The sequence below is a fragment of the Ureibacillus massiliensis 4400831 = CIP 108448 = CCUG 49529 genome, assembly GCF_000772965.1.
GTDB classification, from domain to species: domain Bacteria; phylum Bacillota; class Bacilli; order Bacillales_A; family Planococcaceae; genus Ureibacillus; species Ureibacillus massiliensis.
Genome location: NZ_JPVQ01000012.1, coordinates 1 through 57,671, shown reverse-complemented (window position 1 = coordinate 57,671; position 57,671 = coordinate 1). Strand labels below are relative to the sequence as shown.

Below are 57,671 nucleotides of genomic sequence, written 5' to 3'. Positions count from 1 at the left end.
ATTAGATACAAAAGCTCGTATTGAATCATTTAATCTAATAAGTCCTGTTAATCTCGAAAAACTAGAGATTTCATTAAAAATTTAGGAGGAAAAAATATGGCAAATCTTAAAATAGTCCTTTGGGCGAAACAAGGATGCTCTTATTGTGGTGAGGTAAAAAGCTATTTAGAAGGAGAAGGAATCGATTATCAAATTATCGATGTTACAGAACATGATGAATTCCGCGATATTTTAGATTTGAAATACGGCATTCGTTACGTACCAGTTGTTGAAATAGGACAAGGCAATACATTTACTGCTGTAACAGAGTTAGGCGTTGAACATTTACAAAATGCCCTTGAAAAAATCAAAAACAAAGGGGTACAAACCATATGAAAAAATTAACTTTTGCTATTACATTGATTGCCGCTCTTCTGTTATCTGCTTGTGGTAGCTCAAGTGAACCAGCGGCAACATCTGCCTCATCAGGAAATGCGGAGAAAGTGGTCATTGGAACAGGATCACAATTTATAAATATCTGTTTCTTTGATGAAAATGGCGAATTAACAGGTTACGATATTGAATTGCTTAAAGAAATCGACAAACGTCTCGAAGAATATGAATTTGAATTTCAAACGATGGAATTTAGCAACCTATTGTTAAGCCTAGAAACAAAGAAAATCGACCTTTTAGCACATAATATGGCAAAAAACGAAGAACGGGAAGAGAAATTTTTATTCAATAAACAGCCATATAATGCGATGCCTCTACATGTTGTCGTTCACGAAGGAAATGAAGAGATTCAATCTATCGATGATATTAACGGGAAAACAGTTGGTGTATCTCCAACGAGCAATGCTTCTATTTTTGTTGAACAATATGTAAAAGAGCATGACTTTGATACAGAAATTTCTTATATTACACAAACGACAGACATGAATAACCAATTAAAAACAGGGAGAATTGACGCTATTTTCAGCTTCCCTTTCGCAGTGGATATTAATAATAATGCTTCTGATGCAGAGCAAAAAATCGTTGGTGACCCCCTTTTATTTACAGACATTTTCTTTATGTTCAATAAAGAAGATGCTAAATTAGCTGATGCTGTAGATAGAGCATTAAAAGAATTAATTGAGGACGGTACTGTAAAAGAATTAAGTACAAAATGGCTGGGTTCTGACTATTCCGTCGAACTATAAATGATAATTTACTCTTATTAAATTAAATATTCGCGGAAAGGAGGCATCGTTATGGGGAATTTCTTTGAACCATCATTAATCTTTGAATCAATTCCTAAGCTATTATCCTACTTGCATATAACTCTTGAGATTTTGGTTTTATCTGTAGGAATCGGTCTATTTCTAGGCATCCTAGTAGCGATGCCTAAGCTTTATCATATTCCCATTTTAAAAGAAATTGTAACGGTTTATATTTCATTTATCCGCGGGACTCCAATTTTAATCCAATTATTTTTAGTGTTTTATGGTTTGCCTGTAGTTGTAGGTTTATTTGGTGTTGATATTACAAGAATGGATCCATTTTATTTCGTAATTATTACGTATACACTTAGTAATACCGCTAATTTTGCAGAGCTTTTCCGTGGAGCCATTACCTCCGTAGATTATGGTCAAACGGAGGCTGCCTATTCGGTCGGGCTGTCACCATGGCAAAACTTTTATCGAATTGTGTTTCCACAGGCATTTCGTGTAGCATTTCCAAACATTGCGAATGCTTCAATCAGTTCTTTAAAAGACACTTCCCTCGCCTTTTCAATCGGCGTCATGGATATGATGGGACGTGGAGAAACGTTAATTACGGCAACTACCCATGCAATTGAAATTTATATTTCCTTAAGCATTATTTATTATGTCATCGTACTTATTTTCGAACATGGCTTTAAATGGATAGAACGTTATTTAAATCGTTACTTGGTAAAAGACGAATATTCGATGTAAAGGAGGACTTATAATGCAACTAGATATTCCATTTATATGGACGGCTTTTACAGAAATTATAAAAGCTCTACCACTAACATTAGTTATTGCCTTTACACCAATTTTAATCGGTCTATTGATTGGCATTGTCGTTGCGTTCCTACGTATGAATCCTGTTAAGATTCTGACTCCTATTGCGAACTTTTATGTATCATTTTATCGGGGAACACCTGTTATTCTTCATATTATGATTATTTATTTTGGGCTACCGATTTTATTCGAATCAATCTTTGGAATTTCATTAAACTTTGTTCCTATTGCAGTGTTCGTTATTATCGCTCTTGCATTGAATGCAGGTGCTTATCTAACTGAAATTATTCGTTCGGGAATATTGAGTGTTTCAAAAGGGCAAATCGATGCTGCGTATTCTGTTGGCATGACATCTCTTGAAGCATTAAGACGTATTGTATTGCCACAAGCATTCGCTGCTACTCTACCAAACTTAACGAATATTTTCATAGCTTTTTTACACGCTACATCCATTGCCTTCCTCGTTTCAGTAAAAGAGCTGACAGGCACTGCTAATATTGTGGCTTCAAGCAATTTGAAATTTTTGGAATCATTCATCGCAGCAGGGATTATTTACTGGGGTATTACAGTAATTATTGAATTTACCGCTCACAGGTTAGAACGAAAAATCACCGCCTACAGTAATACTGGCGTTGCAAGAAGCTAAGAGGCGTTTAATAATTTGATAGGTTTGGGCTTATGTATACAAGCCAGCCGTGTTATAGATGAGTGTTTAGAATAAAGTAGGAAAGGTGATTAACATGAAGGCAATTATTATTAATGGTGGTTATAGCGTTAATTCTCGACTGACAGGCGTTCAGCTTGAAATAGAAAAACTTCTAAATGAAAATGACGTATCTTATGAAAAAATTATCGTGCATCAATTACCTGCACAAGATTTAATTACAGCAAACTTCACAAGTCATATCATTATTGAAAATATAAAACGAGTAGAGAAAGCAGATATTATTATTTTACTAACTCCTGTATTTAAAGGGGCTTATTCTGGGATTCTAAAAACATTTTTAGACTTACTACCTCAAAAAGCGCTTGAAAATAAATCCGTTATTCCAGTAGCCATCGGCGGATCAATTGCACATTTATTATCCCTTGAATATGCATTAAAACCAGTTGTTTCAATTTTAGGTGCAACACATATCACAAATCCTGTGTATATTGTTGATAAACAAGTAACAAAGGATGATGATGTATTCATTGTTGAAAATGAAGTTATCAAACGCTTAGAAACCGTTCTAAAGCAAGCATTTGTTTTAGATGCTATTAGAGCGTAGGTAGTTTAGACTGTCCGAGAAGTGAAAATACAATTCTCCATTTGTTAATTAATAATAAAAAATTGGAAGAGTGCCCTAAAATTTACAGGGCACTCTCTTTTTGAATGTTTTTAAATTATGGTTTCATATATTACTGTTATCGATTTAAAAGGCTACCAACATATCTTAGCAGCTCATTTGCACTTGTTGTGTTATAACCATATTCATCAACAAGAGTAGCAATTACTTCATTGATTTTCTTCAATTGTGATTCATCAGGAGTAGTAGATGACGTAGTAATTTTCACAATATCCTTTAAGTCTGCAAATAGCTTCTTCTGAATCGCTTCTCTTAATCTCTCGTGAGAATTATAATCAAAACGTTGTCCCTTTCTTGCATAGGCTGAAAGACGAATTAATATTTCTTCACGGAAGGCTTTTTTCGCATTTTCAGAAATGCCGATTTGCTCTTCAATGGACCGCATTAATTTTTCATCTGGATTCATCTCTTCACCAGTTAATGGGTCACGAAGTTTGTTCTTATTACAGAAGGCTTCAACATTATCTAAATAATTGTTTAATAAGTGTTTAGCTGATTCTTCATAAGAATAAACAAATGCTTTTTGCACTTCGTTTTTCGCGATTTCATCATACTCTCTTCTTGCGACTGCAATATAATTCATATACTTTTCTCGATCTTCTTGTGTTATAGAAGGATGCTGATCGAGACCGTCTTTTAAAGCACGTAATACGTCCAAAGCATTGATAGATGGTACTTCCTTACGTATAATAGCTGATGAGATTCGATTAATAATATATCGAGGATCAATGCCTTGCATACCTTCATTCGGGAACTCTTTCTTTAACTCCTCAACATCCACTGAATTAAACCCTTCAACATTTTCCCCATCATATAAGCGCATTTTTTTCAGTAGATCAATCCCCTGTTTCTTCGGAACTTCTAGTCTAGTTAATATCGAGAAAATTGCTGCGGCTCGTAATGCATGGGGCGCAATATGAACATGTGCTATATCACTTTCACGAATCATTTTCTCGTAAATTCTTTCTTCCTCACTGACCTTTAGGTTGTATGGAATTGGAATTACAATAATACGAGAATGAAGTGCCTCGTTCTTTTTATTCGATATAAATGAGCGATATTCTGTTTCGTTCGTATGAGCGACAATAAGTTCATCTGCCGATATTAGTGCAAAGCGACCAGCCTTAAAGTTTCCTTCTTGCGTTAATGATAATAAGTGCCATAAAAATTTCTCGTCCAATTTCAGCATTTCTTGGAACTCCATCATACCTCGATTTGCTTTGTTTAATTCCCCGTCAAATCGATATGCACGTGGATCTGATTCTGAACCATACTCTGCAATTGTTGAAAAGTCAATGCTTCCTGTTAAATCGGCGATATCCTGCGATTTCGGATCAGATGGAGTAAATGTACCAATACCGACTCGCTTATCCTCCGAGAAGAATATCCTTTCAATCATGACATCTTCAATGCGACCACCATATTCTTGCTCTAAACGCATTGTATTTAGTGGTGATAAACTTCCTTCAATACGAATTCCATATTCCTTATAGAAATCTTCTCGCAGATGATGCGGTATGAGGTGTAGTGGATCCTCATGCATCGGGCATCCTTTAATAGCATAAACTGCGCCTTCTTCTGACCTTGAAAATTGTTCAAGACCTCTTTTTAGCATTGTTACAATTGTTGATTTACCACCACTCACTGGACCCATTAATAGTAAAATGCGTTTTCTTACATCTAACCTTCTTGCTGCCGGGTGGAAATACTCCTCAACTAAGCGTTCTAGTGCAGATTCTAAACCGAACATTTCCTTATTGAAAAACTTATAGTTCTTTTGTCCATTTTTTTCTTCTACACCAGCACTTTTAATCATATTGTATACGCGGGAGTGAGCTGTTTGTGCAATTTCTGGTTTTTCCTTAACTAGCTCCAAATATTCTGCAAAGGTCCCTTCCCATTTCAGCCTATTTTCTTCTTCACGGAAATTCCGTACCTTATTTAAGATATCGATAATCTTCCCTCCATTCTTCATGGCATGGTTTATAAACATACTATGAAGTTCGCCTGATTATGATACCAATTCATTTTCTAATTACTTGTTGATAATTTTTTATTTTTGTCTATATATAGCGGTTTTAGGGATCTTTTTTTAATATGTTTTTTACCTTCTATCTACAAATTTCAATTTTTTACTAAATTTTTCGAAACCGAAACCGTATTTGTCGAATATACTGATTTCGTTCGACATATATATTGGATGACGCAATAAATGAAGGGAGGATTATATGTTTACGCAATTTAAATACTGGAGACCTTTTGTAAGTCCTTTTGATCCTTGTAAACCAATACTTGTTAAAAGTTATTCAACGCCCCCTCAGCTTTACATTCACTTCCAGCCACCAGGTATGGAACAGTTTCCACCTGCACAAGCCCTTATGCACGGTACATTATGGCCTCAATTATATAGCCCGTATCCTGATCCGAAAAAAGGAGTGGAAAAACCGTGACGAAACAAATGCCTAAAGAGTACTATCAATTACTGGAAGAGCTACAAGCAATTGATTTTGTCCTTGTCGAATTAAATCTCTATTTAAATACTCATCCCCATGATTTAGAGGCAATAAAACAGTTTAATGAAACGGCTCAGCAAAGTATGAGACTTAAAGTAGAATTCGAGAAAAAATTTGGTCCGCTTATGAATTTTGGCAAGAGCTTTTCCAGCTACCCTTGGAATGTAGATGATACACCATGGCCTTGGCAAGTTTAATGAAAAAGTGAGGGGAGTATATAAGTAATGTTCTATTACGAAAAAAAACTTCAATATCCAGTAAGAGTAAGCACGTGTAATCCTATGCTTGCTAAGTTTTTAATCGAACAATACGGTGGAGCTGACGGTGAATTAGCAGCTGCTCTTCGTTATATGAATCAGCGCTATACGATTCCGGATAAGGTTATTGGTCTATTAAATGATATTGCCATGGAAGAATTCTCGCACTTAGAAATGATTGCTACAATGGTTTATAAACTGACAAAAGACGCTACTCCAGATCAGTTAAAAGCAGCAGGTATAGGTGATCATTATGTTAACCATGATCGAGCGTTATTTTATCATAATGCTGCTGGTGTTCCATGGACTGCATCTTATATCCAAGCAAAAGGCGACCCGATAGCTGACCTTTATGAGGACATTGCAGCAGAAGAGAAAGCCCGTGCTACTTATCAATGGATCATTGACATTTCTGACGATCCAGATGTAAATGACGCATTGAAATTTTTACGGGAACGAGAAGTTGTACATTCCCTTCGATTTAGAGAAGCTGTCGAAATCTTAAAGGATGAACAAGGTAAAAAGAAATTTTTCTAATTAATGCGTAAACCCATCTTTTTAATGAAGATGGGCTTTTTTATTAAGTATATTTAAATTTAAACAACAAACAATAGTAATAATTATTTATAAGGAGTTAAAATTATGGATTTTACAATAGTTTGGGAAACTATTTTGATATTTTCTATCGGTACTATTATTTTAAAAATAAGCGGACGAAAATCGATTTCACAAATGACTATCCCTCAAACCGTTATTATGATCGCCATTGGTTCATTGTTAATTCAACCAGTAACAGGGAGAGGTTTGTTTCCAACTTTTATTGTGGCATTTATCCTCGTTTTATGCTTAGTAATAACCGAGTATATTCAATTAAAAAATAATGCTACTGAAACTGCAATTTCAGGTAAAGCTATATCAGTAATCGAAAACGGTCATTTAAATGAAAAAAATTTACACAAACTACGGTTACCTGTTGATCAATTAGAAGCTAGATTGCGTCAAGAAGGAATTATTTCAATAAATGATGTTCAATATGCCACAATTGAAACTAGTGGTCAATTAGGTTATACATTAAAACCGGAAAAACAGCCTGCTACGAAAGAAGATATTCAAAATTTGATACAGCTTATTCAATATGGCAAATTCAATGAAAACCCTTTAAATAATAATAATATTTTTACCGAAACTCTTGATTCACAGAAAAAACAAATGAAGCATCCAAATCATTTACAATAAATAATTCTTTAAAAAAGCACGTTACCAAATGTGCTTTTTTAGTTGAAAAAATAGTATTGATTATTGAATTTTTAAGATATAAGATTAATTGACTGATATTTCTGACACGAGAAAGTTAGGTGGTTCCATTGAATTCAAAAGCGATTATTCTAGCATTAATCACCGTCTTAATTTGGGGCTCAACTTTTGCTGCCATTAGCGTAAGCCTTCAAGGAGGCTACTCAGCAGGACATTTAATCTTAGTTCGATTTCTGATAGCATCCATTATATTTTTGATTATTGCATTCTTACCTAATATTAAGTTCCGTTTACCTACAAAAAGAGATTTATTAAGAATAACCTTTGTTGCACTTGTAGGTATAAGTGGTTATCATCTATGTGTTACTTTTGGTCAAGAAACCGTAAGCGCTGGTACCGCAGGACTGATTATCGGAACTAGCCCTATTTTCACAACACTATTTGCTATTTGGATTTTAAAGGAACGGCTTGGAACAATTGGCTGGATGGGACTTGGCTTTGGTTTTATTGGGATTCTACTTATCTCTATTGGCTCTGGAGATGGTTTAGGCTTTTCACCAGGAGTAGTATTAATCTTAATGGCTGCCATTGCAACATCCCTATTCTTTGTTTATCAAAAGCCATTGTTTGAAAAATATTCCGCTATTGAGTTAACAGCTTACTTTACATGGATTGGTACAATTCCTTTTTTATATTTTGTACCAGGATTGTTCAATGATATCCAAACAGCTACATTAGAAGCAAACCTTACTGCAATCTTTATCGGTATTTTCCCAACTTCTATTGCCTATTTAACATGGTCGATCGCATTATCCTTAGCAAGTGCTAGCTCGATTTCAAGCATACTTTACATAGAACCTGTAATTGCCATCATCGTTGCTTGGGTCTGGATTAATGATTTACCATCTATGCTTTCGATACTTGGGGGAGTCATTGCGATTACAGGTGTATTAATCGTTAACTATTTTGGAAAAAAACAAAGGCTATTAAAAAATCCACAAATAGAACCAAGCACAAAATAAAGAGTACTTTCCAAGGGGAATCCTTGGAAAATACTCTTTTGTTATTTTTCTCTATTTACAATATAGTTTAAAAAATGCTTCAAGAAGGCTGTGTTGCGAGGAATGTTTTCTAGAGATTCCATCGCAATGCAATAGTGATTCCACATTTCCTTTTTCGCTCCATCCATACCTAGTATGGATACAAATGTAGAATTATTGTTTTCTACATCCTTTCCAATCTTCTTACCTAGTAATTTTGTATCCCCTATAACATCTAATAAATCATCTTTTATTTGAAATGCAATACCAGCGTGACGTGCAAATTTTTTAATTGAGTCTTTTTCTTCTTCACTTGCATTAGCTAAAATTGCAGGCATAACTAAGCAAGCTTCAAACCCTAAACCTGTTTTATAAAAACTAATCGTATTTAATTCCTCTAAGGATAGTGATTTACCCTTCGACTGTAAGTCCATCGCCTGCCCTTGACACATTTCCGCAGTCATTCGTGCTGCATACTGAATCAATCGTAAAACCGATTTAGCATCGAAATGGTTCATTGAAGCCTGCTCTTCAAAAGCCTTCTGCGTTAAGAAAAGACCTGATAGTTCTGCAATAGACGTATTATAGATTTCATGTACGGTTGGATTTCCGCGACGTGTTGAGGCGTTATCCTGTGTAGGAAGGTCATCAAAGATTAGAGAAGCGGTATGCATATACTCCAATGATTTTAAAAGAGGCAAAATCGCAGCTTCATTTAAATTATAAACATTGACTCCCATAAACCAAGTCATGATTGGCCGCAATCTTTTCCCACCGACCTTTAAGCTATAATTTGCTGCTTCTATTACAGGCTCGCTATCTAAAGGATTGTTATAATCGATTGTTAAATTTTCATTGATTAACGCTCGAACATTTTCAATCGTATTTATAAATTGTTGTTGCTCTTCCTTATCTTTTCTAAATACTTCCAACATTCGATCTCGAAGAAGCTTATCATAAAAATCAACATCATCTGCCTTTTTTACCATTTTATCGATCAGCTGATAAAGTGGTCTATTTCTTAGTTTGAAAGTATCCATTACATGATGATAGGTTTCATTTCCAACTTTTTCTTTGAATCGCTTTAGTCCATTAATCGCTCGGTCTAATATAACTTCTCGTGTTTTTGAATCTGAGTGATAAACATTTTGAATTAAATTCTCTATAACAACCCAATACAATTCAAAAGGGTTAAATAAATCATTACGAGTCTTATAATATTTCAAATAATAAGTATAAGGCGTCACTGCCCCGTCCTTTTGATCTTGAAACAAATCGGAAAAATCATCTGCAAGTTGATTATAAATTCCATATAGGAATGTTCGTTGATCAAATCCTTCATCTTCTTCAACATTTACAATGGTTCTCGCTATCAATCTAGATGAAGAAGACTTTAAAATAATGGGGATAAATAATTCCTCATTTGTATAACTAGGATTTGATAAACTTTTCTCTCGATCGATTTCCTGGGATTTAAAAAATACATAAGCCTGCTCAAAAAATTTTGATGGCTCCTTTTGATATTGCTTTATGCACATAAAAGCTTCTTTTAGTTCTGAATGAATGTACTGCATGAGACGTTGATTTGTACCTTCCCACACGCCAAAATCAGGAACTTCACCAGTCGTAAGAGTTCTTTCAATTAATTTTGAATATCGCTTCTTCTCATCTGAATTTAATACGTTCGAATCTAATAAATCATCGATGAAAGGGTAGGTTAATCCATAGGAATACCCTAAACGAATAGCATCTTCAAGCCTCTTAACACGTTCTCCTTCAGATAAAGACTCATATGTTTCCTCATTTACATGCATTAAAACTCCTGCGATTATTTTAACCAGTTTTCTTTTCGCATTAAGTCCATCCATTTTTTCTGGCAAATTCTTTTCTACTTCATGGAGCTTTTCAAACAGCCATATAATTGTTGTTTCTATTTTCTCCTTTTGAGCTTTTCGGAACATACCTGAAAGATTAAATAGATCCGTTAATCCATTTTGCTTTTTTTCTGGATTTTTTATTTGTTCGATAAGGTCTTCGACGATATGATGAATACGTTTTTGTGATTGTAAATTATCTAATGTTTTTCCTAAATCACGCAAAAATATATAAGATACACTACGCTCTAAATAACTCTTTAATTTTCCTTTATAATCTAGCCATTTCAAATATTGCTGATAATCGGTGCTATTCGGTTTATTTTGATTTTTACTTGAAAAAATAGAAAGTACCGAAGTATGTACATGATACTTTTTCCATATTCGAATGTCTTCTGTTAAAGATTGGATATAAGACTGGTGTTGAATTTGATGTTGTAGTAAGGAGAAGTATTGGGAAGCCTTTTGTTCTGCCTCTTTATAACACCTGTTCACGTCTATTACAGTTAAATCACTCATTCAATAACTCACCTTTACACTTTATTCTTTCATCAAACCACAAAGATGTTGCTCTATTAATATATTATCATTAACTATTTGTTAAAACGAATGACAAGAACGGCTTAACCAGCATTGCCGGTTAAGCCTCATAATATCTTACTGACGTTGGATATTTATATCCCCATTATCCGTCTCAAGTTTTATTCGATTTTCACCGTTTCCTACCACCGTATCAAAAAATTCAGAGCCGAATACCGAAATATGACCATTATCTGTTTTTAATTCAAAGGATACATTTTCTGGTGCTTCCTTTGTATAGATTATAATTTTTCCATTATCCGCTTCCAAATCCATTGGACTATTTAACGAGTCTTTAACAACTGTAATACTTCCATTGTCTGTTTTCCCAATAATCTTTCCTACTACGTTATTCAATTCCACTTTACCGTTATCTGTTTCAGTATATATATACGTACTTTCTAGTCCATTCACAACAATTTTTCCGTTTTTCGTTTTAATGTTTACTTCTTCAGCCTTGAAGTTTGTCATATTAACCTCACCATTTTTTGTTTCAATTTTAATGGTTTGATAAATCTCCTTCGGAAGATACACATTTAATTCTGGTGTTGACCAATTAAAGTCAAAAGAAAACCAGCTACGCCACCATTTCTTATTTACTTCAATATCCAAAGTGTTCCCTTCCGTCTCAACCTTAACATGTTCATTGCTATTATTAAGCTGAACATACGCTTTATCCTTTGCTTCTATTAAATTAACGGTCGTATTATCCGTATCAATTTCTATATTTTGAAATGATTTTCCTGAGATATTGACTTCCTTATTTCCTTTATTGGAAAAAAGCCCAAAAATAACATTTGCCAAACTCAGTAAAATAAGTAAAGCCAGCAATATTACGATATATCGTTTTTTCAAGTATTTGTCGCTCCTTTGTTTTAATCCTTAATACCATCATAAAGTACTTTGTAAAATAAACTAGAGCCCTCAAATGTATTTTTTACTACGTCTCTGGTCGTATCCATTTCAAATATGCTTGTTTAATAAAGTATATGACTATGAAAGGAAAAATAAAAAAATCGCTTAGTTTTTCAGCGATTTTTTTTGGTAGCAATTATCAATTTGAAATTTATTCTTTTAGTTATGCGATCTGCATCCCTTTTTCATTCGCCTCTTCAACGACACTAATCATATGATACAGGAATTTCGCTATTGGTACATCCACATTATATTTTTCACCTAATTCGATTAATGTGCCTAGGAACATATCCTTTTCTGTTTTTCTTCCCGCTTCCACATCTTGAAGCATTGAGCACTTTCCATTAGGATTATAATTTTTTGAAACTGTTAAAATCTCTTCACAGTCTTCGTCTGTTAAGCAAACGCCAACTGCATTTGATACTTTTTGTACTTCATCTATAATACTTTTTCTAACAAGCTTCATCGAATCTAAATCTTGGAAAAAACCATTTTTTGCACGCATAACAGCTGCTATTGGATTAATGCTCGTATTTATTAAGTACTTCTTCCATATAGCATATTCAATATTTTCCGGGATAGAGTATGGGAGTTTTGCCTCTTCAAACAATTTGGCAATTGCTTTCACTCTTTCTGATATTATATTTTCTTTTTCCCCAAACATAAACTCACCACTATCCAGGGAAACCTTTACTGCATTACCTTTCATCACTGCATTTATTGATGTCAATGAATAAATCATCCTATCTTCGCCGTAGTGTTTTGCAATTATTCCTTCACTACTGATTCCATTTAACAATGACATAATCATTGTATTAGGACCTACTTGATTCTCAATATCAACGATCGCTTGTTCTAGGTGGCCATATTTTACTGCTAAAATGACTAGGTCAGCTTCATCCCCTTTTTCTTCGGGTGAAACAACTGGAAATTTATACGTCTCATCATTAATGACTATTCCACTTTCTAATTTTGATTTTCGTTTTTCATCTGCAATTACGCGAAAACCATTGCCTAGCGCTTTAAATAATCCCGGGGCCACTGAACAACCAATTGCCCCCATGCCAATCATTGAAACCTTCTTTATTTCCATATCATTTTACCTCCTAATCATTTATTCCATCTTTCTTTCTTTTTAATTATACCAAAAAATATATTGTTAGCATAGTTGACATAATTTCGTTATATTTAGTGAAAAAGTATTAAAAATAGCTTGTTTTTCATTAATTAATGCAGAATTCAAACTATAGTGTTAGATTTAATTACATAAAAAGCTATTTATAATGAAATCTTAAATTTTTTATTTCAACAAAAAAACTACACTCGCATTAAGGCAAGTGTAGTCCCTTATTTATTTTGTTTAATTTTTCACATTATCCAATACATCATCAATGGATTTCGCCACCGTATGTGCAATTGGCTTCCATTCCACTTTCTTAAATAAAGCGACAATTGCAATTGGTATATAGGTTACCATAAACAGTGGGAAAGTAAATGTGTACAGTATCTTTTTCCAATTTGAAGAATGAATTCTCTTCCATTCCGTAATTGTTGTAATTAATCCTAGGATAAATAATATCCCGAAATACCAACAAAATGATTTTAGAATGGCGAATGTCGTGACTGGAATGATTTCCTTACCGTCTATAATACCGAAAATTCCCGCTAAATAGAACGAACTATTTACTGCGATACTGAAGCAAGTAATAAGCATTGCTGGCATGACTGTCATCGCCATATCATAACAAGAGAAACGGTTTCCTTTGTTAAATAAAACCCCGCTAATTAAACTTTTACCGTAGTTACTAAATACTTGGTAAAAGCCTTTTGCCCAACGCAAACGCTGGTGCCATGACTGTTTAAAGGTAACTGGTTGCTCGTCATAAAGAACTGCATTTCTGCAATAGCCGATTTTCTCACCTTTTATAATTTGAGATACCGAAAATTCAATATCCTCTGTTAAAAGATGATGAATCCAACCACCATTTTCTTTAAATATTTCTGCTTTCACTAAAAATCCTGTTCCAGATATAGCACAGCTATTTTTTAATGTCATTCTAGGTAAATTCAAATATTCTGCCTCATGTAAAAACCAAAGTCCATATCCTGCAGAAATCCAGTTATGATCAAAGTTTTTAGAATTTCTGTAGCTTGTTATTACTCGATAGCCTTCGTTAAAGGTTTTATTCATTTCCGCAATATAATTTTTATCTAATAAATTATCAGCATCTAATACAAGATAACCATCATACTGTTTATGAGCGTACTCATTTTCTATAAACTTGATCATAAAATCTAGAGCATATCCTTTACCTACCTGCTCCTTATTGAATCTTTCTCTTACAATTGCCCCTTCACGTTCAGCTATCATTGCTGTTTTGTCAGTGCAGTTGTCTGCAACAACAAAAATGTCAACTAATTCCTTTGGGTAATTTTGTTTCTTAATACTTTTTATTAGTTGCCCAATTACTACTTCTTCATTTCGAGCAGCTATAAGTACTGCAAACCTATTTTTATGCTGATTATGATTCACCTGTCTTTGCTTTCTTTTCTCTTTAAAGGCAATGAACATGTAAATAATTTGATACAAATACATAAAAGCAAATAAAATGAACATGAAAAGATTAAAATTTTCAATGAAAGATGAAATTTGAGAATTCAAGTGAATGCCTCCACAATTAAGTAATATAAGATTTGTTTTTCCTGTTATTTATTTCCAAACCATACAGCAAGATTGCACATACTTTATATGACGATGTAAAAATAAAAAAGTTCTAATATATTCCATTAAAATTTGAAAATTTTTTTAAACCTTTCGATATTTGTTAATAATTATTTTTTGTTGAAAACCAATCTAGTAATAAGTTATATCCTTTTCACCTTATAAAAATGCATTTTTTGTAAAAATTTGTTGAAAACACACATTTTTAGATTAAATGAAAAGAACTGTATCATAGGTAAACTTCTATGACACAGCTCTTTTCGTATTTTTAGTTAGTTATTTGTTTCCCATTTTGCAACCTCTTCACGAACAATCGGTGCTACTTCTTTACCAAGTAATTCAATGGATCTCATTACATCTTCATGAGGCATTGAACCGACAGGACAGTGCAACATAAATCTTGTAATTCCCACATTTTTTCTAAGGAATATTATTTTTTCTGCTACGGTTTTTACATCTCCCACATATAGTGCCCCTTCTAAGCTCCGTGCATGGTCAAATGTATCTCGGGTATACTGACCCCAACCACGCTCTCTCCCTATAATATTCATTGCATATTGAGTAGGAGGGAAAAATTTATCTATTGCAACTTCTGTCGTATCCCCAACAAAACCATGGGAATGAGAAGCAACTGTTAACTTTGATATATCGTGCCCAGCTTGTTTCGCTGCTTTATAATACAATTGGACAAGCGGTGCAAATTGTAAAGGACTACCTCCAATTATTGCAAGTACAAGTGGCAATCCAAGTACTCCCGCACGAACAACCGATTGCGGCGTTCCACCACTCGCTATCCAAACAGGTAAAGGCTCTTGAACAGGCCTTGGATATACACCTCTGTTATTTATCGATGCTCGATGCTTTCCTTCCCAAGTAATCACTTCATTTTCTCTAAGTTTTAATAATAAATCTAATTTCTCATCAAATAATTCATCATAATCCTTTAAGTCGTAGCCAAATAGGGGGAATGACTCAATAAAGGAGCCACGACCTGCCATAATCTCTGCACGTCCATTTGAAATCGCATCTACTGTTGAAAATTCTTGAAATACGCGGACTGGATCATCAGACGATAGTACAGTTACCGCACTTGTTAATCTTATATTTTTAGTACGTGATGCTGCTGCTGAAAGAAGTACTGCTGGTGTAGAGCAGGCATAATCTTTTCGGTGATGTTCCCCGACACCATACACATCCAATCCTACTTCATCCGCTAAAACAATTTCCTCCACTACCTCACGAATCCGCTCTGCATGGGTTTTCACTTTTCCCGTATGTACATCTGGTGTAGTTTCTACGAAGGTTGTTAATCCTATTTCCATATTTTTATCCCCCTATCAATTTCAATTCCTTTTCATCATACATTACTAAATTTAAAACAATCAATTATCGGGATTTTATTATGGTTGAACCAAAAAATTCAAAATTTACCCGGATATTACTTGAATTTTTTATAAGGAATCATTATATTTAGTTGAATCGTTGCCAAACTAAATTATTAACGAAGATTCAAAGATGAAAATGATTGAAAATCGGAGGTTGAATTCGTTGAACCTATTTCAAGTTAGAAAAGGACAGTTTGTTTATTACAACAATGAGTTACATAAGGTGTATGCTGTAAAGCCAATGTATAAACAATCTGTTCATCTAATGCGTTTAAAAGACTCAACACAGCATTTATGTAGTGCAAAAGAGGTTGAAAAATATCAGCCTAAAGCTTTGGATAGTTTTATTTTCAACAAAAAAGCTTATACGCTAAACAAGGAAAGAGCTGCCAAGGTAGGTGATTTCATTCTAGTCACAAATCCAAACCCTGATTATTTGGATCATTATACGCTTAATGAGATTGAAGTCGTTGCTCGCGTAGAGGATGAAGGGGTAATCACGAACAATTCAAACGGTATTAAACATACCGAATATTTACTTATGGCGCCAGGTCGGGAAGAAAATAGCCATCCTATCGACTTTAGAGATGCTCATTTACCAACGGAAGACGAGCTAAAGGATTCAAGTTCAGGAGAACTAGATGAAAACTTAGAACCCACTATTGGAGATGTTTATAAAAAAATCGATAGTCAAATTGAATCGATGGTAATAGCCATTCATGGAAATACGGTGTTTCTTGGCGGAGGCTTCCAGCTGCCTAAAGATGAATTATTGGATAGTCAAAAATGGGTTTTTCTTTACAGTTTGCTTGATCAGGAATCTTAGCGATGTAATTTATATTCATGCGGTATAGTTGTTTAATATGGTATGAGTTTAGTTAAGAAGAGCAACACGTGGAAATCATCCGAGAACATTTCCAAATGCTGTACAAATTTTAGAAACAAAAAGAACTCCGAAAATCATGCAGATTTCCAGAGTTCTTTTTTTATTAACGTTTCCTTTTCGTACAAGAAAAAAATCCGCAAATTATTAATTTACGGATTATCAAATTAAAAATCGGTTTACGGATTGGCTTTCCTTATTTCTTTCATCAAATATTCTACAAACTCTTCATCACGTACTAACCATGCTTCATACATTCTTTTTAAATAGGTTTCTGCGTCCAAGAATTTTTCGAAGGTTTCTTTTAGAGCTTTTTTATTTTTCTCAATGATCCAATGTTCTTTATCTGGAATAATGAAAAAGATATCTTCATCGCGATTTTTAAACATTGTCCCAAAGGCAGATTCTTTTAAATTGTAGCGATTTCTTTTTGCATCTTCTTGAATCGAATCAAGGTGGAATGTATCTAAAACATATAATTTGTAGCCCTCTTCAATCAAATTACATCCTGAGGCTTTTTGATGTCCTCCGCCACCAAATCTTCCTGCGATTTCAGAAACATCCACATCATCATGAATGGTACGGAAGGATATTTTTTTACCGCCCATATTTAAAATCGTTATATAGTCGAGATGGGGATGTTCCTTTCCTAATTCATTTCCTAGTTCAGAGTGATAGGATTCCGCATAAACAATTCCTGCAAAATGTTCGCCAACCTTAGCTTGAACTATTTCTCTCCTTTTCCGACGGATATAACGCTCTATCTTATCCTCTTCCATATTCAATAGCTTCTTTTCAAACTCATCGAAATCAAAATGCTCACTTGTTTGCAAGCGCTCTAGCATGGTTTCTTCAAACTCATCAATGGATACTAAATAGAAAAGGGAATTTAAAGAATGGGCCTTGTGGTTTTCATTTTTTTCCCATTCCCACGTATCATACTGTCTAACGAGCTCAACAAATTCAGTAATGGCACTCTTTTCTTCTAACAATTCTTTGGTTAATAAATAATTATAAAATAATGAAGTGGCACTCGTTAAGCGACCTAACTCATCTTCTACTAATACAAAACCCCATTCATATTCATTTAAGTGCATTGCCGATTTATGATGATCAATCAGTTGGACGTTTTGGTACTGCTCATAAAATTTCTCAAGTTTTTGTTCATAGGATTCACTTGGAGAAAGATCTGTTATAAATAAAAAGGTTTCGGGACTGTCATTTTCTAAGAAAAACTCTATTTCGCGATTTAGGGAAGATACAGAGTTATAACGAACTTTTACATCTTGACCAAAGGCAAGCTTAGCTAATATCCCGCAACCAACTCCATCTAAATCATTATGTGATAACAATTTATACATTTTTTCACCTCAGAGAAAGTATAGCATTTCTTATTTTCTTCTTATATTTCGAAGTATTATTCTGCTGTGTGGAATGCTAGGGATATCGTTTAGTTCAAAGGATAAATCCTGTTCTGGAACTTCAAAATCAAGTTTGTTCGCTAGATAATCCAAACTAACCTTCATAATTTCTAAAGTAACCTTTTCACCCGCGCAACGATGTCCCGAAAGATAATCTCCACCACCCTGAGGAATTAAAGTGAATCGATCCTCTTTCCAATCAATAAAACGACCAGGTTTAAAAGCTTCTGGATCCTCCCAAATATCCCCATCATGATTTGTTCCATATAAATCAAGTAAAGCTAACGTATCTTTTTTAATTTTGTAATCCTTCCATGTAAAATCACGATTTGCACGGGCAGCTACAAATGGGAAAAATGGGTAAAAACGGCGCACTTCATTTACAAACATTTCAAAATCCTTATCATCTGCTTTTTTTAATTTCTTTTTTTCATCGGGATGTTCAATGATTGCTAGCGCCAAAAAGTTAATATACACAGAAATTGCTACAATCGGGCGATATATGTTAATTACTTCAACAGCTACTGTTTCGATATCTAATAACTCCCCATTTTCATCCTTATGCAAAGAAAATTTATGAAGGGCTGTACCTTCAGGTGGGATGAGCTTTTTGTCTCTTATTTTTTGAATTAATTCCTTCATCCATTTTTCAACTTGGTTACGTGCGTTTCGTCCCTTCCAATGAGTTGGTCCAATGCTTGCTGCAGATTCATACATTTCACTTAGTTCCTTAGCGAGCCATCTGAGTTCTTCTTCTTCGACTAAAACCCCCGCCCAAACGCAAGCAATTTTGCATAACATTTCCTTCATTTCATCATATAAAATGATTTCATATTTTGTTTCCCATTCATCAATTGTTTTTTCCCAAAATTGCTTTGTAATCTCTTTTAATTGATCAATTCGTTCGTCTGACATAATCGACATTAGCATTTCTTTACGGTTTCTATGTTCTTCACCATCTAAAGTTTGTACTGAATTTTTCCCAAATAAGCTTTGCACGACACGATTAGGAGCTGCATTTTCTCTTTTAAAGTTATCTGGCGTGTAAAATATCTCAGTTGCATCTCTACCACTCATGCAAATTGCTTTTTTTCCAAGTATTCTCGTCTCAAAAATTTCTGACTTTAGGCTTCTACGTCTGTTTAATATAAACTTGTAGCCCTCTTCTAAAAGTCCAAGTGTGTGGTCGATTCCTTCGTCTTTTGGCATTTCGTTGTTTGCCGTCATAACAACATCTCCTTACTTTCGATATTACAGTTATTGTTTGTGAATTTTTTTAATTTACTCACCTATCGCATAATTCATAATTTCATCAAATTATGGCGATACTATAAAAAAATTCTTTTAAGGGATGACATCTATGACAAGACATACAGCTAAAACGGTAAAAATAAAAGAAGTAAAATTCACTCAGTTGCTATTAATCAGTGCATTATGCTTTACCATTGTCATTTCATTACTAAATTCCCTGTCCATTGAACCTAATTTATTAGATTTTCAATTTTACCTACTATTTCTTTTAGTATTATCTTTCATTTATAAACCATTTGGTCTCTTTATAATAAAAGGCTTAAAACGTACATTATTTTTTATAAAAAACTTGTTTGTGAAGAATAAAAAGAATCTTTTTATTGATGAAATCGATCGATTAGATGGGAAAGAGTTCGAACAGTTTTTAAAAGTAGTTTTTGAAAAAGAAGGGTACCGAGCTGAGTTCACTCAGACTTCCTTTGATTATGGGGCAAACCTCATTTTAACAAAAGGAAGAAAAAAATATGTTGTACAAGCAAAAAGGAGAAATAGTAAGGTCGGAATAAGGGCTATTCAAGAAATCGTTGCCTCCATTAAGCAATATAATGCAACAGGTGCTATTGTCGTAACTAATCATTTTTTCACTGCTTCAGCTAAACGATTGGCAAAAACTAATGATGTTGAACTTATTGATAGAGACACACTTATCAAACTATTGAATGGTTCAAATAAAAAGTATCGATTTGCTACAGCTCTTTCTTTAATATTAAATAAGTAAAACAATTAACAGGTGCCAGAAACTAAGTTTACTGGCACTTTTTTGTTTTGATTCTCCAATTTCTTTCGTAATAAATATTCTACACCGTCAAACCTGACAGAAATTAGAAAAATTTACTCCTTCCTTCCCGTATTTACCCAATTACTACAATAACTTCTTCTAAACTTTCATTTTTCTGATAAAATTATTATTAGTATTTTTAGAAATATCTGAAATATTTAAATTGGAAGGGTCGTAGCCTATGGAGATTAAAACTGTATCAATTATCGGTTTAGGTGCATTAGGAATTATGTATGCACAGCATTTATCGAAGAAATTACCTAAAGGTCGGGTAAGAATTATCGCTGATAAAGATAGAATAAAAAGGTATCAAATCGAAGGTATTTACTGTAACGGTGAACTTTGTGATTTTCATTATGTAACGCCAGAGGAAGTAGTTGAGCCTGCCGATTTACTTTTATTTACCGTGAAGTTTGATGGATTAGAGGATGCCATAAAATCTGTTAAGAATCATGTCGGTGAAAATACTATCTTCATGTCTGCCTTAAATGGAATTATTAGCGAAAAAATGATTGAAGATGCTTATGGGGAGGATAAGGTTTTATACTGTGTTGGACAAGGAATGGATGCGGTTAAAGTAGGCAATCAATTATCCTACGATCACATAGGACTATTAGTATTTGGGGATAAGGAACCTGGAATCCTTTCTGAAAATACGAAAGCAGTAGATGCATTTTTCAACGAAACGGAACTTCCTCATGAAATTGAAACAAATATGAGACGTCGATTGTGGAGTAAATTTATGCTGAATGTAGGAGTTAATCAAACTGTCGCCATTTATAAAAGCAACTACGGAGAAGTGCAACAAGATGGTGTAGCACGTGATACAATGATTGCCGCTATGAGAGAAGTCATTAAAATAGCTGCTAAAGAAGGTATTGAATTAACAGAAGCTGACATCGAATACTGGTTAAATATTCTTAGCACCTTGAATCCAAAAGGAAAACCCTCCATGGCTCAAGATGTCGATGCTAAACGTCTTAGTGAGGTGGAATTGTTCTCTGGAACAGTTCTACAATACGCCGCTAAATATAATATAAATGTCCCTATAAATAAAATGTTATATGATAAAATTTCTCTTATCGAAAGTGAATATTCTGTATAATACTTGTCGATAACTTTATTAGAAATTAAAGAGGCTGATTCAAATCAGCTTGAATCAACCTCTTAAAACTCATTATTCGCTAGGTGTTCTTCCTTTTAATTGCGCTTCAGCCATTTGCACAAGGCGTTTGGTAATCTCTCCACCTACTGATCCATTAGCTCGTGAAGAATTATCCGCTGATAGTTGAACACCAAACTCTTGTGCAATCTCATATTTCATTTGATCCATTGCAGCTTGCGCCCCAGGGAAAACTAACTTATTTGAATTTCCGTTATTGTTAGAAGCCATCCTTCTCACCTCCTTATGTCATTTAGAATGCACAAGCAGGTGTTTTTAATACATTTTAATATTTAGTAACTATTGATAATAATAACCAAGTATTTTTAAAATTAAATTACATATAAAAGAACGAAGCTCCTAAAAACCGGGTACTTTAGGAGCTTTGAATCATTTATTTAGCTAATTCTTTTGAAAACAATTCACCTAATCGTTTAATTCCTTCTTCAATTTGTTCAGGTGTACTAGAGGAGAAATTCAGGCGTAAGTGTCTAATGCCATCCTCAGGGTTTTTACAGAAATGAATTCCCGGTACAAAGGCCACTTTATAATCCGATGCAGATTTTTTAAATAATTCAAGCACGTCTGGTTCACCAGGTAATTCAACCCAAACAAATAATCCCCCATCTGGTTCAGTATATTTCGTACCTTCTGGGAAGTATTTTTTTATTGCACTTAGCATTGTATTTAGACGAACCTCATACATCGGTTTTATTTTTTCAAGATGACCTGGTAAAAGACCACGATTTAAAAATTCCGCGCAAATTTCCTGTGATAAGTTTGCTGTATGTGTATCCGCACCTTGCTTTGCTACTGCTAATTTTTGAATGATTTCTGTCTCTGCTAAAATTGTACCAACACGTAACCCTGGAGAAATAATTTTAGCAAAACTATTTAATAGAACAACATGCCCTGTTTTATCGAACATTTTTATATTTGGAACAACTTCACCTTTATAGCGTAAATCACAGTATGGATCATCTTCTAATACGATTAGGTTATTTTGTGATGCAAGTTCTGCTACCTTTTGACGACGATCTACTGGTAATGTACGACCTGTTGGATTTTGGAATGTAGGAATTGTATAAAGCATTTTAGGATTATGTTCTTTAATTTTTGCTTCTAAATCTTCAACGATTAAACCATGTTCATCCATCGCAACTGGTACGCATTTTACAAAGTATTTATTAAAGACAGAGAATACACCTAAAAAAGTTGGAGATTCTACTAATACAACATCACCCGGATTTAGAAAAACATCAGCTAATAGTTGAATTCCTTGGGATGCACCTGTTGTCACAATGACATTCTCAACTGCCGCTTCAATTCCTTTGGGCTTTGCAATATGCTCAACATAAGCTTGTCTTAAAGCAGGCCATCCTTCTGTAATACCATATTGTAATACTTGTGGTCCTTTTTCAGTTAATGCTTTTTCTGTAATATCCTTTATTACATCTATTGGAAAGGATTGATTTGCTGGACTCCCCCCACCAAAAGAAATAATTTCTGGATCTGCCATTGCTTTAAAAATTTCACGAATTGCACTTGTGGAAACTTGTCCCATACGATCTGCAAATTGGTACATAATGTGTTTTCCCCCTAATTCATATACTAATTTTATTTATTATAATCCATTCACAATATAATTTGGTCTTTTGTTATTTTCAACAAGTTCAATATTAGACCAAATGTTTAAATGTGCTCGATAAAATGTACTTCTTGTTATTCCTCCAATGTGAGGTGAGAAGATTACCTTATGTGCCACTTCTTCTGGTAATGCAACGAGTGGATTATCTTTTTGAGTTGGTTCAGGATGTACTGTATCAAAACCTGCTCCTTTTATTTCTCCATTAATTAACGCTTCTCTCATTGCTACATTATCAACTAATTCACCACGTGCAGTATTAATTACATATGCAGATTTTTTCATTTTTTTTAAAAACTCTTTATTAATGATTTCCGTTGTTTCCTCTGTCACTGCAACATGAAGACTAATAAAATCACATTCTTTTACTAATTCATCTAATTCTAAATAAGAGACACCATATTCTTCCTCGATTTCTTTCGATTGTCTCGTTCTATTCCAATAATATAGCTCACACTCAAAAGGGGTGAGGCGTTTTGCAGTAGCTTTTGCAATATCACCAAATCCAACTAAACCAATTTTACAATCTGCCAGCTCTGTAATTCCTTCAACCATCGCTTTTTCTTTTGTTTGTATTTGGAGACCTTCACGAACTTTTTGATCTCCCGTAACCACATCGCGAAGTAACCCTAGCATTAGTAGGATCGTTTGTTCAGCAACGGCGCCTGCATTAATTCCCTTATTATTACATACAAAAACACCTTTTTCTTTTGCAGTCTGTATGTCAATACCGTTATAACCTACACCTTCAGAATGAATTAATTTTAATTTTGGAAGATGCTCAATAACTTTTTTACTAACGGATCCAATTGCATCTACAATTAAATATTCAGCTTCTTTTCCCTTTTCAATTAACACTTCATCACTTGTGCCAATCGGACAAATGATTAACTCCGCATTTTTGGCTATGTCTTTATCAGGCATATACTTTAAATAGCGATCCTCTTTCCCTATCACTAATACCTTCATGAATACATCTCCTTTTCCTCAATATCCATGCTTATGCTATGAATTTTATAGTTTAATAAACAGTGTCTATTTTTCTATTTTAAATGTTTACCATTAAAAAATGTATAAATAATTGAAAAATTATGTCAATTCAAGGTTATTTCTATTCCTCATTAAAGCACCAAATTCAAACCATCAAGCTTCATTGTTTTCTACTCAAAATAAATGCCTATCATTCGTGTTAAATTTCTTTCTATAAACATACATTTTATTACCATTATTAATCGATATAAGGGGGATAGACCTTAGTGACAAAGAAACCAAATGATAGTTTCGATTTGATGCTATATTCAGTTGGACTAGCCTTAGCCTTTTTTGTATTTCTCTCTTCTAGATGGCTGTCGCTGCCATTAATGAAGGAAATGGAGTCCGGTACGTCATTAGCAGAAATTGTTTTCAAGGAAAATGATGAAGTCAGTTTTTTTGGAAATTTACTAATCCCTACAGTCCTATGGCTTATAGGGATTGCAATTTTAATCATCTTATTATGGCAAATGGTCAAATCTATCGTCATAAGGAAAGATTCTAAGTTTAATAAATTTCTATTAATACTTATTGCTTTCATAATTTTAGTTGACTTATGGTTGACACTTATACACGGTTGGGACCTACTAGTGCTAAATTTACAATATCTCATCCTTGTAGTCGTGCTATTAGTTTTAATCGGTTGTGTGATTCAGTTTTTTGTTCTTCAAAAAAAATAATATTACAATAATATACATACTCCATATGTAAATAATAGGCCCTGAACTTGTCTCGTTCATTCCAAAATGTGATGTGCCCGATGTTTTAAACGGGACAAGTTATGAATTTACCCGCTGAGCTATGGAAAAGTAAGTGGTTTTCCTCTCCCTAGTTAAAATATTCTATTTTCTCACACGTCCCCCAAATAATTCTGATTTACTTGATCAGATAGTTAAATTCCCTATTTATTAACAAATCTATTAACAAAATTAGAGTAATATAATTTCATTTCTATTTATAATTCAAATATTATGGTATATTTTTAGAAAATTAAATAAAAGGGGTTTTTAATTTGAATACATATAAAATTGCTGTAATAGCTGGCGATGGCATTGGTAAAGAGGTCGTTCCAGCAGCAATAGAAGTTTTAGACGAAGTTGCAAAGCTGGATGGGAGCTTTCAATTTGAGTGGACTTATTTTCCATGGGGCTGTGATTATTATTTAGAGCATGGTGTCATGATGCCTGAGGATGGGCTTGAAACATTAAAGCAATATGATCAAATATTTTTAGGAGCCGTCGGGATGCCAGAACTTGTTCCCGACCACATATCTCTTTGGGGACTATTGATAAAAATTCGCAGAGGAATGAAGCAATCCATTAACGTAAGACCAGCAAAACTTTTAGCAGGCTTAGAATCACCTTTGAAAAACCCTCAAAACTTTGATATTACAGTTGTCAGAGAAAATTCTGAAGGTGAATATTCAGATAGCGGTGGTCGTATGCATAGTGGATCTGATGAAATTGCCATTCAAAACGCTGTATTCACTAGAAAAGCAACTGAAAGAGCAATGCGCTATGCTTTTGAACTAGCTAAAAATTCAAAGGGGCATGTGACAAGTGCTACAAAATCTAACGGTCTTACATACTCGATGCCATTTTGGGATGAAGTATTTGATGATGTAAAAAAAGATTATCCTGAAGTTCAATCTGTATCTAATCATATTGATGCTCTAGCAGCGTTTTTTGTCATGAAACCACATGCATTCAATGTAATCGTTGCTTCTAATTTGTTTGGTGATATTTTAACTGATCTAGGTGGTGCCATTATGGGAAGTATTGGTATCGCCCCAGCAGCCAATCTAAATATAGAGCGAGAATATCCATCAATGTTTGAACCTGTTCATGGCTCAGCGCCTGACATTGCAGGAAAAGGAATCGCTAATCCAATCGGTCAAATTTGGACAGGTAAGATGATGTTAGATTTTTTAGGACACTCAAATGCTGGAGATCGTGTCTTAAATGCCATCGAGACAACATTAGCTTCTGGTATTAAAACAGGTGATTTAGGTGGTACAGCCAATTTAGAAGAAGTTAAAAATGCCATTATCGAAAATCTGAAAAATGATACAATGATTATGTGATCGCTTAATGCGATTGGCACTAAATAGTATAATGAAAAAAAGTGAACTCTTTCTTTTTTGCTGGTCAGCTTTAGAAAGAGTTCATTTTTTTATTCGTACCCCCTTTTTCTCCCCTCTTTTTGCATAGAATCTTGCATAATTAGAACGTAAAAAAGAGCAGCCATTTGGCCCCTCTGTATATTGTCTCTATTTTTATAAGTGTTGAAAACTATGTAGAATTATCCAAAAAGCCCTACTAGATTTCTCATACCACTCAAAGGGAGTAGTAATAGTTTACTTATTTTCATTAGGATAATCTGTAATAGAAAGATTGCTTTTTTCTTTATCGGACCACCTATAAAGCATTCTATCTCCATTGTTCAATGTTACCTGAACATTATAAAAAAAAGGATAAACTCCTGCCTGTGAACGAAAAACCTCTATATCTTTTACTTCTTCTTCTGTAATAGAGCGATTTTCAATTACATCAAACATAACTGCTACTAATAATTCTTCTCTATTCTCTCTACTTCCATACTTATAATTTTGATAGTTGAAATATATTAGAGTTCCTATAAAAAGGAAAAAGAAAACAATAGGTAACAACCAACTTTTCTTCATATCTTATTATCTTCCTTTATTTTTTCAAAAAAAGTAAATTATAGTTGTTGAACAGGGTGATATTTTATATACTATCATTGTAAGTATTTTACAATAAAGGGGATGAACTATCAATGAAAAGAACATTAAAAACAACAATGTTATTCTTTACAACTTTGATACTAATTTTAGCATTTAATGTTTCTACTTCTCATGTAAATGCTGTAAAGGGATTACGGGTCATGTTGGGATAGTAAATCCTTCTACAGGAACTGTAACTCATATTCAGGGTCCTGGTTATTCACCTAAATCAATATCCATAAATTCTTAGTTTAAGACACTAAATAGTATAATGAAAAAAAGGGAACTATAATTACAATTACACATCAATAATCCTCTGAATCTTTTTGTATTCAGAGGATTTTTCTTTTTCCGCTTATTCAAATAAGGAGCTAGGGATACTAATGGTTGGGTGACCTACGGCATAGGGTGCAACCTCATATTGCTGGAAGATCAAATCAATACCTTCGTCTGTGAAATAAAATTGTGTATCTTTATTAACTAAAAAGTCTTTAAGAATACCTTCATCAAAGAAAATTTCTTGATGCTCTCTCATATATTTTCTTACATAATCGGTTATATCTATATATTTTGATTGATCGGATACCAAATCATCGAGTGAATATTTTTTTCCAGTCTTTAAATTGAAATTGTAAGTTGTCACACCTTCAAGGCCATGTGCTCCACCGGAATATGTTGCATCATAAAATAAAATACTCACTCTTCCATCCTGATTATATTTCACATCATAATATGTTGAATAACTATATTCACAGATTGGTGCTTGCTTTTTGCAATCAACCCCTTTTTTATAGTTCTCCATTTCCTCCATCAATTTCAAATAAGCTTTGTAGGATGATTGGATATGTTCATGGAGTACACCATTTATCTTTTTCTGTCCTTCACTATTCTTAAGTCCAGTTACTTGAGGATACTTTAAAAATGCTTCCTTGTAGTTTTCAGTAATAACCTTTGCAGATGAAACTTCAGAAGCTCCTACATTAAAAGTAAATAAATGAGATCCCATTCCAAAAAGGATTATCATCATTAAAAGCCGACTTAAATTTTTCATGCCCAAGCCACCTTTACCCTATTTTCCATTTATGATGCACAACTCCATCGTTTTCAGACACAAAATCAAAATTTTCTTTTGATTAATTTTTTTATTATTTCACTAATAGAATTTAATGAGTGAATAACGAAAAAGGAAAGGTAGGAACAAATGAAAAATAAATATGTTTTTGATCAAACCTTTCAAAACTTAAGTCAAAAACATATGTCCTTTGAGCAAGTCTTTCGCTATATTGTTCAATTCATGGAAAAAGACCCCACCGGAAGTTTTAAATTAATGTTTGGAACAGATTCACAAGTTCATGCAACCCATACAAAATTTATAACTGGCATTGTTATACAGCAGGAAAGAAAAGGAGTCTGGGCTTGCTTTCGAAAAGTAATTGTTCCACGGAAGATGAAAAATTTGCACGAGCGGATTTCCTTCGAAACAACTTTAACAGAAGAAGTCGTATCCATGTTTAATAAAGAAGAAAAAGACCGTTTGTTTCATATTGTACTCCCACATATTTTAAAAGGCGCTAGCTTTTCCATTGAAGGTCATATTGACATCGGTTCAGGAAAAAGAAATAAAACAAGTATTTTCGTAAAAGAGATGATTTCTCGCATGAATTCAATTGGGCTAGAGGCGAAAATAAAGCCCTATTCCTTTGTAGCAAGTAGCTATGCAAATAGATTCACCAAATAAGCTTACTCTCACCTATCTCTACTAAAAAACCCTCCAATACACCAATTCTTTTTATTTACTTTTCAAATTACCTAACTGCATAATAGTGATTAATTAAGAGAATTGTATTTTTTAACAGAATTATAGCTTTTATTTTCATTTTTTCTATTCAAACAGAAACTAGGTGAGAATTTTTGAGACGCATTCACTACAGTTGGGTTATATTAGTCATTACCTTTTTTACAAATATCGTAGCTGGAATTGTTATTTCCTCTACAGGTGTCTTTTTAACACCATTAGAACAAGAATTCGGTTGGGATCGTTCGATTATTTCACTTGCCTTTGGTATAACTTTATTTTTATATGGATTATCTGGACCAATTATGGCAGCCTTGTTAGAGATTATAGGTTTAAAGAAAATGATGACCATTTCAATGGCTACACTTATGGTCGGAACTATCCTTACGTTGTTCATGCATGAACCATGGCAATTAATAATTATTTGGGGATTCATTTTCGGTCTAGGTTCAAGTGTATTCCTAACTGTATTAAGTCCCTATATTGCAAATCATTGGTTTGAGAAAAAACGGGGGCTAGTCGTTGGAATACTTACTTCAAGTACTGCTGCCGGACAGCTCATTCTTTTACCAGTGTTAGCAGCAATAATCGAAGCGTATTCATGGCGTCATGCCATCGGATTAATTATGGCCCTAAGTGTCATTATGTTTTTCTTTATCTTTCTCTTTATGAGAAATTCACCTAGAGAAATAGGGCTTCTTCCATACGGATTAGAAAAAGATGTTCCAGAAGAAATTGATACGAAAAAAGAAAATCCAATAATAATCGCTTTTAAAGGATTGATTGAAGCCTTAAAAATTAAGGAATTCTGGTTATTAGCAGGTAGCTTCTTTATTTGTGGACTCTCAACAAACGGACTAGTTGGTACACATTTTATCTCTCTTTGTATTAGCTTTGGAATACCATTAGTTACTGCAGCTTCATTTCTTTCTTTTATGGGTATCTTTAATTTATTAGGTACGACACTATCTGGATGGCTCTCTGACCGATTTGATAATCGGTGGCTATTATTCTGGTATTATGGATTACGAGGAGCCTCACTTGTTTTACTACCATTCGCTCTAACTAAAGGTTCTTACGTAATGCTAATCGTCTTTACCATTTTCTATGGTTTAGATTGGATTGCCACTGTACCACCAACAATCAGTATTTCCAGACAAATATTCGGCATTAAAAAAAGTGGAATTATTTATGGCTGGATATTTGCCTCTCATCAAATTGGTGCAGCAGTTGCAGCATTTGGTGGAGGGCTTATTTATAAATACTTTAACACGTATACATGGGCGTTTTTCTTGGCTGGTGTTTTCTGTGTATTGGCTAGTCTTTTTGTGATTTTGATAAAAAAACAAAATATGAATCTTCCAAAACAAATAAATGTTTAATAAAATTCCCCTAAATTTTCGTACTTGTCAAAATGTTTATTAATTTGTCGATGTTTTTTATTGGTAAAAGCATTGCATTTCCAATTAAAAAGAGGTACTATTTGGATAATTAAATAATTACTTATTTCAAAAATTTTGAAGTAAGGATAGAGGCGCAAAGACCATTATTACATAATATGAGGATGATGAGATCCTAAGATTATTATGGAAAGGGGAATTTGCCGAAGCTTTAAGACTCTCACTCATCTTGAAGCTGGTTCTGACGTTGAATAAATGCAGGACTGTCATATAGGAAACTATATGGAGGGCTATCTTACGCAAACGAAATGATATTTGTTTCTATTGCAACAACGAGCCCTCGTTGTTGCTTTTTTGCGTTTTTGTACTTACGCCCTTCTCCTCTTAATTTAAAAAATAAATTTAAGGATGTGGAGAAGTTATGTATTTCGGAAAAATTTTAACTGCTATGGTGACGCCATTCGATAGTCAAGGTGAAATTGATTTTCCAGCTACAAAAAATTTAATTGAGTATTTAATTGCAAATGGTACGGATGGTTTAGTCGTTTCTGGTACTACAGGAGAATCCCCAACATTAACAGAAAAGGAAAAAGTGGAACTATTTAAATTCGTTGTTAAAACCGTTGATGGGAGAGTACCTGTCATTGCAGGCACTGGTTCGTATAATACGAAGGCCTCAATAGAGTTAACGGTAGAAGCGGAAAATGCAGGTGTAGATGGCATTATGCTTGTTACACCATACTATAACAAACCTTCACAAGAAGGCATGTATGAGCATTTTAAAGCAATTGCAGCAGCAACGAATTTACCTATTATTTTATATAACATTCCTGGAAGAAGCGTGATCAACTTATCTGTTGATACAGTCATTCAGCTTTCAAAAATTCCTAATATTGTTGCAATTAAAGAAGCAAGCGGCAATTTAGATGCAATGGCTGAAATTATCGAAAATACATCTGAGGACTTTTTATTATACAGTGGTGATGACGGTTTAACGTTACCAGTACTATCAATTGGTGGAACAGGTGTTATCTCTGTTGCTTCTCACATTATCGGTAACGAAATGCAAACAATGATCAAAAAATTTGAAATGGGTCATGTGAAGGATGCAGCGAAAGACCATCGAAGACTTTTACCAATTATGAAGGTATTATTTGCAACACCAAATCCAACATCAGTAAAAGCAGCATTAAATTTAAACGGAATTCAAGTAGGTGGTGTTCGATTACCAATGATTCCATTAAACAATGAACAATTGAACCAATTACAGAACGTATTGAATCGTTATCAAGAAGAAACTAAGAAACTAAATATATAGATGAATAAAGGTGATCTGAAATTAATTCCAATTTCAAATCACCTTTTTTTCGATTTATTTTATATTCGCTAATAGCTTTTGGTAAGCTTCCGTTAGTAAAATAATGTCCATTTTATAAGTTACAGAGTCAATGCCCATAGCATAATATTTCTTTACCGCTTCCTCGGAACCAGCATAAATAAAAGAAAATTTATTGGCAAGCTTACATGCATCCACAACTTTTTGAATTACGGCTTTTACCTCTTCATCTTCAAGCTGACCAGGTTTTCCTAGTGCTGCTGAGAGATCATATGGACCTATAAAAATACCATCTACGCCTTCAGTACGAACGATTTCCTCAATATTTTCTAAACACCCAACTGTTTCACATTGTGGAATAATTAATGCTTCGTTGTTGCTCACTTGGAAATAATGCTCTAACCCTTGCTTTGCATAATCAGCGTACCAAAATGAACTGCCACTCGTTGGCGCAATACCTCTTTCACCTATTGGATAAAATTTCCCGTATTTTACAATCTCCCTTACTTCCTCAACTGTATGGACATTCGGGATAATTATCCCCATTGCTCCAACATCCAATGTTTTTAATATGGAGTTTCGTTCTCCATCCTTTACACGAACAAAAGGCGTGACATTTGAAACCTTTGCAGCACGAATTAAGGATTGTGTTGTTTCTACACTAAACGGACCATGCTCAGTATCAATAATGGCATAATCAAGACCTGCATAGCCTATACACTCTAATGCAGATGCACTGCCTATTTCATGAAATGTTCCTAGCGTTTTTTCCCCTTTTAGCATTTTTTCTTTGACGATGTTCTTCAAAGAACTCTCCCCCTCATTTAACAATTCATAGATTATCCTAATTTATTGTATCAAAAAGCAGAATAACTTTCTTAAAATTCAAAATAATATAATTATAAATTTTCAGATTATTTTGATAATATATCTTTTCTTATTCTCAATTCTTTTATTTTCAAATATCCTACAAAATAATCTTTAATTTTTTTATATTTTGAAATAATTACTTGTTTCGCTTTTGAATTATTCATGATAAACTTGTCTCTATCAAAGTGTCCATTAGGGCAGTACAATTGTTCGCTCTAAAAATATATAATTTGTTTGTATTAATATCGGAGGTAAGTCATGAAAAACATCGTAGTTAAATGGACTGAAATAAGTCTAGTCTTACGCATACTTGCGGGACTAGTAATAGGTATTTTGCTGGCAGTTACTATACCAGATTCATCACAATGGGTATCGATTTTCGGTTCATTATTTACAGGTGCACTTAAAGCCGTTGCACCAATTTTAGTTTTATTCTTAGTAATCCATGCTATTTCTAATCATACTAGCGGAAAAGAAACAAATATGAAAACTGTTATTTTACTCTATGTTATTGGGACAATATCTGCTGGTGCGGTTGGAGTAGTTGCTAGTTTTCTTTTTCCTGTGAATATGATACTAACTAGTGGCGCTGAGGATATTGCACCTCCTGAAGGAATTTTAGAAGTACTTCAAACATTATTAAATAACCTAGTAGATAATCCTGTAAATGCATTATTAAGTGCTAACTATTTAGGAATTCTTATGTGGGCAATTTTACTCGGTTTTATTCTAAGGAAAGCAGCTGATACAACAAAAACGATGATTTCCAATGTTTCAGATGCAATTACAACTATAGTTAAATGGGTAATTGAATTAGCTCCATTTGGTATTATGGGTCTTGTGTTCTCTGCAATCTCTACTAATGGGTTATCTTCATTAGTAAAATACGGTCAATTATTATTATTACTTCTTGGAGCAATGTTCTTTGTTGCATTAGTGGTAAATCCAATTATTTCTTTTATATTCACAAGAAGAAATCCATATCCGTTAGTATGGGCTACATTAAAGGAAAGTGGTTTGACTGCCTTCTTTACTCGTAGTTCTGCAGCAAATATCCCTGTTAATATGAACCTTTGTAAAAAACTAGGGTTAAACGAGGATACTTACTCTGTTTCGATTCCATTAGGAGCTACTATTAATATGGCTGGTGCAGCTGTTACGATTTCTGTTTTAACATTAGCTGCTGCACATACGGTTGGAGTTGAAGTAGACATCTGGACAGCAATTATTTTAATGGTACTTTCAGCGGTTTCTGCTGCCGGAGCTTCAGGTGTTGCCGGTGGTTCCTTATTATTAATCCCACTTGCTTGTAGTTTACTTGGTATTTCTGATGATATAGCGGCACAAGTGATTGGAGTTGGCTTCATCATTGGTGTATTACAAGACTCTTGTGAAACTGCTCTTAACTCTTCTTCTGACGTATTATTTACGGCAACAGCTGATATTGCAAAAAAACGCAAAGAAGCAGCTGCAAATTAATTTTTGAAACAAGCTCCCCCCTTACTGAAAAAAAGTAAGGGGGTTTTTAATATTTGATTTCATTATTTAATTGTAAGTCTTTTATTTATTTTGCATTTTGATCTGTTTGATGAATGCCAAAAACATTTCCTTCACAATCAATATAGTATCCTTGCCATGCCATTCCTGGTAGAGCATGTTTTGGTAGTGCAACAGTTCCCCCAAGCTCTAGAATTTTTGATTCTGTAGCATCGTAATCATCCACTCCCATTGTGCAAGCAAATCCATTTAAAGCTTGTCCTTGTTCAGGGGTTGGCCCTTGTCTTTTCATGAGTGCACCGTTTATTCCAATCTCATTATCTTCTCCAGTTACTGCACCAAAGTATGGCATCCCAGCATAGTCACTCCAATCCTCAAACTTCCAACCAAATACTTCTCCATAAAAATTTTTTGCTCTTTCCATGTCGTTAACGTGAATTTCAAAATGTATTAATCTACCCATTCCTTCCTCCTAATAACCCTTTTTTTATTAGTAATACCAATATATTCTAGCTTTGAATACCAATTATTATTCAATTATTTTTTAAAAATTGAAAAAAGGGTGATATTTTTATAGAAATCACCCTTTAAATTTCTTATATTATAGTTATTAACTTAATACATTAGCCCCGTCTAATAGGAAGCCTTCATAGTTTTTATCCGCCACTTCATCACATATTTTCCGATAATTGTTTAACCCCCCAACGTAAATGACAAAACCACTACGTTTTGTACTGCCATCAAGGTTGGCACCCGTATACCAAGAATTCGTATATGGGAATAAGGTAGTATTTGCAATATCATCACATTGTTTTGCCCATTCTACTTCCGCATCTTCTTTTGCTTCTATTGTTTGAACATTATTTTCTTCTAAATACTCAATACATCTATCGATCCAATCAACATGCTGTTCTATAGAAGATGGCATATTAGTTAATACCGATGGGCTTTGAGGTCCTGTTATCATAAAGAAATTCGGGAAGTTTTGAACTGATAAGCCGAGATATGTTTTTACTACTTTTCCATTTTCCCACTTTTCTTTAAGCGGTTGGCCATCGCGTCCACGAATGTCCATTCTTAAAATGGAACCAGTCATGGAATCATAGCCAGTTGCAAATACAATCGCATCACACTCGATTGTTCCATTTTCTAGCTCTACTCCATTTTCAACGATACGGACAATTGGATTTTCCTTTAAAGATACAAGGTTAACATGGTCTTCATTAAAAATTTCATAATAGTTCGTACCGATGATTAATCGTTTCGTAGTGATATAGTAATCTGGATGTAATTTTTTTGCTACTTCAGGATCTTCTACAATTTCATCAATTTTATCGCGAACAAATTGTGAAACAACAAAGTTCGTCTCTTTACTTACCCCTACATCTGAAAATACTGAACCAAGCGCAAGACCACCTGATTCCCAAACATATTCTAGCTGTTTCTTTTGTTCCTCTGGCGGAAGCTCAGTAGCAGATTTCCCAGTTGAGTATGAATGTATTCCACCTGGAGTAGTGAAGAATGCATTTCGAATATATTCATAATTAGCCATTGCTTTATCCTGCTGTTCCGTTGTTAATGGATGGTTACGCGCTTCTGCAACATAGTGAGGTGTGCGCATTAATAACGTAAGCTCTTTAGCCTGTTTTGCAATAATTGGCATTGCTTGTACGCCACTTGATCCATTCCCAATAATTACGACACGTTTCCCTGTAAAGTCTACACCTTCATGTGGCCAACGCCCTGTATGATACTTTTCTCCTTTAAATGTTTCGACCCCTTCAAATGGCGGAATATTTGTTGTTGATAAGCATCCAACACCACTAATAAAATATTTTGCTTCTAATTTTTCATTTGTATCTGTTTCAATTTCCCATTTCTTTTTCTTGTCATTAAAGCTTGCCTTTGTAACACGAGTTTCAAATTGTATATCAGGTCTTAAATTTAGTTCATCCGCAACGAAATTCAAGTACTTCAGGATATCCGGCTGTGCGGAATATCGTTCTGGCCAACGCCACTTTTGGTATAACTCTTTTGAGAAAGTAAAAGTATAGAAGATTGAATCAGAGTCACATCTCGCCCCAGGATAACGACTCCAATACCAAGTACCTCCTACACCATCAGCAGCCTCAATTACTCGAACCTTTAATCCGCGCTCTCTAAGTTTATGAAGCATATAAAGTCCTGCAAAACCGGCGCCGACTACAATTGCATCAAATTGTTTTTCCCCCATAAAATCCCCCTTTGGTTATTTGTTTAAAGTCTTTAAAAAATCTGCAATGGCATTAACTGTCGATTTCGTTTCCTCTGCGAAAAACGCCATATTGCTGAAGAATCCGTGAATACTATCTGGTACTATCTTGTAATCTACCTTTACCCCTGCTTTTTTTAGCTTATCTCGATACAGTGCCCCTTCGTCTTTTAACACGTCATTGTCTGCAGCTACTATAATCGCAGGAGATAAAGCGCTTACATCATCGTATAATAACGGTGAAATATATACATTTTTATATTCCTCTTCACTATTTACATAATAATCTCTAAACCAAATCATTAAATCTTTATCAAGTCCATATCCATTTGCAAATGTTTCATATGAAGGAGTTGTGAAATTAAGATTTGTAGCAGGATAAATTAATGCCTGTGCAGTGATTTTCGGACCATTTTTTTCGTTGCTTAGGATGTTCATTACTGTTGCTAAATTTCCACCAGCTGAATCTCCACCAACAACAATATCTTCAGCATTTGCATTCAATTCTGCTGTATGATTATACACCCAGTTCAGTGCGGTATAGCAATCTTCTACTGGTACTGGAAATTTAAACTCAGGAGCTAATCGATAATCAACAGACACAACTACTCTACCTGTGGTTTCTGCTAACAAGCGGCACCCTGCATCTGATGTTTCTAAATTTCCGATAACCCATCCCCCACCGTGGTAATAAACGAATAGTGGAAATGGACCTTCCCCTTTTGGTGTGTAAATACGTACAGTTATTTCCCCACCATCAACAGGTATTTGTCTATCTTCTACTTTCGTGACTTTTGGTACTTCAATTCCTTCTGGAGTAGGTGCTGCCGCAAAAGCTGCACGAACTTGTTCTGCTGTTAAGTCCTGTAGTTTGGGTCCACTGTAAAAGCCTTCGAGATAGACCTTGGCGTTATTCGTTAATCCCATCTAATTTCATCCTTTCTCCCATATATTTGCATGACTCCTCGTATGCAACTTTATCCTATCAAACTATTTTTCATATCCATATTCCCAATTTCAGCTAATTCCCTTTATCTAAATTAGGCAATTTTAATGGTCATTTACTACTTTTTGTGTAAACGTTTGCATATTTTTATGTAAGGGAGTGATTATATGCAGATGTTACCTTTCATCATGAAAGAAAAATTGAAGGGTGGTGTACATTTACAGTCACATGAGGAACAGATCTGTTACATTTTGCGTATGTTTGACAAGCTGTTTTTAGGGGAAAAACTATCCTTCTATCGCTTTAGTCCCGTTGGTTACGTAGGCGAAGGTGTGGCTATGCTCGTGGATGGACAATTACAATCCCTTAATTATATACGTGATGATATTCGTGCACTAACGGTTATTCGACAAGCAGTTGAGAAACGCAGGCCGATTTTTTATCGTGGCCAAGATATCATCACTCAAATCACAAGTAGATATCAGCGAAATGATATTTTAAAGGCATTGCTAGTTGTTCCCATTGTGGCTAACAATTTAACGATTGCTTATATATGTAGTGAATTTTGTAAGCAGGATGTTGAAATTGAAACAAAGCTTATAGAAGAACTATCTATCTTCGGAAAAACTGCTGGTGAACTTCTAATCCAACCTATTAATCACTCACACCCTAAACTAAGTCCAAGAGAAAATGAGATACTTAAAGCACTTTCAAATGGTTTATCCACTAAGGAAATGGCACAGACACTTGATTTAAGTGAAGGAACAATTAAGCAATATATTAAATCAGCCTTATTAAAGCTAGAAGCTAAAAATCGTGCCCATGCAGTTTCAATATATATGTCGCAAACAAAATAAGTATCATACAATTTCATATTTGTTCAAAAACTTGTCAGAATTAAATGATGGGTTCATTCATTTTTATAGTTAAAGTATTAGTGCTATATTGGTAACAAGACACATTATTGGGGGAATCGAATATGTTAGCCAATTTTGAAGAAAATTTGAAAAAATACGCTAAGCTTTTAGTTACGATAGGAATTAATGTACAACCAGGCGATTGGGTTAAGATGACTATAAATGTAGATCAGGTAATGCTTGCAAGATTAATTACTAAGGAAGCTTACGCATTAGGTGCTGAAAAAGTAATTGTCAAATGGGCAGATGACGAGATTACAAAATTACATTATGTTCATCAACCAACGGAAGTGTTAACAAACATTCCACCGTATGAGATTGAGGAATCTGAGGATCATGTATTGAATCACCGCGTTAGCCGATTATCAATTATCTCTAGTGACCCAGGTCTACTTAATGATGTTGACCCTACAAAAGTTGCTTCATATCAGTCTATTATGGGGAAAGCCCTTCATGTACAGCGTAAAGCGACACAAAATAATGATTTAAAATGGACAGTCGCAGCAGCTGCAGGAGCTGGTTGGGCAGCTAAAGTATTCCCTAATTTGGCAACAGCTGAGGAACAGGTAGCTGCATTATGGGATCAAATTTTCAAAACTTGCCGAGTTTATGAAGAAGATCCTATTAAAGCTTGGGATGAACATAAAAAGATATTAAATGAAAAAGCCGCAAAATTAAACGAAATCCAATTCGATGCCCTTCACTATACTGCACCTGGAACGGATTTAACTTTAGGGCTGCCTAAGAACCATATTTGGGTATGCGCTGAAAGCTATAATCCAAAGGGTGAGGAATTTATCGCTAACATGCCAACTGAGGAGTTGTTTACTGCTCCAGATACACGTCGTATGGATGGAGTAGTCCGTAGCACAAAGCCGCTCAGCTATGCTGGTACGTTAATCGAAGGAATCGAAGTACATTTTAAGGATGGAAAAATTGTCGATATCTCAGCTGAAAAGGGAGATGAGGCAATTAAAAAGCTCGTATTTGATAATGAAGGTGGCACTGGATTAGGAGAAATTGCACTTGTTCCAGATCCGTCTACAATTTCACAGTCAGGTATTACATTTTTCAATACATTATTTGATGAAAATGCATCAAATCATATTGCGATTGGCTCTGCTTATCCAACGACAATTCAGGGAGGCACAACAATGAGCCAAGATGAATTGCGTGCTAGCGGACTAAATCTATCAACTGTTCATGTAGACTTTATGATTGGTTCTGCTCAAATGGATATAGACGGTATTAAACAAGACGGTACTACTGTTCCAATTTTCCGTAATGGCGATTGGGCGATCTAATAGCTTTATTCTTTAATTATAAAAGCCAACTCATTTGATTAGAGTTGGCTTTATTGTTGCTCCTAAGCAATTGCCTACCATAGGACGACCAAAGGGACTTTCGTAGTAAAATCGTTCTAACTAAATATTTGCATGAGAGCAATCTTATACATAAATGTCACAAACCCGATTGCTATTCCTAATATAGCCGCTCCCCGATTTACTTCCTTATGCAATCCTACCATACCAAAAAGAATAGCTAATACCCAAAAAAATGGTGCTAGAATCCAACCTACTAGAGGAATTAAACTTAATATAAACCCTAAGACCGCAAGCAAAATTGACAAAGACGCTGCTGCATTCGTTTCCTTCTCTACGACATGCTGATGATGCTCCAATCCTATCATCCCTTTACCGTGGAATATCTTAATAACATTTTTCACCAGAATCACTTCTTATATTCATGAAGATATACGCTTAATGATAAAAAATTTCTTATTACAGTAAAGTAGGTCTATACTATGTTCACTAAAAAAACAGCAAAATAAGAACTGAATTTTATCATCCATTCCTTACCTTGCTGTTTCTTTACATGATATAGTTCAGAGAGTTTTAGTAGTTTCTCTATTATCGCTTGTCTTCTTCGTCTCCCCAGCATTCAACATCGCCAATATTTGGAACATTTTTCTTATAGAACACAGGGTCTTTCCCTTTTTTTCGCTGTTCTAAATAATCATTAATAACGGGCTTCGCCACTTTCCAAAGGAGTAAAATCGCAATTAAGTTAATCAGTGCCATAATAGCCATAAATAAATCGGCTAAATCCCATACTACTTGAACCTTTGCAATAGAACCAAATAACACAAAGCCCACAACTAATATTCGGAATAAAAGCAATGCTGTTTTAGATTCTTTAATAAACCCAATATTTGTTTCACCGTAATAATAGTTACCAATGATTGTACTAAAGGCAAATAAAAAGACTGCAATCGCTAAAAATATTCCAGACCAATCACCTAAACTACCTACTAATGAAGCCTGTGTTAAATTTACTGATGCTGCATCAGACTGAAGATATGCATCACTTAGTAATACGATTGCTGCAGTCGCAGTACAAACAACTAATGTATCAATAAATACACCTAACGCTTGAATTAACCCTTGTTTAACTGGGTGAGAAACGGATGCCGTTGCAGCTGCATTTGGTGCAGAACCCATCCCGGCTTCATTTGAGAATAAACCACGTTTAATCCCATTCATAATCGCTGCCCCAATCATACCAGCAAAGGCTTCTTCTAATCCAAATGCTGATTTAAATATAAGCATAATTACTTCAGGTAACGCAGTCATATTTAAAATTACTACTATTAATGCTATGGCAATATAAGCAATTGCCATAACTGGCACAATTATTTGTGTAACATTTACAATACGTTTCAAACCGCCAAACACAATAATAGCCGTTAAAATCGATATGATGATTCCTACAAGTAGGCGATTCGTATCAAAACTTTCTTCAAATGCGATTGTAATCGTATTTGCTTGTACTGCATTAAATACAAAGCCATAAGTCAATGTAATAACAACCGCAAATAAGATACCCATCCATTTTTTATTAAGCCCTTTTTCAATATAATAGGCTGGACCACCTTTATACATTCCAGTGATTGGATCCTTCACTTTATAAACTTGGGCTAAAGTACTTTCAATTAATGCAGATGCACCGCCAATTAGAGCAATTATCCACATCCAAAATACAGCTCCAGGTCCACCTAGTGCAATGGCAGTTGCTACCCCGGCAATATTACCTGTACCAATACGAGAAGCGGCAGAAATTGTGAATGCCTGGAAAGATGAAATACCCTTTTTCCCTTTTTGATCTTTGGGTGATTTTTCTGTTAAAAGCCTAAACATTTCTGGGATTAATCGAAATTGAATACACCTTGTTTTAAATGTAAAAAACAATCCTACACCAACTAATACAATGATTAACAGGTAAGAATATAAAAATGTATTTACATTTTTTAATATACTTTCAAACAATTCCATTTTGTTACCTCCATTATAATAAAAAACACATATTCTATATGATTTACATCTGTACTTATTTGAATGCGATAAGTCAAAACTTTGAATTATCTTATAATTCTAAGAATAGATTACCTGTTGAAGCAATATCAATAAATTATAACAGTATAGTATTATCTATGTAAAATGACGCATTTTTTACTATATTCGGAATAATAAAAAAGAACGAATCCTTTTTATGAATCCGCCCTTTATCAGGTTGCTATTTATATTTCTCTATTTTTCCGTGCAGCCATTTCTTCTTCCATTTCTTTTTTCATAGCTTCAATCGAGTTTCTACGACGCTCGTTTTTTTGGCTCAACATTTCACGTTCCTCTGCGCTTGCAAACTCCATACTAATCTCAGCCTCATGTAATTTTGCTTCCGTATTCTCAATCATATCATGTAATCTTTCCACGTTATTAAAGCGATTGTCTGGCTTCGGTTGTTTATTGTTCTCCATTTCAATCCTCCAAGTTTCATTCTTCAATTAATTTCTAGTTTGATACAATTTTATTTTTGTATACAAATACTTTAATAATGAAAACTCGGAGAAGGTCATGTTCTATGTATACAGCTACACATTACTTTTATGTTGATCTTCATTTTTCACCTTTATGTAGGCATTAAAATAAAACATGCTAACAAAAATTACAGCTCCAATTGCGTTTCCTAAAAACACTGGAAGTATATTTTTTATAAACAGCAGCCAAGAAAGCTCCCCTGCAAATATAGCAGCCGGAATAATAAACATATTTGCTACAACATGTTGAAAGCCTATGAGAACAAAGGCCATGATTGGAAACCAAATTGCTAAAGTCTTTCCTATAAACGTTTTAGCTCCCGTACATAACCAAACAGCCATTGCCACAAGCCAATTACAACCAATACCTGAAACGAGAGCCTGCCAAAAAGTAGCCGTTACCTTTCCATTAGCAGTTTGTACGGTTTTTTCTAAAAATGCTCCCTCTGTTAATCCAAGAAAATGTCCAAAAAAATATGCAACAAATAGCGCACCAAGTAAATTAAATAGCGTAATCCAAAACCAATTTCTTATTAATTGCATTAACCTTACTTTCTTCGCCATATATGACATGCTGACTGACATCATATTACCTGTTACTAATTCTCCGCCACCCAATAAAATTAATATTAAACCGAGCGGAAAGACACTTGCCCCCATAAACGTCACAAGGCTACCCCACTCTTCAGGCATCGTACCCATCATTCGAATACATCCAAGAAAACCAAGTGATATGAAGGCTCCCCCTAAAAATCCTAAATAAAACATGTTTGGAAGCGACATACTTGCCTTCTCTACACCCTTTTGTATGGTGATTTCAGCAATCTCCTTTGGCGTATAATCCATCCCAATCCCCCCTTAATCTTGTTTCAACAAAGTTTGTAAAACGACAGATTACAAATTTTATAACAGAATTTAGTTAGTCTATCAATCTTTTTTATTATATGAATAATGGAACTGTTATTGGAAATGTTCCCTGAAATTTAGCTGACCAATTTTTTCTTCAACAAGAATAAATTTAGACGTTTTCCAAAGGGAAAGGATGATTTCAAAGCTAGTAGCCCTTATATAAAGCGATGTCCGGTTTTAATTTACTCTCCTATTTGAGTAATAGGTATTTCAACCGTTTATTGGCAACCAATAAACGACTCTATTATATTATGATTATTTATGAGGTGAAGAAAAATGAAAAAAGTATATTCGTATCCTGTTATTTTTGCTGTAGAGGATCATCAAACAAAGGACGGAGATTTTCCTGTATTTATTACAATTCCAGATTTAATTGATGCTGGGTTTGTAGCTTCTTCAGGGGGGCACACAGAAGATGATATTATTGGGATTGCAAGCAACTGCATGAAAAATGCCCTAGAGAATGGAATAAAAAACGGTTTAGAAGTTCCATCAATATCGAACCTACGAGACATTGATGTAAAAAGACATTTAGCTTCATATGATGAGGGTCCAGTAGAACTTAAAAGTATAACAATCGAATGGATAAAAGCTGAGGTTTAATACCTCGGCTTTTTTTGGTTATGGAGATATTGTAAAGCAAATCGTAGCTATAGGTTTCTTAGGAGTTTCTTAGGGTTTGGGGAGGCTTCTTTGTTCCCTTTTACAGTTTATTTTGGAGAAAGGGAACATTAGCTGATTCTATGTTGCCTTTCTCTACTTTCGTTTCTGTGTTCGGGCATATTGGAGGCTCCCACGTTACATTAATTAATTAAAAACACCATTACAAAACGACAAAAAGCCAAATTATAGTAACAGTTTCAAATATTTTTCAAAGTTAACACCTTCTACTTCAGGAGTTCCTTCTAAATAAGTATCATGTATGGCTGCTGTCAAAAATTCTTGTGCAAGTTGAAGCGACTTTTGAAGATCTTCACCCCGCATCAAACTTCCCATAACGACTGATGCAAACAAGTCACCTGTACCTGAATAGCTTTTACCGTTATATGGAATCTCACTATAAAAAGTACCCGTACCGTCCAAATACAGATTGCCAACAAACTGCTTGTCCATATTGTTTGATGGTGGATTTACACCAGTAACGATAATCTTTGCTTTAGTTTGTTGCTGCAAAGCATTTCCAGCTTCTTCAAGGGCTTTAATAAAGTCTTCTTTATTTGAATAATTATGTAGTTTTTCATAAGACAAGCCTGTTAACAAGCAGCATTCCGTAACATTTGGCGTAATCACATTTGCACGTTTAACAAGTTCTCTCATTTGCACTAGAAGTTCTTCGGTAAAAAGCTTATATGCTTCACCCTTATCGCCCATTACTGGATCTACAAGTACTAGTGTATCTGAACTTTTAAATTTATCTAAGAAACGGAATATGTTGTTAATTTGCTCTTGCCCCGTAACAAAGCCTGTATAGATTCCATCAAAGGTTATTTCCAGCTTGCTCCATTCCTCTTCGAAATATTGCATTTTAGATGTGAAATCTTCGTAAAAGAAGCTTGGATAATCTGTTTGGGCAGATAATATTGCTGTTGGTAAAGGACAAGCTTGCACACCCATAACCGAAAGAACTGGAATAGCGGCTGTTAAAGAACATTTCCCAAAAGATGATAAATCCTGTATTACAGCGACCTTTTTCATATGTACCTCCAAAATATAAATCCCTATCGAATTATACCCATATTACCATAAAAAGATGTGTAACAATTCTATCACTTATAAGAACCATTGAGAGTAGGCGGTTTCTTAAATTTTTTTCATTAATAGAACTATCCATTATTAGGTAGGAAAAGAGCCTACTCTTTTTTTGTGTTTAAAAAATAAAAACCTTGTCCATGATAACTAAAAAGAATGCTAGTGTTGGAAATTTTTAGTTTTCTATTTTTTATTAAAGTTAGTTACTCAGGAGGTTTTTTATTTTTCATGAAAAGAATGATTCAAGTTGTTCGAGGAATGAAATTTGGATTTGTAAAAAATTTATACTTACTAATATTAAATTATCGATGGAAAACTATCTCTAGTTTAGTAATTTGTTTAGTTTTCGTCACAATGATTCTAGTTATAGCAAAAGAGGAACATTCAAAAGAAGCAACTTCGATGAACGAATTACAACCATTACAAAGTCAGAGTAATGAAGAGGTTACTATTGAACCAATACAAGTAGTATCTACAATTGAGCCAATTAATATAGACCTGGCAAACGAACAAAACGAAGATGAGTCCGCTCCTTTAGAAAACGAAGAGTTGGATGAAACAATTGTTGAAGAGGAATTGGCAAACGAACAATTAGAAGTAGCGGCTACAATCGATCAATCACAAGAAAATATAACATCGATCACCGAACCACAGCCCTCATTCCCTTATAGCGAAGCCTTGCCACTTCCATATGAACATCAAGAATATTTATACTCATTATGCATAGACTATGGATTAGATTATGAAAAAGCATTAGCTGTTATGGAGCATGAGAGTAAGTTTGATCCAAATGCTATTGGGGCTACTTCTGATTTTGGATATTTCCAAATTAATGCGATTAACCATGAGTGGTTGTCTAAGACATTAAGCACACCAAATGACCCGTTAGATCCCTATGTAAACATTCAATGGGGAACATACATGTTAGATTATCTATACGATTATTGGGAAGAAAAAGGTTTAACAGGTGTTGCTCTAGAAGACGCTGTACTAAGCTCCTATAATAAGGGAATAACTGGATTCCAAAGAACAGGGAAAGCCACAACTTATATAAACAAAGTAAGAGAATCCTATATATTTATTCAAAACAGCCTACCGTCGCATATTGCCAATGTAGAAACAAATGCTCCTTCTTAAAATTTGCTACTTCTCTATGATATGCCTTGGTTTCCATCGCTTTCGAATCAAGGCTTCTTTTAATTCAAACATCACTATAAAATATTTCTGCAAACTTAAAAGGAGTAGGTTATCACAAGCCATTTGCGATAACCTACTCCTTTTTCTAAAACAATCGTTATTTTATTGAGTAATCGTTGGTTCTAATACTTTTTTATTGTAATTGAACTGAGATGGATTCACCGGAGTAAAGTCTGCTGGTGTATAAAATCTCAATAAATCACCATTTACAACTTTATCCGATAACTGCAATTTATAATCTACTTCTTCTTTGTACTCTTCCGCTTTTTCCAACTGGCTATCATCTAAAGGTAAACCAGTTGTAGCATCATAATATTTTCCGCCGATTGAGAAGATTGTTGGACTTACAAAGTCGTCATTTCTAAATGCTACTACTTCATTATGCTCTTCTGATAATAAGTCAGTACCAAATTGCACATAATTTTTTGTATCAACACCAAGTAAATGTAACACTGTTGGAAGAAGATCTATTTGACCACCGTACGAATGGTTAACGCCACCTTCTATTCCTGGTGCATGAATAATTAATGGTACACGTTGTAAATTAGCACTTTCATATGGTGTAATTTCTTTCCCCATAATTATTTCCATAGCTCGATTATGATTTTCAGAAATACCATAATGGTCACCATAGAAAACTAACATCGTATTATCATATAAACCAGACTCTTTTAATTTAGTGATGAATTCTTCAATCGCTTCATCTGCATATCGTGCAGTTTGGAAGTAATCGTCCACGCTTGCGTCACCAGTGTTCGCTTTACCGATTGTCGTTAACTCTTGATCGATTTTATATGGATAATGATGCGCAACCGTAATAAATTTCGTATAGAACGGTTGTTGTAATGATTCTAAAAGAGGTAATGACTGTTCAAAAAATGGTTTATCCATTAAACCATATTCAGCCATATCTTTTTCAGAACTTGTATCATAATAGCTTGCATCAAAGAAATGGTCATAGCCAAATGATTTATAAATTTCATTTCGATTCCAGAAAGTACCACTATTACCATGGAATACGGCTGATGTATAGCCGTTATCACTTAATATCGCTGGAGCTGCCTGGTACGTATTTTGACCTTTTGTAATAAATGCAGATCCTTGTGGTAAACCAAATAATGAGTTTTCTAGCATAAACTCAGCATCCGATGTTTTACCTTGAGCCGTTTGATGGAAGAAGTTATCAAAGTAAAGTGTATTCGGATCTTTTGTTAATGAATTTAAAAACGGTGTTACTTCTTCGCCGTTTAATTTATAGTCGATTAAGAAATTTTGGAATGATTCTAAATGAATATAAATAACATTCATTCCTTCTGCCGCACCAAAGTATTTTTCATTAGGCTCCGCATAGTTAGACTTCGTATAGTTTATAACCTCTGTCATATCATCGCTATTTGCTAAAGCTCTTTGTGAAGATGCTTTTAACGTTTCAGTAGCGTCGTAAATCGTATAGTTATACATTCCTAAGTACTTTACAATATAAGTTCTGTCAAAACCGCGAGTTAATAATTGTGGGCGATCAGCGTTAGCTAATCCAAGATTCACAGCAGAAATACCGACAACAAATGCAATCACTGCAATTGCTTTTTTATAGCCAATACGACTATAGTCTTTTTTAACTCTTTTAGTTAAACATAGGTAAATTAAGAAAAATACATCTACAAAGAATAAAATATCATAAGGCATTAGTAATGATTGAACACTACCACCTAAATCTCCAAAGTTTTGTGTTTGATAGATTGTTGGCAATGTAATAAAGTCACTAAAGAATCGATAATAAACAGCATTTGCGTATAAAAGAATCGACATTAGAGTATACATCACAACTAGTAATACATACTTTCCTCGACCTTTAAAAATAAATGATACTCCAAGGAAAAATAGAGCAGATCCTAATGGATTTATAAATAAAAGGAACTGTTGAAGTGATCCTTCAACACCTAAGTTAAATTGTGTTGCCTGCGTAATATATGTTTTAATCCATAGCATTAAAACAGCTAATAAATATAGTCCAAAGAACTTGTTTAAAAAGCCCTCTTTCTTATTAATTAAACCTTCCATTTTTTAACACCTACCTCGTATTTCTTTTCGTTAGTATAGAACGATTAAAACTTAAAAAAGTTTACAAAGTTTTAATCAAATTTATATTAAATTTACAAAATATTATTTTACAATAGTATAGCTTATTCCTTTATAAGCATTTTGTCAAGGTATGTTTTAATATAAATTTTAACGAAGGAAGGTTTATATTACTAATTAAAAAAGAGTTTTTCTTCTATTTAATTCGCGCGCAATTCAAAATCATAAAAACATTAAGAAAATTTAAAAACTCTTGTGACACATGGAACAGCTGTGAATAATACAGTACGTCAAATTGCAGGTGCTATTGGGACAGCTGTGGTGATTACAATATTTACTGCGCAATCTACAAGCCATGCAGAAATATTGGTAGAAGAAACACCAAATGCTACGCTTGAAGCTATTCGTACACTTGCTTCAATCTTAGGTTCAAGTGATGCCTATTACTTCATGACAATCTTGGCCATTGTAGCATTAGTGTTCACACTATTTGTGCCATCTAAAGGTTAATCAACCTTCATAATTTTTTAGGGATTTAACTTCAAAAAATTATGATACACTTTCATATAAAAAATAAAAGAACGGATTCCCCTATTAGAAATGCGTTCTTTTCCTTTTATAATTTCAACTAAGCCTTACTAACTTTTATGCTGAGAGCATATCCTTCTCTTTCACGCTATGAATTTGATTTAAAATTAAAGCACCAATCATTTGTATGATTGTTTTTACGATTACTTGCCCTACGATAGCTGCTGGCACAGCTTCCCACGGTAAAAAACCTGCTCCTAGCGGACTCAATCCTACAATAACAAATACGACCGAATCAAATAGTCCTCCTACAATTCCACTATAAAATACACGCCAAGCCATTGGTAATTTTAATCTTGTATAAATCTCAGTATCAGCAGTTTCAGCGATTAAAAATGAAAGGGCCGATGCTGCTACAATCATCAATGTATCACCCAGTGAAAATGAAACTCCTGCTGATAAAAATAATGCTATGAAAATAAATAAATAGGTTTTCGCACGACCATATTTATTTTGTACAAGATCTCGGAAAATGAACGTTGCTCCCACAAAAAGTGTCCCCATCGGAATGATAAATACACCTAACTCCAAAGGTGCGAATCTAGCTGTTACTACATTTGCAATAACAATAGATAATAAATAAAATACAATTCTCATGATTTTTCTCCTTTATTAATTATTCACAAACAAGGCATTTAGCTATAACTGCACAGTGTACCCTTCATGAATTCCAAATTCCTTAAAGCCCTTGCTTAAAGCCCAAGTATTCTTCCAGTCCATTTTTTCGTAATTTACAAGCAGGACATTCCCCGCATCCATCAGCAATAATTCCGTTATAGCAAGTTAGCGTTCTTTCTCGGACAAAATCTAATGCTCCTAACTCGTCAGCAAGCTCCCAAGTTTCCGCTTTGTTCAGCCACATTAATGGAGTTTCAATGACAAAGGAATCGTCCATTGATAAATTTAATGTTACGTTTAAGGATTTTATAAAAATATCGCGACAGTCCGGGTATCCGCTAAAATCTGTCTCACACACGCCTGTGACTATGTGTTTTGCTCCTACTTGTTTCGCTAAAATACCCGCAAATGAAAGGAAAAGAAGATTTCTACCAGGTACAAAAGTCGAAGGCAGCTCTCCATCTTTTCCGTCTACAATTTCAATGTCGTTTCTTGTTAATGCATTAGGTGCAAGCTGATTTAAAAGCGACATGTCTAGAATATGATGCTTCACACCGAGCTCCTTAGCAATCTGTGTTGCACATTCAATTTCAAGACGATGCCTTTGCCCATAATCAAACGTCACTGCTTCTACTTGTGAGAATCGCTCCTTTGCCCAAAAAAGACAAGTCGTACTATCTTGACCACCGCTAAACACAACGATTGCTTTTCCTTGTTTCATCTATAAAGCACTCCTTTAATGAAAAAAACAGCACTCTAAGAGAAATGCTGTTTCTTCTTAGTTTTTTTAAGAGGGTAGTTAAAACCTCTTCCTTATTCAAAGGATTATATAATTATCGATTATCCACTTTTTCTGGATTTAGGTCATGATTCATTAAACGGTAATTTGCCATTTCTTCAAATTTCGTTCCAGGCTTTCCGTAGTTACACCAAGGATCAATTGAAATTCCCCCACGAGGAGTGAATTTCCCCCAAACTTCAATATATCGTGGATCAAGTAACTTAATTAAATCATTCATGATGATGTTCACACAGTCTTCATGAAAATCACCATGGTTTCTGAAACTAAATAAATATAGCTTCAGAGATTTACTTTCTACAATCTTTTTATCCGGAATGTATGAAATGTAAATTGTCGCAAAGTCAGGTTGACCTGTAATTGGACAAAGACTCGTAAACTCTGGGCAGTTAAACTTTACAAAATAATCTCGATTCGAATGAAGGCTATCGACAGACTCTAAAACTTCAGGGGCATAATCTGAAGCATACTGTGTATTTTGGTTCCCTAATAGTGTTAAATCTTCCAAACCTTCTGTATTTTTTCGGCCAGACATAAAAAAACCTCCTTGAAAATGCTTCCCAACACTTTTCAAGAGAGGTTTTAACTAGATCGCTATATAAAACTATGAAGCAATTAAAAAAGCCATGTCCTTTTATGGACATGGCGTAATGTCATGTTTCCATAGTTTTTTATAGAGGGTATCAGCTATGAACCTCTCCCGTAAAGCTCGGGCATTATATTTATCCATTATGATATAGAAAATGAGGAGCGTCAACAAAAAAATGAAGTTCAAACTAATTTTAGCGGTTAATAATCCCGCACCAACATTTCGTAATATTAGGCAGGATTAAATATCCATCCTTACTATGTTTATCAAATAGATTACTTAACGATTCTACAAGCATTGGATACATGGGGTCATCCTCCGTTAATGAAAAGGACGAGGACATATGGCGACCAATGAAAGTACTTTTATTATAAATTAAAGGGTTATCATAGGTTTTTAATGTGTAAGAGCCTAGAAAAAAGTTATCGTAAATTTCTGTTGATCCCATTAATCCATTTGAAAATCCTTTAAAGTTAGGGCAATATTTATAATACGTCTCAGCTATTTCTTTATTAATGGTATCCTCCGTTATACGTTCATTCGAAATAATAGCCACTTTACCATGTGGTTTTAAAATTCTTTGACTCTCTTCTCGAAAATTCTTCATATTAAACCAATGGAATGCTTGAGCGACAACGATTAAATCAATTGTCTGATTATCTAACGTTTTGTTTTCAGCAGAACCATTAATTAGAATGAAGCCTTTGTAATCTTTTAAATATTCTTTAGCAGCCATACGCATCTCTTCATTTGGTTCAACCGCATACACATTAAAGCCTTGATCTAAAAATTTTTTGGTCATAATGCCTGTTCCAGCCCCTATGTCCGCAATAGAGGAATTTACATTCAGCTTACTTTCTTTTATTAAGTCGATTATTAATTGCTCGGGATAATCCGGGCGAAACTTCGAATAGATAATAGCCTTTCCATCGAATTTATTTTCATTTTTACACCGCCGATTAAAGATTTCTCATTTTCTTTTTTCAACTATTCAGCTATAGGATTTCAGAAACAGTTACGCACTTATAACCATTTTCCTCTAAATAGTTCAAAACAAGTTCCACCGCTTTAATAGTTGATTCATGTATATCGTGCATTAAAATGATTGAACCATCTTTAACATTCTCTTTTACAATTTCTAGTACTGCTTCAGGTTCATGAGACTGCCAATCCAATGTATCGATAGTCCATAAAACGGATGCTATATCTACACTATTTTCTACTTCTTTATTCGTCGCACCATAAGGAGGTCGTAAAACTGTTGTATTATAACCTGTTGCCTCTAAAATAATTTCATTTGTGTCTTGAATTTCCTGTATGATTTTTTCTGGACTAAGTGTCGTTAAATCTTTATGATCCCATGTATGATTTCCAATTTCATGACCATCTTCCGCCACTTTCTTTGCAATATTCGGATAGAAATCTACCCTACTACCAAGCATAAAAAAGGTTGCTTTAGCGTCATGTTGATCTAACAATTCCAAAATAGTAAGCGTATTTTGGGGATGCGGTCCATCATCAAAAGTAAGTGCAACTCTTTTCTCTGTAGAGGATGGGTCTTTTGTCAAATCTTCCTCCGTCGCTTTTTCTTGATCTGCCTCTTTTTCCGTTATGTTCTCATTAGATTCGGCTGATTCATTGTTATTAGTGGTATCTTGTAAATTTAATCTATCAAGCCATTCAGCAGATACTATTTCACTTACCTGTTCAAAAGGTAAAGTAATTTTAGGCATTCCGGCAGCGCCAGCAGTAACCTCATATTTGTCAAATTCAAACACGATTGCTTGATTCGTTAAATACATATTGGATAATAACTTATTATCCTTCTTTTCAATCCAGCCTTTTAAATCTTCTTCAATTAGAAAGGAGCTGTATTCCTCAGACTGCTTAAACGCTTTAAATAAAAGATTGTATAGTTTTTCTCTATTTTCTTTTGTGTTATTAATTATCTCAGTTTGTTTTATAAATTGTTCGTTTTTTAAGTCTACAAGAAAAACTGTGTTGCTTTGGCGAGAATTGGCACCGCCTATATAACTTTCTTCGGTAAATACAATAGAATAAAGTTGATCCATAGCTGGGTATATATTAAAAGTCAGATACATTTGAGCAGGTCGCTGTTTTAAGGCATCTTTCTTATATTGGCTTAATTCGTTATGGAAACCTTGTTCCTTCTTTGAAACGTATTTTTTTATTTCTTCATTTAATGATTCTTTTTCAAATTTAGGATAATGGATAGCCTTATGATATGTATCTTCTTCATATGTATTTGTGATTATTTCTACACCATTGTATTTGGATTGTTCAATTTTCTCATTTTCCCCTTTCTTGTCTATCGATTCCTTCTTGTTATGACCTTGAGTATAAAAATATGTCATCACTGCAATTAAAGTAATTCCAAGGGTTATAAAAATTGTATACGATAGTCTAGTTGGTTTCATCATTAATACTCCTTCAATATTTCTAGCTTCAATCATTTTTTAAACTGAAAAAAATTAGAACAATGTCTTCTTCCCTTCTTTCTAAAAACTGCCCTGCCCTTCTAATTTTCCTCTCATATATTAATACCTTTTTTATGTCAAAAAAGTTGTCTCAAAATATCAAATAGTTATAAAAGAAAGCAAATCAAAAGATAAAGAAGCAGTACAAAGACAAATAGTAGAGGTAGTTCACAAAAATGAGCGTCTCCAATTTGGAAACGCTCTTTAACAATGAAAATTATTGGATAACTCGTTTTGAGAACAGATAATTTTTCGCCCAGTAAGTGTTTTGCAATACATTCGTTGTAATCATTACACCTTTTGATGTAGAAGCATGAATCATATTTCCATCACCCATATAGATTCCAACATGGGCCACTCTTCCATCCGTATAAGTGTCATTCATTGTAAAGAACATTAAATCTCCCGCTTTTAGATTGGACGTCGGAACATTTATACCTTTGCTTGCTTGATCTCTAGATACCCTAGGAAGCTGTAGTCCAAAATTCCCAAAGACATATTGAGTGAAGGATGAACAGTCGAATAAATTTGGCGCTTCTGCTAATGTTGCACCGAATTTATATTTTGCTCCGATGTATTTCTTGGCATCTTCAAGAATATTCTTTATTTGTTGAGCCACAGTATCCTTACTATTATTTTTGACTGGTTCCTTCTCTTTTATCGGCTCTATTTCTCCTTTGGATGAGGAAGCATCAGGACTTGGTAGCTTTAATACTTGCCCATCCAAAATCAAATTTGAAGTAAGATTGTTTATTCTTTTTAACTCGTCAACGCTAATATGATGGATACGGGCTATATTGTACAATGTATCTCCTAAGTGCACTACATATTTTGTAGCAGGATTTTCGATTTGAATAGAACCATTTTCCTTTTTGAATGTGATATATGAGTTAAATAATGCACCTGCTGCATGTAAAGAAACATAAGCCGTTTCGTTAATCCATCTTGGTGGTTCAATGTTTACATATTCATTACCTTTTTTCGCTCTTGTCCCACCTAATGCAATTCGTATTATAGTAGAGCCATCCGTTATTTCGTAGGCTCTGTTTTTTTCCTCAAACTTGATGCTATTGTAATTTAAAATTTTGGCAAGATCGACAAACGGTAAATAGTACACGCCATTTTCTTTGATCGGATTAATTCCATCAACCACTTTCCCATTGATGAAAACTCCCGCATTGGGAAGATAATCTACTTGGGCATTTGCACTGATTGTACTACCCATTAAACTACCAAATACTAGTGCTAAAACCATTAAGATTCGTATTAAACTTCTCATTGCTACTCTCCCTATTTATTAATTTTCGTTTACTTATAGTGGCTTTTTGCTATGTTTTTATTCTTCTTAATTTTCGAGTTCAAATTTCAGACTGGAAGTTATGCTTGAAATACTACACAAAAAAATCCGAGAACCTTTTAGTTCACGGATTTATCAGTGGAAACGATGGACAAAAGGAAATGTCCTCTATTAGCGTATAAAATTCAATTTAGTGATCATATTATCGCACCAGAAAAATCAGGTCACTTCCATTTATATTCGGGTGATGATCGAGCGGCATTACTTAAGGAAGTAGAAAATTGGCCAACATATTATCCAGCGCACATGGATGGACATACGATTGCACATGAAATGATTGCACACTAATTTACTGTAATGGATTGCATCCAAATAGAATTTTATTAGTTGTGAATTCATTTTATCCATAATTTAATAGATTAACAGACTGTCAATCTGAGGTCTAAGTACCTTAAGACCATCTGTTTAATTTATTTCTAAGGAGTTAAACAAGTTTCCCTATTTAATTAAACAAAAAGTGGCTAGTATGTATCCGATTTTAATTCAGGATTCATAATAGCCACTTTAATTCACAATGTAATCTAATATTGAAACTACATCATTCTATTATCTCTATTCCATCAACATTCTTCCCAAAATTATCAAGCATCGCACGTACCTCATCTGTTGATTTCGTGTTCATCAGTTGATTTCTTAATTCACCCGCTCCACGGAAACCTTTGACATATATTTTGAAAAAGCGATGAAGGGCTGTGAATGGACGTGGCTCTAACTCTACTGAATATTTATCATGGAGGTCAAGATGCAATCTTAAAAGATCCAGCAATTCCTCACTGCTATGTTCCTTTGGCTCCTGTTCAAAGGCAAATGGATTTTTAAAAATCCCTCGGCCGATCATTACTCCATCAACACCATATTGTTCAACAAGCTGCAACCCAGTTTGACGATCAGGTATATCCCCATTAATCGTCAAAAGCGTATCAGGTGCTATCTCGTCACGAAGTTTTTTAATCTCCGGAATTAGCTCCCAATGCGCAGCTACAGCGCTCATTTCCTTTCTTGTACGCAGATGAATAGAAAGATTTGCAATATCTTGTTTCAATATATGTGTAAGCCAGTCTCGCCACTCTTCTACTTCTGTAAAACCGAGCCTTGTCTTTACACTTACAGGCAATCCGCCAGCTTTGGCTGCCTGTATTAGCTCTGCAGCAAGATCCGGTTGAAGGATAAGCCCGCTTCCTTTTCCTTTAGATGCTACATTAGGAACAGGACAACCCATATTGATATCCAAGCCTTTAAACCCAAGTTCCTTCATTCCAATACTCATTTGTCGAAAATATTCAGGCTTATCTCCCCATATATGTGCTACAATTGGTTGTTCATCTTCTGTAAACAGCAAACGTCCTCGCACACTTTTGTGTCCTTCTGGGTGACAGTAACTATCCGAGTTTGTAAACTCAGTGAAAAACACATCAGGTCTAGCTGCCTCACTCACTACATGTCGAAAAACAACATCTGTTACATCCTCCATTGGTGCAAGTACAAAAAATGGTCGTGGTAAATCACGCCAGAAATTATCTATCATTTTAAACTCAAATCCTCTCATTATAGGTACAACTTTAACGAATATTCGAAATAAATAAGTAAAAGGTTTTCTTCTTTTACACTTATATCACGCATCTTAACTTATTATCAAACACTTGGACATCTATTATTAATGAAAAATATATTGTGATGATCAGAATCATTATTCTAACAGAAATCAGTCTTGAAATGGAAGGGATTTAATTGGGTTAAAGTTTCACATTGAGATTTTTACTTATGGATATTTTGATGATTTTTCTCGCATTTTATATTAACTAATTACCTTTTAAAAGCAAATTCTAATTGAAAATCATTCTCAAAACTTATTGACATTGACAAAATTTAGAGTATGATAAATTCATATAAATGATAATGATAATCTTTATCATTAAAAGAAAGAATTACAAATAAAGTGAGGCTATTCATAATGAACAAGTCATTATTATTTTTAATTACTTCCATCTTTGTTTTGGTTCTTGCCGCTTGTGGCAATGACAGTTCAACAAATAATGGATCCACTGCTGATGTATCAACAACTGAAAAAGAAAGCAACAGTGAGTACCCTATTGTCATTAAGCATGCCTTTGGTGAAACAACAATTCATGAAAAACCTGAACGAGTTGCGACTATAGCTTGGGCTAATCATGATGTTGTATTAGCACTTGGTGTAGTACCTGTAGGTTTCTCTGCTGCAAACTACGGAATCCAAGATGATTCTGGTTTATTACCTTGGACTGCTGAAAAATTAAAAGAACTCGGTGAAGAAAATCCCACAGTATACCAAGATTCGGATGGTTTAGACTTTGAAGCAATTTCAGATAGTAATCCAGATGTTATTCTTGCTGCTTATTCTGGTATTACACAAGAAGAATACGAAACATTAAGCTTAATTGCTCCAGTTGTACCTTATGAAGAAACTCCTTGGGTAGCACCATGGCGTGACCAAGTATTATTAAACGCTAAAGGTATGGGCATGGAAGAAGAAGGTAAGAAATTAGTAGCCGAAACAGAAAAGTTAATCGCTGATAAAGCAAATGAGTACTCTGTTATTAAAGGAAAGAAAGCTGCATTCGGTATGTTTAACATAGCAGATTTATCAAGCTTCTTTATTTATACACCTGCAGACCCACGTGGCGAATTCTTATTAGATTTAGGTATGGAGTATCCTGAAGGCATTAAAAAGTTAATTACAGATGACAGTTTTTACATTCAAGTAAGTACTGAAAATGCTGATGTATTAAACGACACAGATCTGTTTATTACTTATGGAACTAAAGATACATTAGCCGCTTTACAAGCAGATCCTATTTTAGGGAAAGTTCCTGCAATTGCTGCTGGTAACATTGTCGTTATCGAAGACAATACACCATTAGCAGCTGCTGGTAACCCAAACCCACTTTCTATTCAATACACTATTGATGAATACTTAACTTTAATTGCAGACGTAGCAACGAACGTTAAGTAATCATGAAACAATTGAACGTTGCAAAATCGAACTTATTAAGGAATCCTTTGATTTGAGTTTGCCACGTAAAAATTGATCGGATTTCAAACAATCGATTAACCTTTATCAAATAGCATAATGAGATTGCATAAAATTAGTTTCAAATCATAAGAATGTGGAGTTAGATATATACAAACTCCACATTCTTTATCTTCCCTAATGTTATTAAATAACACACACATTTCACCTGTTTTTTTATGTTCGTCTACTAATTTGTTAATACACCAGCTCCGCGGAATCCGTTAAATCCCCCAAAATATATGTTTCCAAAATACTTTTTATTGCTGGCAATTTGGACAAAAGAAAGTTTTTCTTGATGAGATTTCTTCCTTTACAATAGAAGTTTTGCAGCGAAAACATTCCTCACCCTCTCTATCATAAACATAAAATTGGTAGCCTCCTGTTTTGTCATCTCCCTTATATAACGGGTTTTCCATATAACCACCTTGTTCTATTCCCTCGTATTGTCAAAAATAATTTATATAAATCGCTAATAAATGTTGATTTT

The 57,671-nt window shown here is 34.2% G+C and carries 58 protein-coding genes and 3 riboswitches (1 of these 61 running past the window's edge); of the genes, 27 read left to right on the top strand and 31 right to left on the bottom strand.

Features of this window, described 5'->3' with window-relative positions; all coding sequences use genetic code 11:
* From CD30_RS08455 to ssuE, 6 genes are all read left to right on the top strand, one after another.
* Nucleotides 1–85: the end of an LLM class flavin-dependent oxidoreductase gene (locus tag CD30_RS08455; RefSeq protein ID WP_036175246.1), read on the top strand. It extends 929 nt beyond the left edge of the window; 85 of the gene's 1,014 nt are visible here — the last part of the coding sequence; its start codon lies beyond the left edge, outside the window; it ends in the stop codon at nucleotides 83–85.
* A gap of 11 nt (nucleotides 86–96) precedes the next feature.
* Nucleotides 97–375 (top strand): glutaredoxin family protein, encoded by a 279-nt coding sequence (locus CD30_RS08450; RefSeq protein ID WP_036175243.1) that lies wholly within the window; start codon nucleotides 97–99, stop codon nucleotides 373–375.
* A complete protein-coding gene (locus CD30_RS08445; RefSeq protein ID WP_036175240.1) occupies nucleotides 372–1,178 on the top strand; it encodes a transporter substrate-binding domain-containing protein in 807 nt (268 codons plus the stop codon). Before CD30_RS08450 ends, CD30_RS08445 begins: the two co-directional genes overlap by 4 nt.
* Nucleotides 1,179–1,229: 51 nt before the next feature.
* A complete protein-coding gene (locus CD30_RS08440; protein ID WP_036175237.1) occupies nucleotides 1,230–1,934 on the top strand; it encodes an amino acid ABC transporter permease in 705 nt (234 codons plus the stop codon).
* A 13-nt stretch (nucleotides 1,935–1,947) separates the two neighbouring features.
* Nucleotides 1,948–2,649 (top strand): amino acid ABC transporter permease, encoded by a 702-nt coding sequence (locus CD30_RS08435; RefSeq protein WP_036175234.1) that lies wholly within the window; start codon nucleotides 1,948–1,950, stop codon nucleotides 2,647–2,649.
* A 94-nt stretch (nucleotides 2,650–2,743) separates the two neighbouring features.
* A complete protein-coding gene (gene ssuE, locus CD30_RS08430; protein WP_036175230.1) occupies nucleotides 2,744–3,274 on the top strand; it encodes an NADPH-dependent FMN reductase in 531 nt (176 codons plus the stop codon).
* A gap of 136 nt (nucleotides 3,275–3,410) precedes the next feature.
* Here the strand turns inward: ssuE and CD30_RS08425 are convergent, their stop codons facing one another.
* Entirely contained in the window at nucleotides 3,411–5,306 is a 1,896-nt protein-coding gene (locus CD30_RS08425) for a PrkA family serine protein kinase (RefSeq protein ID WP_036175352.1), read from the bottom strand.
* Between the two features lie 274 nt (nucleotides 5,307–5,580).
* On the opposite strand from CD30_RS08425, the gene CD30_RS08420 reads away from it, so the two are divergent.
* From CD30_RS08420 to CD30_RS08400, 5 genes are all read left to right on the top strand, one after another.
* On the top strand, nucleotides 5,581–5,802 hold the full coding sequence (locus CD30_RS08420; RefSeq protein ID WP_036175227.1) for a spore coat associated protein CotJA: 222 nt from the start codon (nucleotides 5,581–5,583) through the stop codon (nucleotides 5,800–5,802).
* 8 nt (nucleotides 5,803–5,810) lie between these two features.
* Nucleotides 5,811–6,062: a spore coat protein CotJB gene (locus CD30_RS08415; RefSeq protein WP_036175350.1), complete on the top strand. Its 252-nt coding sequence runs from the start codon at nucleotides 5,811–5,813 to the stop codon at nucleotides 6,060–6,062.
* Between the two features lie 27 nt (nucleotides 6,063–6,089).
* Nucleotides 6,090–6,659 (top strand): manganese catalase family protein, encoded by a 570-nt coding sequence (locus tag CD30_RS08410; protein ID WP_036175224.1) that lies wholly within the window; start codon nucleotides 6,090–6,092, stop codon nucleotides 6,657–6,659.
* A 105-nt stretch (nucleotides 6,660–6,764) separates the two neighbouring features.
* Nucleotides 6,765–7,358 carry a DUF421 domain-containing protein gene (locus CD30_RS08405; RefSeq protein ID WP_036175221.1) on the top strand — a complete coding sequence of 198 codons (594 nt, stop codon included), beginning with the start codon at nucleotides 6,765–6,767 and terminating at the stop codon, nucleotides 7,356–7,358.
* Between the two features lie 128 nt (nucleotides 7,359–7,486).
* Complete coding sequence (locus CD30_RS08400) at nucleotides 7,487–8,398, top strand: DMT family transporter (protein ID WP_036175219.1); 912 nt, start codon at nucleotides 7,487–7,489, stop codon at nucleotides 8,396–8,398.
* A 41-nt stretch (nucleotides 8,399–8,439) separates the two neighbouring features.
* On the opposite strand, the gene CD30_RS08395 is transcribed toward CD30_RS08400, so the two are convergent.
* The 5 genes from CD30_RS08395 to CD30_RS08375 form a co-directional block, all read right to left on the bottom strand.
* Nucleotides 8,440–10,809 carry a polyprenyl synthetase family protein gene (locus CD30_RS08395; RefSeq protein WP_036175216.1) on the bottom strand — a complete coding sequence of 790 codons (2,370 nt, stop codon included), beginning with the start codon at nucleotides 10,807–10,809 and terminating at the stop codon, nucleotides 8,440–8,442.
* A 138-nt stretch (nucleotides 10,810–10,947) separates the two neighbouring features.
* On the bottom strand, nucleotides 10,948–11,724 hold the full coding sequence (locus CD30_RS08390) for a DUF4097 family beta strand repeat-containing protein (protein WP_036175212.1): 777 nt from the start codon (nucleotides 11,722–11,724) through the stop codon (nucleotides 10,948–10,950).
* Between the two features lie 223 nt (nucleotides 11,725–11,947).
* Complete coding sequence (locus CD30_RS08385; RefSeq protein WP_036175209.1) at nucleotides 11,948–12,877, bottom strand: ketopantoate reductase family protein; 930 nt, start codon at nucleotides 12,875–12,877, stop codon at nucleotides 11,948–11,950.
* 267 nt (nucleotides 12,878–13,144) lie between these two features.
* The gene (locus tag CD30_RS08380) at nucleotides 13,145–14,446 is read right to left on the bottom strand and encodes a glycosyltransferase family 2 protein (RefSeq protein WP_235802024.1); all 1,302 of its coding nucleotides are present in this window, start codon (nucleotides 14,444–14,446) and stop codon (nucleotides 13,145–13,147) included.
* 332 nt (nucleotides 14,447–14,778) lie between these two features.
* Entirely contained in the window at nucleotides 14,779–15,828 is a 1,050-nt protein-coding gene (locus CD30_RS08375) for an LLM class flavin-dependent oxidoreductase (RefSeq protein ID WP_036175203.1), read from the bottom strand.
* A gap of 226 nt (nucleotides 15,829–16,054) precedes the next feature.
* Here CD30_RS08375 and CD30_RS08370 point away from each other — a divergent pair, with 226 nt between their 5' ends.
* Nucleotides 16,055–16,717, top strand: a complete 663-nt coding sequence (locus CD30_RS08370) for a hypothetical protein (RefSeq protein ID WP_036175200.1) — start codon at nucleotides 16,055–16,057, stop codon at nucleotides 16,715–16,717.
* Nucleotides 16,718–16,953: 236 nt separating this feature from the next.
* On the opposite strand, the gene CD30_RS08365 is transcribed toward CD30_RS08370, so the two are convergent.
* Nucleotides 16,954–18,135, bottom strand: coding sequence for a DHH family phosphoesterase (locus CD30_RS08365; protein WP_036175197.1), 1,182 nt, complete (start codon nucleotides 18,133–18,135; stop codon nucleotides 16,954–16,956).
* Between the two features lie 30 nt (nucleotides 18,136–18,165).
* A complete protein-coding gene (locus CD30_RS08360; RefSeq protein WP_036175194.1) occupies nucleotides 18,166–19,422 on the bottom strand; it encodes a cytochrome P450 in 1,257 nt (418 codons plus the stop codon).
* Between the two features lie 133 nt (nucleotides 19,423–19,555).
* On the opposite strand from CD30_RS08360, the gene CD30_RS08355 reads away from it, so the two are divergent.
* Both CD30_RS08355 and CD30_RS08350 read left to right on the top strand, forming a co-directional pair.
* Nucleotides 19,556–20,224, top strand: a complete 669-nt coding sequence (locus tag CD30_RS08355) for a restriction endonuclease (RefSeq protein WP_084077741.1) — start codon at nucleotides 19,556–19,558, stop codon at nucleotides 20,222–20,224.
* Between the two features lie 241 nt (nucleotides 20,225–20,465).
* Nucleotides 20,466–21,389, top strand: coding sequence for a ketopantoate reductase family protein (locus tag CD30_RS08350; RefSeq protein WP_036175190.1), 924 nt, complete (start codon nucleotides 20,466–20,468; stop codon nucleotides 21,387–21,389).
* Nucleotides 21,390–21,461: 72 nt separating this feature from the next.
* On the opposite strand, the gene CD30_RS08345 is transcribed toward CD30_RS08350, so the two are convergent.
* The 3 genes from CD30_RS08345 to CD30_RS08335 all read right to left on the bottom strand — a co-directional run bounded on the left by CD30_RS08345 (nucleotide 21,462) and on the right by CD30_RS08335 (nucleotide 24,060).
* Entirely contained in the window at nucleotides 21,462–21,677 is a 216-nt protein-coding gene (locus tag CD30_RS08345; RefSeq protein WP_036175187.1) for an alpha/beta-type small acid-soluble spore protein, read from the bottom strand.
* 163 nt (nucleotides 21,678–21,840) lie between these two features.
* Complete coding sequence (locus CD30_RS08340; RefSeq protein ID WP_036175184.1) at nucleotides 21,841–23,031, bottom strand: aminotransferase-like domain-containing protein; 1,191 nt, start codon at nucleotides 23,029–23,031, stop codon at nucleotides 21,841–21,843.
* A gap of 39 nt (nucleotides 23,032–23,070) precedes the next feature.
* Nucleotides 23,071–24,060 carry a 2-hydroxyacid dehydrogenase gene (locus tag CD30_RS08335; RefSeq protein WP_036175182.1) on the bottom strand — a complete coding sequence of 330 codons (990 nt, stop codon included), beginning with the start codon at nucleotides 24,058–24,060 and terminating at the stop codon, nucleotides 23,071–23,073.
* Between the two features lie 287 nt (nucleotides 24,061–24,347).
* Between CD30_RS08335 and CD30_RS08330 the strand changes: the two genes are divergently transcribed.
* Together CD30_RS08330 and CD30_RS08325 are read left to right on the top strand one after the other, a co-directional pair.
* Nucleotides 24,348–24,803, top strand: a complete 456-nt coding sequence (locus CD30_RS08330) for a hypothetical protein (RefSeq protein WP_036175179.1) — start codon at nucleotides 24,348–24,350, stop codon at nucleotides 24,801–24,803.
* Nucleotides 24,804–25,135: 332 nt separating this feature from the next.
* A complete protein-coding gene (locus tag CD30_RS08325) occupies nucleotides 25,136–26,206 on the top strand; it encodes a tartrate dehydrogenase (RefSeq protein WP_036175176.1) in 1,071 nt (356 codons plus the stop codon).
* A 273-nt stretch (nucleotides 26,207–26,479) separates the two neighbouring features.
* Here the strand turns inward: CD30_RS08325 and CD30_RS08320 are convergent, their stop codons facing one another.
* Both CD30_RS08320 and CD30_RS08315 read right to left on the bottom strand, forming a co-directional pair.
* Nucleotides 26,480–26,806 carry a hypothetical protein gene (locus tag CD30_RS08320; RefSeq protein WP_036175173.1) on the bottom strand — a complete coding sequence of 109 codons (327 nt, stop codon included), beginning with the start codon at nucleotides 26,804–26,806 and terminating at the stop codon, nucleotides 26,480–26,482.
* A 415-nt stretch (nucleotides 26,807–27,221) separates the two neighbouring features.
* On the bottom strand, nucleotides 27,222–27,917 hold the full coding sequence (locus CD30_RS08315) for a DUF3298 and DUF4163 domain-containing protein (RefSeq protein ID WP_036175170.1): 696 nt from the start codon (nucleotides 27,915–27,917) through the stop codon (nucleotides 27,222–27,224).
* A gap of 150 nt (nucleotides 27,918–28,067) precedes the next feature.
* On the opposite strand from CD30_RS08315, the gene CD30_RS08310 reads away from it, so the two are divergent.
* The 3 genes from CD30_RS08310 to dapA all read left to right on the top strand — a co-directional run bounded on the left by CD30_RS08310 (nucleotide 28,068) and on the right by dapA (nucleotide 31,379).
* Nucleotides 28,068–28,604: a ribonuclease H-like YkuK family protein gene (locus CD30_RS08310; RefSeq protein ID WP_036175167.1), complete on the top strand. Its 537-nt coding sequence runs from the start codon at nucleotides 28,068–28,070 to the stop codon at nucleotides 28,602–28,604.
* Between the two features lie 173 nt (nucleotides 28,605–28,777).
* Nucleotides 28,778–30,043, top strand: coding sequence for an MFS transporter (locus CD30_RS08305; RefSeq protein ID WP_036175164.1), 1,266 nt, complete (start codon nucleotides 28,778–28,780; stop codon nucleotides 30,041–30,043).
* Between the two features lie 139 nt (nucleotides 30,044–30,182).
* Nucleotides 30,183–30,362: riboswitch (Lysine riboswitch) on the top strand.
* Between the two features lie 120 nt (nucleotides 30,363–30,482).
* Complete coding sequence (dapA, locus tag CD30_RS08300; protein WP_052126102.1) at nucleotides 30,483–31,379, top strand: 4-hydroxy-tetrahydrodipicolinate synthase; 897 nt, start codon at nucleotides 30,483–30,485, stop codon at nucleotides 31,377–31,379.
* 54 nt (nucleotides 31,380–31,433) lie between these two features.
* Here dapA and CD30_RS08295 read toward each other — a convergent pair whose 3' ends face one another.
* Entirely contained in the window at nucleotides 31,434–32,204 is a 771-nt protein-coding gene (locus CD30_RS08295; protein ID WP_052126101.1) for an HpcH/HpaI aldolase family protein, read from the bottom strand.
* A gap of 321 nt (nucleotides 32,205–32,525) precedes the next feature.
* On the opposite strand from CD30_RS08295, the gene sstT reads away from it, so the two are divergent.
* Entirely contained in the window at nucleotides 32,526–33,746 is a 1,221-nt protein-coding gene (sstT, locus tag CD30_RS08290) for a serine/threonine transporter SstT (RefSeq protein WP_036175161.1), read from the top strand.
* Nucleotides 33,747–33,831: 85 nt separating this feature from the next.
* On the opposite strand, the gene CD30_RS08285 is transcribed toward sstT, so the two are convergent.
* From CD30_RS08285 to CD30_RS08275, 3 genes are all read right to left on the bottom strand, one after another.
* On the bottom strand, nucleotides 33,832–34,227 hold the full coding sequence (locus CD30_RS08285) for a VOC family protein (RefSeq protein WP_036175157.1): 396 nt from the start codon (nucleotides 34,225–34,227) through the stop codon (nucleotides 33,832–33,834).
* 147 nt (nucleotides 34,228–34,374) lie between these two features.
* Complete coding sequence (locus CD30_RS08280) at nucleotides 34,375–35,997, bottom strand: flavin-containing monooxygenase (RefSeq protein WP_036175154.1); 1,623 nt, start codon at nucleotides 35,995–35,997, stop codon at nucleotides 34,375–34,377.
* A gap of 15 nt (nucleotides 35,998–36,012) precedes the next feature.
* The gene (locus tag CD30_RS08275; RefSeq protein WP_036175151.1) at nucleotides 36,013–36,942 is read right to left on the bottom strand and encodes an alpha/beta hydrolase; all 930 of its coding nucleotides are present in this window, start codon (nucleotides 36,940–36,942) and stop codon (nucleotides 36,013–36,015) included.
* A gap of 186 nt (nucleotides 36,943–37,128) precedes the next feature.
* Between CD30_RS08275 and CD30_RS08270 the strand changes: the two genes are divergently transcribed.
* Nucleotides 37,129–37,818 (top strand): response regulator transcription factor, encoded by a 690-nt coding sequence (locus CD30_RS08270; RefSeq protein ID WP_036175148.1) that lies wholly within the window; start codon nucleotides 37,129–37,131, stop codon nucleotides 37,816–37,818.
* A 122-nt stretch (nucleotides 37,819–37,940) separates the two neighbouring features.
* The gene (locus CD30_RS08265) at nucleotides 37,941–39,182 is read left to right on the top strand and encodes an aminopeptidase (protein ID WP_036175145.1); all 1,242 of its coding nucleotides are present in this window, start codon (nucleotides 37,941–37,943) and stop codon (nucleotides 39,180–39,182) included.
* Nucleotides 39,183–39,298: 116 nt separating this feature from the next.
* Here CD30_RS08265 and CD30_RS08260 read toward each other — a convergent pair whose 3' ends face one another.
* From CD30_RS08260 to CD30_RS08245, 4 genes are all read right to left on the bottom strand, one after another.
* On the bottom strand, nucleotides 39,299–39,604 hold the full coding sequence (locus CD30_RS08260) for a hypothetical protein (protein ID WP_052126100.1): 306 nt from the start codon (nucleotides 39,602–39,604) through the stop codon (nucleotides 39,299–39,301).
* A 184-nt stretch (nucleotides 39,605–39,788) separates the two neighbouring features.
* Entirely contained in the window at nucleotides 39,789–41,210 is a 1,422-nt protein-coding gene (locus tag CD30_RS08255) for an alanine/glycine:cation symporter family protein (RefSeq protein ID WP_036175142.1), read from the bottom strand.
* 245 nt (nucleotides 41,211–41,455) lie between these two features.
* Nucleotides 41,456–41,692 carry a small acid-soluble spore protein Tlp gene (locus CD30_RS08250; protein ID WP_036175139.1) on the bottom strand — a complete coding sequence of 79 codons (237 nt, stop codon included), beginning with the start codon at nucleotides 41,690–41,692 and terminating at the stop codon, nucleotides 41,456–41,458.
* Nucleotides 41,693–41,806: 114 nt separating this feature from the next.
* Complete coding sequence (locus CD30_RS08245) at nucleotides 41,807–42,598, bottom strand: formate/nitrite transporter family protein (protein WP_036175136.1); 792 nt, start codon at nucleotides 42,596–42,598, stop codon at nucleotides 41,807–41,809.
* A 339-nt stretch (nucleotides 42,599–42,937) separates the two neighbouring features.
* On the opposite strand from CD30_RS08245, the gene CD30_RS08240 reads away from it, so the two are divergent.
* Nucleotides 42,938–43,264 carry a hypothetical protein gene (locus CD30_RS08240; RefSeq protein WP_036175133.1) on the top strand — a complete coding sequence of 109 codons (327 nt, stop codon included), beginning with the start codon at nucleotides 42,938–42,940 and terminating at the stop codon, nucleotides 43,262–43,264.
* A gap of 243 nt (nucleotides 43,265–43,507) precedes the next feature.
* On the opposite strand, the gene CD30_RS08235 is transcribed toward CD30_RS08240, so the two are convergent.
* Nucleotides 43,508–44,356 (bottom strand): pyridoxamine kinase, encoded by an 849-nt coding sequence (locus CD30_RS08235; RefSeq protein ID WP_036175130.1) that lies wholly within the window; start codon nucleotides 44,354–44,356, stop codon nucleotides 43,508–43,510.
* Nucleotides 44,357–44,638: 282 nt separating this feature from the next.
* Between CD30_RS08235 and CD30_RS19435 the strand changes: the two genes are divergently transcribed.
* Complete coding sequence (locus tag CD30_RS19435) at nucleotides 44,639–45,547, top strand: transglycosylase SLT domain-containing protein (protein ID WP_052126099.1); 909 nt, start codon at nucleotides 44,639–44,641, stop codon at nucleotides 45,545–45,547.
* A gap of 162 nt (nucleotides 45,548–45,709) precedes the next feature.
* Here the strand turns inward: CD30_RS19435 and CD30_RS08225 are convergent, their stop codons facing one another.
* Nucleotides 45,710–47,668 (bottom strand): LTA synthase family protein, encoded by a 1,959-nt coding sequence (locus CD30_RS08225; protein ID WP_036175127.1) that lies wholly within the window; start codon nucleotides 47,666–47,668, stop codon nucleotides 45,710–45,712.
* Nucleotides 47,669–47,959: 291 nt separating this feature from the next.
* Here CD30_RS08225 and CD30_RS08220 point away from each other — a divergent pair, with 291 nt between their 5' ends.
* The gene (locus tag CD30_RS08220; protein WP_235802023.1) at nucleotides 47,960–48,196 is read left to right on the top strand and encodes a multidrug transporter; all 237 of its coding nucleotides are present in this window, start codon (nucleotides 47,960–47,962) and stop codon (nucleotides 48,194–48,196) included.
* A gap of 135 nt (nucleotides 48,197–48,331) precedes the next feature.
* On the opposite strand, the gene CD30_RS08215 is transcribed toward CD30_RS08220, so the two are convergent.
* The 6 genes from CD30_RS08215 to CD30_RS08190 form a co-directional block, all read right to left on the bottom strand.
* Nucleotides 48,332–48,871 carry a VUT family protein gene (locus CD30_RS08215; RefSeq protein WP_036175121.1) on the bottom strand — a complete coding sequence of 180 codons (540 nt, stop codon included), beginning with the start codon at nucleotides 48,869–48,871 and terminating at the stop codon, nucleotides 48,332–48,334.
* A gap of 82 nt (nucleotides 48,872–48,953) precedes the next feature.
* A complete protein-coding gene (gene queC / locus CD30_RS08210; RefSeq protein WP_036175118.1) occupies nucleotides 48,954–49,613 on the bottom strand; it encodes a 7-cyano-7-deazaguanine synthase QueC in 660 nt (219 codons plus the stop codon).
* 51 nt (nucleotides 49,614–49,664) lie between these two features.
* A riboswitch (PreQ1 riboswitch) is annotated at nucleotides 49,665–49,707 on the bottom strand.
* Nucleotides 49,708–49,725: 18 nt separating this feature from the next.
* Nucleotides 49,726–50,226 (bottom strand): preQ(1) synthase, encoded by a 501-nt coding sequence (gene queF / locus CD30_RS08205; RefSeq protein WP_036175115.1) that lies wholly within the window; start codon nucleotides 50,224–50,226, stop codon nucleotides 49,726–49,728.
* Between the two features lie 122 nt (nucleotides 50,227–50,348).
* Nucleotides 50,349–50,395, bottom strand: a riboswitch (PreQ1 riboswitch).
* Between the two features lie 78 nt (nucleotides 50,396–50,473).
* Complete coding sequence (locus CD30_RS08200; RefSeq protein WP_408056748.1) at nucleotides 50,474–51,199, bottom strand: class I SAM-dependent methyltransferase; 726 nt, start codon at nucleotides 51,197–51,199, stop codon at nucleotides 50,474–50,476.
* Nucleotides 51,200–51,275: 76 nt separating this feature from the next.
* Entirely contained in the window at nucleotides 51,276–52,718 is a 1,443-nt protein-coding gene (locus CD30_RS08195) for a polysaccharide deacetylase family protein (RefSeq protein ID WP_036175109.1), read from the bottom strand.
* Nucleotides 52,719–52,995: 277 nt separating this feature from the next.
* Nucleotides 52,996–54,057 (bottom strand): NlpC/P60 family protein, encoded by a 1,062-nt coding sequence (locus CD30_RS08190; protein WP_036175106.1) that lies wholly within the window; start codon nucleotides 54,055–54,057, stop codon nucleotides 52,996–52,998.
* A gap of 165 nt (nucleotides 54,058–54,222) precedes the next feature.
* On the opposite strand from CD30_RS08190, the gene CD30_RS08185 reads away from it, so the two are divergent.
* Entirely contained in the window at nucleotides 54,223–54,423 is a 201-nt protein-coding gene (locus CD30_RS08185) for a ZinT/AdcA family metal-binding protein (RefSeq protein ID WP_036175103.1), read from the top strand.
* 250 nt (nucleotides 54,424–54,673) lie between these two features.
* Here CD30_RS08185 and CD30_RS08180 read toward each other — a convergent pair whose 3' ends face one another.
* Nucleotides 54,674–55,681: a tRNA dihydrouridine synthase gene (locus CD30_RS08180; protein WP_036175099.1), complete on the bottom strand. Its 1,008-nt coding sequence runs from the start codon at nucleotides 55,679–55,681 to the stop codon at nucleotides 54,674–54,676.
* A gap of 405 nt (nucleotides 55,682–56,086) precedes the next feature.
* Here CD30_RS08180 and CD30_RS08175 point away from each other — a divergent pair, with 405 nt between their 5' ends.
* Complete coding sequence (locus tag CD30_RS08175) at nucleotides 56,087–57,124, top strand: iron-siderophore ABC transporter substrate-binding protein (RefSeq protein ID WP_036175096.1); 1,038 nt, start codon at nucleotides 56,087–56,089, stop codon at nucleotides 57,122–57,124.
* Nucleotides 57,125–57,441: 317 nt separating this feature from the next.
* On the opposite strand, the gene CD30_RS19750 is transcribed toward CD30_RS08175, so the two are convergent.
* The gene (locus CD30_RS19750) at nucleotides 57,442–57,600 is read right to left on the bottom strand and encodes a zinc finger domain-containing protein (RefSeq protein WP_084077733.1); all 159 of its coding nucleotides are present in this window, start codon (nucleotides 57,598–57,600) and stop codon (nucleotides 57,442–57,444) included.
* Nucleotides 57,601–57,671: the final 71 nt, after the last annotated feature.

Coding starts and splice junctions, on each gene's coding strand:
- CD30_RS08365 (WP_036175197.1), bottom strand. CDS start 18,135: ATGTATAAATTGTTATCACATAATGATTTAGATGGAGTTGGTTGCGGG.
- CD30_RS08410 (WP_036175224.1), top strand. CDS start 6,090: ATGTTCTATTACGAAAAAAAACTTCAATATCCAGTAAGAGTAAGCACG.
- CD30_RS08190 (WP_036175106.1), bottom strand. CDS start 54,057: ATGAGAAGTTTAATACGAATCTTAATGGTTTTAGCACTAGTATTTGGT.
- CD30_RS08240 (WP_036175133.1), top strand. CDS start 42,938: ATGAAAAAAGTATATTCGTATCCTGTTATTTTTGCTGTAGAGGATCAT.
- ssuE (WP_036175230.1), top strand. CDS start 2,744: ATGAAGGCAATTATTATTAATGGTGGTTATAGCGTTAATTCTCGACTG.
- CD30_RS08235 (WP_036175130.1), bottom strand. CDS start 44,356: ATGAAAAAGGTCGCTGTAATACAGGATTTATCATCTTTTGGGAAATGT.
- CD30_RS08275 (WP_036175151.1), bottom strand. CDS start 36,942: ATGGGATTAACGAATAACGCCAAGGTCTATCTCGAAGGCTTTTACAGT.
- CD30_RS19750 (WP_084077733.1), bottom strand. CDS start 57,600: ATGGAAAACCCGTTATATAAGGGAGATGACAAAACAGGAGGCTACCAA.
- CD30_RS08270 (WP_036175148.1), top strand. CDS start 37,129: ATGCAGATGTTACCTTTCATCATGAAAGAAAAATTGAAGGGTGGTGTA.
- CD30_RS08180 (WP_036175099.1), bottom strand. CDS start 55,681: ATGAGAGGATTTGAGTTTAAAATGATAGATAATTTCTGGCGTGATTTA.
- CD30_RS08175 (WP_036175096.1), top strand. CDS start 56,087: ATGAACAAGTCATTATTATTTTTAATTACTTCCATCTTTGTTTTGGTT.
- CD30_RS08345 (WP_036175187.1), bottom strand. CDS start 21,677: ATGGCTTCTAACAATAACGGAAATTCAAATAAGTTAGTTTTCCCTGGG.
- CD30_RS08245 (WP_036175136.1), bottom strand. CDS start 42,598: ATGGATTATACGCCAAAGGAGATTGCTGAAATCACCATACAAAAGGGT.
- CD30_RS08355 (WP_084077741.1), top strand. CDS start 19,556: ATGACAAGACATACAGCTAAAACGGTAAAAATAAAAGAAGTAAAATTC.
- CD30_RS08195 (WP_036175109.1), bottom strand. CDS start 52,718: ATGAAACCAACTAGACTATCGTATACAATTTTTATAACCCTTGGAATT.
- CD30_RS08375 (WP_036175203.1), bottom strand. CDS start 15,828: ATGGAAATAGGATTAACAACCTTCGTAGAAACTACACCAGATGTACAT.
- CD30_RS08320 (WP_036175173.1), bottom strand. CDS start 26,806: ATGAAGAAAAGTTGGTTGTTACCTATTGTTTTCTTTTTCCTTTTTATA.
- CD30_RS08215 (WP_036175121.1), bottom strand. CDS start 48,871: ATGAGAATTGTATTTTATTTATTATCTATTGTTATTGCAAATGTAGTA.
- CD30_RS08445 (WP_036175240.1), top strand. CDS start 372: ATGAAAAAATTAACTTTTGCTATTACATTGATTGCCGCTCTTCTGTTA.
- CD30_RS08405 (WP_036175221.1), top strand. CDS start 6,765: ATGGATTTTACAATAGTTTGGGAAACTATTTTGATATTTTCTATCGGT.
- CD30_RS19435 (WP_052126099.1), top strand. CDS start 44,639: ATGAAAAGAATGATTCAAGTTGTTCGAGGAATGAAATTTGGATTTGTA.
- dapA (WP_052126102.1), top strand. CDS start 30,483: ATGTATTTCGGAAAAATTTTAACTGCTATGGTGACGCCATTCGATAGT.
- queF (WP_036175115.1), bottom strand. CDS start 50,226: ATGTCTGGCCGAAAAAATACAGAAGGTTTGGAAGATTTAACACTATTA.
- CD30_RS08385 (WP_036175209.1), bottom strand. CDS start 12,877: ATGGAAATAAAGAAGGTTTCAATGATTGGCATGGGGGCAATTGGTTGT.
- CD30_RS08310 (WP_036175167.1), top strand. CDS start 28,068: ATGAAAAATAAATATGTTTTTGATCAAACCTTTCAAAACTTAAGTCAA.
- CD30_RS08340 (WP_036175184.1), bottom strand. CDS start 23,031: ATGTACCAATTTGCAGATCGTATGGGACAAGTTTCCACAAGTGCAATT.
- CD30_RS08335 (WP_036175182.1), bottom strand. CDS start 24,060: ATGAAGGTATTAGTGATAGGGAAAGAGGATCGCTATTTAAAGTATATG.
- CD30_RS08285 (WP_036175157.1), bottom strand. CDS start 34,227: ATGGGTAGATTAATACATTTTGAAATTCACGTTAACGACATGGAAAGA.
- CD30_RS08450 (WP_036175243.1), top strand. CDS start 97: ATGGCAAATCTTAAAATAGTCCTTTGGGCGAAACAAGGATGCTCTTAT.
- CD30_RS08315 (WP_036175170.1), bottom strand. CDS start 27,917: ATGAAAAATTTAAGTCGGCTTTTAATGATGATAATCCTTTTTGGAATG.
- CD30_RS08255 (WP_036175142.1), bottom strand. CDS start 41,210: ATGGAATTGTTTGAAAGTATATTAAAAAATGTAAATACATTTTTATAT.
- queC (WP_036175118.1), bottom strand. CDS start 49,613: ATGAAACAAGGAAAAGCAATCGTTGTGTTTAGCGGTGGTCAAGATAGT.
- CD30_RS08350 (WP_036175190.1), top strand. CDS start 20,466: ATGGAGATTAAAACTGTATCAATTATCGGTTTAGGTGCATTAGGAATT.
- CD30_RS08415 (WP_036175350.1), top strand. CDS start 5,811: ATGCCTAAAGAGTACTATCAATTACTGGAAGAGCTACAAGCAATTGAT.
- sstT (WP_036175161.1), top strand. CDS start 32,526: ATGAAAAACATCGTAGTTAAATGGACTGAAATAAGTCTAGTCTTACGC.
- CD30_RS08395 (WP_036175216.1), bottom strand. CDS start 10,809: ATGAGTGATTTAACTGTAATAGACGTGAACAGGTGTTATAAAGAGGCA.
- CD30_RS08420 (WP_036175227.1), top strand. CDS start 5,581: ATGTTTACGCAATTTAAATACTGGAGACCTTTTGTAAGTCCTTTTGAT.
- CD30_RS08250 (WP_036175139.1), bottom strand. CDS start 41,692: ATGGAGAACAATAAACAACCGAAGCCAGACAATCGCTTTAATAACGTG.
- CD30_RS08265 (WP_036175145.1), top strand. CDS start 37,941: ATGTTAGCCAATTTTGAAGAAAATTTGAAAAAATACGCTAAGCTTTTA.
- CD30_RS08225 (WP_036175127.1), bottom strand. CDS start 47,668: ATGGAAGGTTTAATTAATAAGAAAGAGGGCTTTTTAAACAAGTTCTTT.
- CD30_RS08435 (WP_036175234.1), top strand. CDS start 1,948: ATGCAACTAGATATTCCATTTATATGGACGGCTTTTACAGAAATTATA.
- CD30_RS08280 (WP_036175154.1), bottom strand. CDS start 35,997: ATGGGGGAAAAACAATTTGATGCAATTGTAGTCGGCGCCGGTTTTGCA.
- CD30_RS08185 (WP_036175103.1), top strand. CDS start 54,223: ATGGACAAAAGGAAATGTCCTCTATTAGCGTATAAAATTCAATTTAGT.
- CD30_RS08360 (WP_036175194.1), bottom strand. CDS start 19,422: ATGACGGCAAACAACGAAATGCCAAAAGACGAAGGAATCGACCACACA.
- CD30_RS08440 (WP_036175237.1), top strand. CDS start 1,230: ATGGGGAATTTCTTTGAACCATCATTAATCTTTGAATCAATTCCTAAG.